The sequence below is a fragment of the Bernardetia sp. MNP-M8 genome (assembly GCF_037126285.1).
Taxonomy (GTDB): Bacteria; Bacteroidota; Bacteroidia; order Cytophagales; family Bernardetiaceae; genus Bernardetia.
In genome coordinates, this window is record NZ_CP147012.1 from 4,952,988 (window position 1) to 5,005,000 (window position 52,013).

At 31.5% G+C, this 52,013-nt stretch carries 43 protein-coding genes and 2 rRNA genes (2 of these 45 cut by a window edge); 22 read left to right on the top strand and 23 right to left on the bottom strand.

The genetic code is table 11. The features are described 5' to 3' along the window. Positions 1-720 carry the 5' portion of an arginine--tRNA ligase gene (argS, locus tag V9L04_RS20000; RefSeq protein WP_338791707.1) on the bottom strand. It extends 1,068 nt beyond the left edge of the window, so the window shows 720 of its 1,788 coding nt (coding positions 1-720); it begins with the start codon at positions 718-720; its stop codon lies off the left edge, out of view. A gap of 311 nt (positions 721-1,031) precedes the next feature. On the opposite strand from argS, the gene V9L04_RS20005 reads away from it, so the two are divergent. The 5 genes from V9L04_RS20005 to V9L04_RS20025 all read left to right on the top strand — a co-directional run bounded on the left by V9L04_RS20005 (position 1,032) and on the right by V9L04_RS20025 (position 8,363). Further along, the gene (locus V9L04_RS20005; protein WP_338791708.1) at positions 1,032-1,505 is read left to right on the top strand and encodes a hypothetical protein; all 474 of its coding nucleotides are present in this window, start codon (positions 1,032-1,034) and stop codon (positions 1,503-1,505) included. Between the two features lie 393 nt (positions 1,506-1,898). Beyond that, on the top strand, positions 1,899-2,099 hold the full coding sequence (locus tag V9L04_RS20010; protein ID WP_338791709.1) for a hypothetical protein: 201 nt from the start codon (positions 1,899-1,901) through the stop codon (positions 2,097-2,099). Between the two features lie 708 nt (positions 2,100-2,807). Next, positions 2,808-3,989 carry a 4-hydroxythreonine-4-phosphate dehydrogenase PdxA gene (pdxA, locus tag V9L04_RS20015; RefSeq protein WP_338791710.1) on the top strand — a complete coding sequence of 394 codons (1,182 nt, stop codon included), beginning with the start codon at positions 2,808-2,810 and terminating at the stop codon, positions 3,987-3,989. Between the two features lie 368 nt (positions 3,990-4,357). After that, the gene (locus tag V9L04_RS20020; RefSeq protein ID WP_338791711.1) at positions 4,358-6,391 is read left to right on the top strand and encodes a SpoIIE family protein phosphatase; all 2,034 of its coding nucleotides are present in this window, start codon (positions 4,358-4,360) and stop codon (positions 6,389-6,391) included. Positions 6,392-6,515: 124 nt separating this feature from the next. Then, positions 6,516-8,363 carry an ABC transporter ATP-binding protein gene (locus V9L04_RS20025; protein WP_338791712.1) on the top strand — a complete coding sequence of 616 codons (1,848 nt, stop codon included), beginning with the start codon at positions 6,516-6,518 and terminating at the stop codon, positions 8,361-8,363. A 12-nt stretch (positions 8,364-8,375) separates the two neighbouring features. Here the strand turns inward: V9L04_RS20025 and V9L04_RS20030 are convergent, their stop codons facing one another. Continuing rightward, positions 8,376-9,299 carry a hypothetical protein gene (locus tag V9L04_RS20030; RefSeq protein ID WP_338791713.1) on the bottom strand — a complete coding sequence of 308 codons (924 nt, stop codon included), beginning with the start codon at positions 9,297-9,299 and terminating at the stop codon, positions 8,376-8,378. 129 nt (positions 9,300-9,428) lie between these two features. Between V9L04_RS20030 and V9L04_RS20035 the strand changes: the two genes are divergently transcribed. Continuing rightward, positions 9,429-10,196: a TatD family hydrolase gene (locus V9L04_RS20035; RefSeq protein WP_338791714.1), complete on the top strand. Its 768-nt coding sequence runs from the start codon at positions 9,429-9,431 to the stop codon at positions 10,194-10,196. A gap of 120 nt (positions 10,197-10,316) precedes the next feature. Next, complete coding sequence (locus V9L04_RS20040) at positions 10,317-11,453, top strand: asparaginase (RefSeq protein ID WP_338791715.1); 1,137 nt, start codon at positions 10,317-10,319, stop codon at positions 11,451-11,453. A gap of 161 nt (positions 11,454-11,614) precedes the next feature. Here the strand turns inward: V9L04_RS20040 and nqrF are convergent, their stop codons facing one another. After that, entirely contained in the window at positions 11,615-12,892 is a 1,278-nt protein-coding gene (gene nqrF, locus V9L04_RS20045; RefSeq protein WP_338791716.1) for an NADH:ubiquinone reductase (Na(+)-transporting) subunit F, read from the bottom strand. A gap of 307 nt (positions 12,893-13,199) precedes the next feature. Here nqrF and V9L04_RS20050 point away from each other — a divergent pair, with 307 nt between their 5' ends. Beyond that, a complete protein-coding gene (locus V9L04_RS20050) occupies positions 13,200-13,835 on the top strand; it encodes a 2OG-Fe(II) oxygenase (RefSeq protein WP_338791717.1) in 636 nt (211 codons plus the stop codon). 168 nt (positions 13,836-14,003) lie between these two features. Here the strand turns inward: V9L04_RS20050 and V9L04_RS20055 are convergent, their stop codons facing one another. From V9L04_RS20055 to V9L04_RS20075, 5 genes are all read right to left on the bottom strand, one after another. Continuing rightward, positions 14,004-14,531 (bottom strand): NADH-quinone oxidoreductase subunit B family protein, encoded by a 528-nt coding sequence (locus V9L04_RS20055; protein ID WP_338791718.1) that lies wholly within the window; start codon positions 14,529-14,531, stop codon positions 14,004-14,006. Between the two features lie 68 nt (positions 14,532-14,599). After that, on the bottom strand, positions 14,600-15,961 hold the full coding sequence (locus tag V9L04_RS20060) for a DUF349 domain-containing protein (RefSeq protein WP_338791719.1): 1,362 nt from the start codon (positions 15,959-15,961) through the stop codon (positions 14,600-14,602). 478 nt (positions 15,962-16,439) lie between these two features. Further along, positions 16,440-17,375 (bottom strand): DMT family transporter, encoded by a 936-nt coding sequence (locus V9L04_RS20065; RefSeq protein ID WP_338791720.1) that lies wholly within the window; start codon positions 17,373-17,375, stop codon positions 16,440-16,442. A gap of 138 nt (positions 17,376-17,513) precedes the next feature. After that, positions 17,514-18,311, bottom strand: coding sequence for a GH25 family lysozyme (locus tag V9L04_RS20070; protein ID WP_338791721.1), 798 nt, complete (start codon positions 18,309-18,311; stop codon positions 17,514-17,516). A gap of 43 nt (positions 18,312-18,354) precedes the next feature. After that, on the bottom strand, positions 18,355-19,311 hold the full coding sequence (locus V9L04_RS20075; RefSeq protein ID WP_338791722.1) for a DUF4846 domain-containing protein: 957 nt from the start codon (positions 19,309-19,311) through the stop codon (positions 18,355-18,357). A gap of 26 nt (positions 19,312-19,337) precedes the next feature. On the opposite strand from V9L04_RS20075, the gene V9L04_RS20080 reads away from it, so the two are divergent. Together V9L04_RS20080 and V9L04_RS20085 are read left to right on the top strand one after the other, a co-directional pair. Further along, entirely contained in the window at positions 19,338-20,105 is a 768-nt protein-coding gene (locus V9L04_RS20080; protein ID WP_338791723.1) for a methyltransferase, read from the top strand. Positions 20,106-20,327: 222 nt separating this feature from the next. After that, on the top strand, positions 20,328-20,639 hold the full coding sequence (locus V9L04_RS20085; protein WP_338791724.1) for a transcriptional regulator: 312 nt from the start codon (positions 20,328-20,330) through the stop codon (positions 20,637-20,639). A 32-nt stretch (positions 20,640-20,671) separates the two neighbouring features. Here the strand turns inward: V9L04_RS20085 and V9L04_RS20090 are convergent, their stop codons facing one another. From V9L04_RS20090 to dinD, 3 genes are all read right to left on the bottom strand, one after another. After that, positions 20,672-21,571: a hypothetical protein gene (locus V9L04_RS20090; protein WP_338791725.1), complete on the bottom strand. Its 900-nt coding sequence runs from the start codon at positions 21,569-21,571 to the stop codon at positions 20,672-20,674. A gap of 77 nt (positions 21,572-21,648) precedes the next feature. Next, positions 21,649-25,863, bottom strand: a complete 4,215-nt coding sequence (locus tag V9L04_RS20095; RefSeq protein WP_338791726.1) for a two-component regulator propeller domain-containing protein — start codon at positions 25,861-25,863, stop codon at positions 21,649-21,651. 268 nt (positions 25,864-26,131) lie between these two features. After that, positions 26,132-26,989 (bottom strand): DNA damage-inducible protein D, encoded by an 858-nt coding sequence (dinD, locus tag V9L04_RS20100; protein WP_338791727.1) that lies wholly within the window; start codon positions 26,987-26,989, stop codon positions 26,132-26,134. A gap of 231 nt (positions 26,990-27,220) precedes the next feature. Between dinD and V9L04_RS20105 the strand changes: the two genes are divergently transcribed. The 3 genes from V9L04_RS20105 (at position 27,221) to V9L04_RS20115 (ending at position 28,941) form a co-directional block, all read left to right on the top strand. Beyond that, complete coding sequence (locus V9L04_RS20105) at positions 27,221-27,613, top strand: DUF423 domain-containing protein (protein WP_338791728.1); 393 nt, start codon at positions 27,221-27,223, stop codon at positions 27,611-27,613. A gap of 6 nt (positions 27,614-27,619) precedes the next feature. After that, the gene (locus V9L04_RS20110) at positions 27,620-28,063 is read left to right on the top strand and encodes a DUF6584 family protein (RefSeq protein ID WP_338791729.1); all 444 of its coding nucleotides are present in this window, start codon (positions 27,620-27,622) and stop codon (positions 28,061-28,063) included. Positions 28,064-28,155: 92 nt separating this feature from the next. Next, positions 28,156-28,941: a hypothetical protein gene (locus tag V9L04_RS20115; RefSeq protein WP_338791730.1), complete on the top strand. Its 786-nt coding sequence runs from the start codon at positions 28,156-28,158 to the stop codon at positions 28,939-28,941. 103 nt (positions 28,942-29,044) lie between these two features. Here V9L04_RS20115 and V9L04_RS20120 read toward each other — a convergent pair whose 3' ends face one another. After that, positions 29,045-29,761: a hypothetical protein gene (locus V9L04_RS20120; RefSeq protein ID WP_338791731.1), complete on the bottom strand. Its 717-nt coding sequence runs from the start codon at positions 29,759-29,761 to the stop codon at positions 29,045-29,047. 54 nt (positions 29,762-29,815) lie between these two features. Between V9L04_RS20120 and V9L04_RS20125 the strand changes: the two genes are divergently transcribed. Then, on the top strand, positions 29,816-31,180 hold the full coding sequence (locus tag V9L04_RS20125) for a Mur ligase family protein (RefSeq protein WP_338791732.1): 1,365 nt from the start codon (positions 29,816-29,818) through the stop codon (positions 31,178-31,180). A gap of 331 nt (positions 31,181-31,511) precedes the next feature. On the opposite strand, the gene V9L04_RS20130 is transcribed toward V9L04_RS20125, so the two are convergent. Further along, positions 31,512-32,405, bottom strand: coding sequence for an OmpA family protein (locus V9L04_RS20130; protein WP_338791733.1), 894 nt, complete (start codon positions 32,403-32,405; stop codon positions 31,512-31,514). 187 nt (positions 32,406-32,592) lie between these two features. Here V9L04_RS20130 and V9L04_RS20135 point away from each other — a divergent pair, with 187 nt between their 5' ends. Both V9L04_RS20135 and hisIE read left to right on the top strand, forming a co-directional pair. Further along, a complete protein-coding gene (locus tag V9L04_RS20135; RefSeq protein WP_338791734.1) occupies positions 32,593-33,207 on the top strand; it encodes a DUF2179 domain-containing protein in 615 nt (204 codons plus the stop codon). A gap of 138 nt (positions 33,208-33,345) precedes the next feature. Further along, entirely contained in the window at positions 33,346-33,975 is a 630-nt protein-coding gene (gene hisIE / locus V9L04_RS20140) for a bifunctional phosphoribosyl-AMP cyclohydrolase/phosphoribosyl-ATP diphosphatase HisIE (RefSeq protein WP_338791735.1), read from the top strand. Positions 33,976-34,204: 229 nt separating this feature from the next. On the opposite strand, the gene V9L04_RS20145 is transcribed toward hisIE, so the two are convergent. Beyond that, positions 34,205-34,651, bottom strand: coding sequence for a helix-turn-helix domain-containing protein (locus tag V9L04_RS20145; RefSeq protein ID WP_338791736.1), 447 nt, complete (start codon positions 34,649-34,651; stop codon positions 34,205-34,207). Between the two features lie 84 nt (positions 34,652-34,735). Here V9L04_RS20145 and V9L04_RS20150 point away from each other — a divergent pair, with 84 nt between their 5' ends. Together V9L04_RS20150 and ygiD are read left to right on the top strand one after the other, a co-directional pair. After that, entirely contained in the window at positions 34,736-35,623 is an 888-nt protein-coding gene (locus V9L04_RS20150) for an SDR family oxidoreductase (protein ID WP_338791737.1), read from the top strand. Between the two features lie 105 nt (positions 35,624-35,728). Beyond that, complete coding sequence (gene ygiD, locus V9L04_RS20155) at positions 35,729-36,616, top strand: 4,5-DOPA dioxygenase extradiol (protein WP_338791738.1); 888 nt, start codon at positions 35,729-35,731, stop codon at positions 36,614-36,616. A 300-nt stretch (positions 36,617-36,916) separates the two neighbouring features. Here ygiD and V9L04_RS20160 read toward each other — a convergent pair whose 3' ends face one another. Together V9L04_RS20160 and V9L04_RS20165 are read right to left on the bottom strand one after the other, a co-directional pair. Continuing rightward, positions 36,917-38,224, bottom strand: a complete 1,308-nt coding sequence (locus tag V9L04_RS20160) for a dicarboxylate/amino acid:cation symporter (protein ID WP_338791739.1) — start codon at positions 38,222-38,224, stop codon at positions 36,917-36,919. Positions 38,225-38,398: 174 nt separating this feature from the next. Beyond that, a complete protein-coding gene (locus V9L04_RS20165) occupies positions 38,399-39,580 on the bottom strand; it encodes a DnaJ domain-containing protein (protein WP_338791740.1) in 1,182 nt (393 codons plus the stop codon). A gap of 231 nt (positions 39,581-39,811) precedes the next feature. On the opposite strand from V9L04_RS20165, the gene V9L04_RS20170 reads away from it, so the two are divergent. After that, complete coding sequence (locus tag V9L04_RS20170) at positions 39,812-40,774, top strand: hypothetical protein (protein WP_338791741.1); 963 nt, start codon at positions 39,812-39,814, stop codon at positions 40,772-40,774. Between the two features lie 303 nt (positions 40,775-41,077). Next, on the top strand, positions 41,078-41,581 hold the full coding sequence (locus V9L04_RS20175) for a hypothetical protein (RefSeq protein ID WP_338791742.1): 504 nt from the start codon (positions 41,078-41,080) through the stop codon (positions 41,579-41,581). A gap of 2 nt (positions 41,582-41,583) precedes the next feature. Here the strand turns inward: V9L04_RS20175 and V9L04_RS20180 are convergent, their stop codons facing one another. The 4 genes from V9L04_RS20180 to V9L04_RS20195 all read right to left on the bottom strand — a co-directional run bounded on the left by V9L04_RS20180 (position 41,584) and on the right by V9L04_RS20195 (position 45,370). Then, complete coding sequence (locus V9L04_RS20180) at positions 41,584-42,396, bottom strand: hypothetical protein (RefSeq protein ID WP_338791743.1); 813 nt, start codon at positions 42,394-42,396, stop codon at positions 41,584-41,586. A gap of 141 nt (positions 42,397-42,537) precedes the next feature. Then, positions 42,538-42,792 carry a hypothetical protein gene (locus tag V9L04_RS20185; RefSeq protein ID WP_338791744.1) on the bottom strand — a complete coding sequence of 85 codons (255 nt, stop codon included), beginning with the start codon at positions 42,790-42,792 and terminating at the stop codon, positions 42,538-42,540. A 210-nt stretch (positions 42,793-43,002) separates the two neighbouring features. Next, complete coding sequence (locus V9L04_RS20190) at positions 43,003-43,455, bottom strand: hypothetical protein (RefSeq protein ID WP_338791745.1); 453 nt, start codon at positions 43,453-43,455, stop codon at positions 43,003-43,005. A 115-nt stretch (positions 43,456-43,570) separates the two neighbouring features. Continuing rightward, entirely contained in the window at positions 43,571-45,370 is a 1,800-nt protein-coding gene (locus tag V9L04_RS20195; protein WP_338791746.1) for a hypothetical protein, read from the bottom strand. A gap of 178 nt (positions 45,371-45,548) precedes the next feature. Here V9L04_RS20195 and V9L04_RS20200 point away from each other — a divergent pair, with 178 nt between their 5' ends. Both V9L04_RS20200 and V9L04_RS20205 read left to right on the top strand, forming a co-directional pair. Then, on the top strand, positions 45,549-46,745 hold the full coding sequence (locus V9L04_RS20200) for a hypothetical protein (RefSeq protein ID WP_338791747.1): 1,197 nt from the start codon (positions 45,549-45,551) through the stop codon (positions 46,743-46,745). Between the two features lie 87 nt (positions 46,746-46,832). Further along, positions 46,833-48,419, top strand: coding sequence for a DUF4132 domain-containing protein (locus tag V9L04_RS20205; RefSeq protein ID WP_338791748.1), 1,587 nt, complete (start codon positions 46,833-46,835; stop codon positions 48,417-48,419). Between the two features lie 10 nt (positions 48,420-48,429). Here V9L04_RS20205 and V9L04_RS20210 read toward each other — a convergent pair whose 3' ends face one another. The 3 genes from V9L04_RS20210 to V9L04_RS20220 form a co-directional block, all read right to left on the bottom strand. Next, entirely contained in the window at positions 48,430-49,131 is a 702-nt protein-coding gene (locus tag V9L04_RS20210) for a ComF family protein (RefSeq protein WP_338791749.1), read from the bottom strand. A gap of 236 nt (positions 49,132-49,367) precedes the next feature. After that, positions 49,368-49,478 (bottom strand): 5S ribosomal RNA (gene rrf, locus V9L04_RS20215). A gap of 146 nt (positions 49,479-49,624) precedes the next feature. Continuing rightward, a 23S ribosomal RNA gene (locus tag V9L04_RS20220) occupies positions 49,625-52,013 on the bottom strand; it runs 499 nt beyond the window's last position.

The window sequence follows — 52,013 nt, forward strand, 5'->3', positions numbered from 1 at the left end:
TTGTTCCCATTTCAAAAGCATTTGTTGTGCTTCTTTCAAGCTAGGAGCTTCTTTTTCGGCTTGTTCTTGTGTTCTTCCTGCTTCTACCAATTCTTTTACTTCGGCTTTAAATAAATCATTGAATTTCACATAATAGTCTCCAACCATTTTATCGCCTTTTATGCCCAAATCTTGTGGTGTTTTGCCTTCTCCATGTTTTTGGTAGGCAAGCATTGACTTACAGATATGAATTCCTCTGTCGTTTACCAAATTTACCTTCATTACTTCGCTACCATTAGCAGCCATAATTTCAGAAACCGAATAACCTAAAAAGTTATTTCTAAGGTGTCCTAAGTGCAAAGGTTTGTTTGTGTTTGGCGACGAATATTCTACCATTATTTTTTCGTCTTTCTTTTCTATGTTTTCCCAAACAGGTTTGTCATTGAGATTAACAAGCGTTTTGACCCAAACAGATTGTTCCAAAACAAGATTTAAAAATCCTTTCACGACATTAAAATCTTTTATAAAATCTACATTTTCTTTCAAAAATTCTCCTAAAAGAGTAGCTGTTTCGTCTGGTCGCTTCCCTGTAACCTTTCCATAAGGAAAAGTAACAAAAGTATAACTTCCCTCAAATTCTTTGCGAGTTTGTTGGAAATCAATTTTTTCTATTGGTAAAGTATGATTGAAAAGCGTTTGAAAAGCGTTTTGAATTTCTTTTTGGAGTTGTTGAAGTATCATAACTGTAAATAAAAGTTGTTTTTTTGTCTTTGCTTTTTTGTATTTATTCGGCTAGTTTTTAATTAATTTACAAAGTTGCACAATTTGCAGCAAAAAGCGAAGAGAAATCGTGTTTTATGTATTCCTTTTAAGACAAAATCTTGGGTGTTAAAGTTCACCAAAGCTAAACAAAATGCTCATTTATACAGATTATTATAGGATTATTCTAAACAATTCGGAATAAAATTTGTATTATAAGATACTTAATGTTAATTTAATGTTACATTGAATTGAATTAACTGTGAATGTATTTATTTTAAACCTTGAATTGTATGAAAACTAAATTATTAAACTATGCTATAATCAATAAATATCCTTTGTTTTGTTTTATTGCAGGTGTTATATCGGTTGGTGTGGGGATGCACCAAAATCTAATGAAAAAAGAAATATTATTGATGGCTGTTGTTTTCGGAGGATTAACAGCTATAACAATAGCAGGGATTTATTTTACTCGCTATATAGTAGTCAAAAACATATTAGAAAAATTAGCTGAAAAACAAATTCAAGCTCATGTAATTGATGCAAATCTTATTTCATTTTCTTATAAAGAGGATAATTACAAAATGAACCTGTATGCAAGCAGAGGGACAACATTTGTGTTTTTTTATAAAAATGAAAAATTAATTGCTAATAAAGCAATTAGCCACTCAGAAGAAAACTTATCAAGAATGATTGCTTTATTGGATTCAGATAAGCCACTATCAAGGAAGAAATATAAAGTTAAAATAAAAAGTAAGTGGCTTTAGATAGCACTTGAAAACTAGTTATAATTTATAAAACCTTATTTACTTAGTATAACTTAGAAGTTACGCACCTTAAACTTACGTAATTTTTTTTAACTTTAGGTTGTATTTTTTTAGTATGTTTTTTTATTACTTAAATTTTACTTTTGATGAGAGTGTTGGTACGAAAATCAACTGCATTGTGTAATTTATCTCTTTATAGTAATTATTTAGGTTCTCTGACAATTTTTGCACCTGCCAGTTTTTGTCTGCAAATTTTGAGGTTGATATTTTTATTTAATAACTCACTTCAAAACAATAAGTATTTGATTATCAAATAATTAACAAACATTCTGTATTTTCTTTTTAAATAATGAGTCTAATACTTTAAGCTGTATTTAGAACAAAGTGCAAAAATTGTCAGAGAACCATTATTTATTAGTAAATCCTAGAAATAAAGGATGTACTCAACTAGCTTTTGGAATGAAAAAAATGAGCCATGATAGTGTTCGCAATTTTTTAGTCCGTGAAGATTATACCCCACAGGATTTGTTTGAACGTGTTTGTTTACTGATTGTACTAGCAGGAGGCACTTTAAGTATTGATGCTAGTGTTTGAGATAAACCCTATAGTGATGCCAAATTAAATCCTTTTATAGCTCGTCAGTATTCAGGCAAACATCATGGTGTTGTAAAAGGTATCTGTTTAGTTACCTTATTTTATACTGATATAAATGGGGTTCGTCTTCCTGTTAATTATAGAGTATATGAGCCAACTTCAGGGTTACAAAAAATGAATTTTTTCTTGAAATGCTTAGAGAAGTATTGGATTGGGTAGAGTGCGTAACTTCTAAAATTTACACTTTGAAAAATTCAGGCATTAATAAACTACCTTTTGTGATTTTTTACAAATACATGTTTTCAAAAATAGGCTATGAATTATAAATTGCACAGGGTTTTAATCCTATTTTTATAGATAGCTAAAAATGCAAATTTATTTTTTTAGCCTTCTTAAGCAATTTGTAGTTTAATCCTCCAAAATATAGTAAATCAAGTTGCCTGCTCTAAGAAAGTATAACCATTCATTAATTCTACTTGTTTTGAATAAAAAAATAAATGGTCAAAATAAATCCTATCTAAAAAAGATTTAAAAACTGAAAATTTAAACTTTCAAAACTTCTTTGAGGTATCAGACAGATTTTGCTAACCTATAAATGATTTGCTTACTTATTTATTGATTAATACAGATTATCAAATAGTTTTGTAATTTTGTGGTTATTGAGTTTCTCAAAAAAAAGATTTTATTCATTTTAGTCAAAGCAGCACATTGGAAAACGAATATTCAAAACCTTATTATCCTTTCGAATCTGATTCAGAAAATACAGATAATTTAGCCTTTCAAAAAAAAGAACGCCCAAAACGTTTTCGTCCAAAGATAGGAATTTCTATGGGCGATTTTAATGGTATCGGTATAGAAGTAATTCTCAAAACGCTTACAGATAGCCGAGTTTTAGAACTTTGCATTCCTGTTATTTTTGGTGCTGCACGAGTTTTTTCTCATTATAAGCGATTATTAAATATAGAATTTACATTTCAACAGCATTTTATAGACGATGAAAATTTAGCTAATTCTATTCATAATCAAAAAGTAAATATTGTAAATTGTTCTTCTGCAAAAGTAGATGTTGAGGCTGGAAAAGTTACAGCAGAAGCTGGTGCATGTGCATTAGCAGCCTTGGAAGGAGCAACCAAAGCTATGAAAGAGGGTTGGATTGATGCCCTTGTTACTGCCCCAATCAATAAAGATAATATTCAGTCTGAAACTTTTAATTTCCCTGGACATACCGAATATCTGACTGAAAAATTTAGCGTTGATAAAGTAAAAGATAGCTTAATGTTTTTGGTTCATGAAAATTTACGTGTTGGTGTTGTTACAGGACATATTCCATTAAAAGACATTCCTACTGCCGTAACTGCTGAAAAAATTACGAACAAACTAAGCTTGATGTTACGTTCTTTGCGACAAGATTTTGGAATTGCAAAGCCAAAAGTTGCTCTCTTAGGACTTAATCCTCATGCAGGAGAAAATGGGCTTTTAGGAAATGAAGAAAAAGAGATTATTTTACCTGTAATAGAAAAATTTCGTCAAAAAGAGCATTTAGTTTACGGTGCTTTTCCTTCGGACGGTTTTTTTGGTGCAAAAGAATATGAAAAATTTGACGGCATTTTGGCAATGTATCACGATCAGGGACTTATTCCATTCAAAACACTTGCTTTTAATGAAGGCATAAACTTTACAGCAGGTTTACCTGTTGTACGAACATCACCAGACCACGGAACAGCTTACGGAATTGCAGGCAAAAATATAGCAGATGAAAGTTCCTTCCGAAACGCTTTATTTTTAGCTATTGATACTCTAAAAAGTCGAATTGATTTTGAAATAACAAATCAAGAAAAAAATCAACACAAACAAAGACGCAAAGAAGAACGTAAAAGGAATAGAGGTTAAAGTTTTGTACCTTTACTTTTTACTAAATTTTAGATAAAGCCTTTTTAAAGAAAAAACATAATTCTATTAAGTGCACTGTTTCAAAAGTTTCGTAATGTTTTTTGTGTGTTCAACTCCCCAGAGTTGAACAAAACGTTTCCTCAGAAGCATGATTTATTTGCTTGAATCACGCTTCTGAGGAAGCGAAACATTCAGTTCTGAGGAACTAAATGCACAACAAAATATAAAATAACTTATTAAACAGTGTATTAAGTTAGGAATAAAAATTAGTTTCATTTTTTATGATAAGAAAAAAAATATCACGTTTTAATTTTTCTATCTTCTCGTTTTTAATTTTATCCTTAGCTTTTAGTTGCTACTTTTTTCTTGTGCCTTGTAGTTATGCTCAATCAGAATTGGATAGTATTCATAAAGATACTTTGCAGAATATTGAAAATACAAATCAAGAACAACTAAAATACAATCAGACCAAGAAAAAAGAAGTAGATATATTGATAGCTAAACTAGAAAAAACAACACCAAAACTAAAGACAGAATTATTTCTACAAATTTCAGAGTTTTATAGAACAGAATTAAGAGATTCTGATAAAGCATTAGAATATGCAACTTTAGCCGTCAAGCAATCCAATGAATTACGAGATAAAAATCTAATTGCTCAATCTTCTATACAAGCAGGTGCGTTACACAGAAACAGGGGAGAATCAGATTTCGCCCTTACTTTGCTTCTCAGAGGATTAAGTGCAGCAGAAGAAATAGGAAATGACTCTCTGCAAACTGATGCTTTACACAAAATAGCTGTTACTTATCTTTTAATGAGAGATTTTGAACAGTCTTATGAATATGCTCTAAAAGAAGAAAAACTATGGCGAAAATTAGGCTCTGAATATGGATTGGCAAGTGCAGTAAACTTAAAAGGAATTAGTCTTATTTATCTCAAACGTTTAGATGAAGCCATTCAATCATTAGAACAAGGATTAGTAATTGCCAAAAAATTAGAAAATGATGATTTATTGTATAAATTATTTTCTAATCTAGCAGATGCACATCTCAAAAAAGAAGAATTGGGAAAAGCAGTTTCTTATATTACTAAAAGTAAAGAAATTACAGAAAGAATAAATGATAACTATGGGAATATTGCAAATATGTTAAAAATGGGTGAAATTTATTCTGCCAAAGGAGAGATATCAAAAGCAATTAATACAGCCGAAAAAGGTGTAGATTTAGCTCAAAATTTTCGTTATGCTGCTCTTGCAAGAAATGGATATGAAGCATTAAGAGAAATTTATTTTAGAGCAGGAAACTATAAAAAAGCATTTGAAAATCAATCTCTTGCAGTTGCCATGAATGATAGCCTTTCAAATATTAGTCGTAGGCATCAAGTTTCAAATATGCAAACTTACTACGAATCTGAAAGAAAAAATAGAGAAAATCAATTATTAAAAGAAGAGAGTAAAAATAAAAATCTAACTCTTTATCTTATTTCAGCAGTTGCATTAATAGCCTTTTTGTTAGTTGGTTTATTTATTTATAGAACACAAATAAAGAAAAAAACAATTACTAGACTACGCAAACAAAATGATGAAATTCGTTCTGTTTACGAACAAATGTCCAAACAAGCAACCATTATAAATGATACAAATACGACTCTTACAGAAAGTATTAATTATGCTCGTCGTATTCAAGATGCTATGCAGGTCAATACAACCACTATTTTTGAAGAATTAAATGATTATTTTATAATAGACCGTCCTAGAGATATTGTAAGTGGAGATTGCTATTGGTTTGAACAGAGACAAGGAGAATTTTATGTAGCTTTGGCAGACTGTACAGGACATGGAATACCAGGAGCTTTTATGACAATTCTGTGTAACTCTTTATTAAACGATATTTTTAACTCTCGTCAAGGTGTTCGTTCGCCTGCCGAAATGCTTATTGAATTACATCGTCGTTTGATTCATCATTTACATCAACACAAAAGTAATGTACAAGATGGAATGGACATTGCGCTTTGCCGTATCAATACAACTGAAAAAACGCTAACTTACTCAGGAGCAAAACAGCCTTTGTTGTATGTTGATAAAGATGGAGAATTCAATCGCTTTAAAGCAAGTTCGCTACCTATTGGTGGACACGAAGTAAAAATAAAACGCAAATTTGAAGATATTACTATTCATTATCAAATAGGAGATAGTCTATACATAACATCTGATGGTTTCCAAGACCAATTTGGAGGGAAAAACGATAAAAAATTTATGAGCAAACGTTTGTATGATATGCTTAGTCAAACTCATAAAATGCCTCTAGAAAAACAAAAAATTCATATAGAAAATCAGTTAGAAAAATGGCAAGCAAACAATGACCAAACTGATGATATAATGATGATAGGAATAAAATTATCTTAAAAAATAGCAAGAAAAAAGACTGGAGAATAAGGCTTTAAGTTTCTTAAACTCCCTAATTAATTTTTTATATAAATACACAAAGCTTACCTACTGCATTTAACTGGTAACTGATAACTGATAACTGATGAAAGTGATTTGGCGATTAATGGGCTTTATGCGACCTTTTCGGTCTTTTGTGCCTTTTTATATTTTGGTTTCTATATTAGCAATTATTTTTGGAGCAATTAATTTTACACTTCTAGCTCCTCTGTTAAAAATTCTTTTTTTAGATGAAACACCTACACAGATTGCTGTAGCAGCACCTACATTTTCTTGGTCATTGACTTATTTTGAAGATATTTTCAATTATTATTTTCACAAAATTATAATTGAAGAAGGAAAAATGGAAGCTCTTTACTTTGTTTGTAAAGTATTGGTTCTTACTGTTTTCTTATCTAATATATTTCGTTATTTGGCGTTATTTATTGTCAATACTGTTCGCTTGAAAGCAACTGTAAAACTTCAAAATCAACTTTTTAAAAATATACTTTCCTTAAATGTAGGTTATTTTTCACAGGAGCGAAAAGGAGATTTGATGTCTCGTTTTTCAAATGATGCTAGAGAAGTAGAAGTTTGGGTGTACAACGAATTTAAGGTTTTGATTCGTGCTCCCCTTACCTTTATAGTTTATTTTAGTTTGCTTGTTTATTGGTCTTGGGAACTCACTTTATTTGCATTTATATTTTTACCTATTTCTGGTGGAATCATTGCCCTTATTTCCCGTAAACTTCGCAAAAGTAGCGATATTTCACAGACTGTATTAGGTGATATGTTGTCTATGTTAGATGAACTTTTATCAGGAATAAAGATTGTAAATGCTTTTAATGCACAAAATTTTATTCTTTCAAGGTTTGAAAAATTAAATGAACTTTACCGTTCTTCTAGAACCTCTTATGATAATAAAAGAGACATATCTGCACCTATTTCTGAGTTTTTAGGAGTCGCTACCATTGCAGTTTTATTATTATATGGTGGAAATATGGTTTTGACAGAACAAATAACTGCTGGAACTTTTCTCGTTTATATTGCTGTCTTTTCTCAAATTATTCCTCCTATAAAAGATATGTCTACACTCATTACTAACCTACAAAGGGGAATCATTGCAGGAAAAAGAGTTTTTGAAGTGTTGGATATTCAAACTACAATAAATGACCTTCCAAATGCAAAAGAACTAAAACAGTTTTCTGATAAAATAGAAATCAAAGATCTTCATTTTTCTTATAAAATAAGTAAAGAAGAAGAAGGAATTATAGAAAAGCAGGTTTTAAATGGAATAAACCTAACCATAAACAAAGGTGAAATAGTTGCTTTAGTAGGAATGTCAGGAGGAGGGAAATCTACTCTTGCCGATTTGGTTGCTCGTTTTTATGACCCACAACAAGGAGATATTTTATTAGACAACCGTTCTTTGAGAGAATGGACACTTCACTCTTTGCATTCTCACATGGGAATTGTGACCCAAGAAGCTATTTTATTTAATGATACAATTTTCAATAATATTGCCTTTGGAATAGAAACAGCAACACAGGAAGATGTAGAGAAAGCTGCCAAAATTGCCAATGCACACGAATTTATCATCAAAACTGAAGACGGTTATCAAACAAATATCGGCGATAGAGGAAGCAAACTTTCAGGAGGACAACGCCAACGCATCAGTATTGCAAGAGCTGTTTTGAAAAACCCTGCTATTTTGATTTTAGATGAAGCTACTTCTGCCCTAGATTCTGAATCCGAACAACTTGTACAAGAAGCTCTTTATAAATTGATGGAAGGACGAACTACACTTGTAATTGCACACCGTTTGAGTACCATTCAACATGCTGATAAAATTGTAGTGATTAATGATGGAAAGGTAATTGAAACAGGAACACATCAAAATCTAATAGAAAAACAAGGGGCATATTCTAAATTGGTAGAAATGCAGATGATGTAGTATTTGTATTTTCTATCTTAAAGAATAAACAAAAAGTGTATCGTTTTCAATTTTAAAAATAGTCTGACAAAACGAAATACTATTTTGATTTTTGGGTAGAATTGTACACGCATCATAAGGCATTCCAAACATCATTGGTTCAAGGCTAGTTTCAAGTGTATCTATACTTTTATCTTGATGCACTTGAATAGTAAAATATTCTGTTCTAGAAGGTGCTGGCATTAAATTGTATTCTCTTCTATATTCATTCAATTTTTTATCTTCTTTGGGTGCTGTCAAAAATAAAATCATTGAATTTTTGTAAGGAATAAAACCAAGTAAATGATGACTTAGATTATCATAAAAAAATACTTCTTCAGCTTTTTCATAGATTTTCATCATTTCTTCGTGTGAATTTCTGTACGCTTGACTAACCAAAGAATCAAAATTATCATTTGAAGTAAGCATTTTAGGGTTTTCAATTCTCATAATAGAAGAATAACAACCCATGTGACAATCCATTCCAATTATCCAGTATGAATCCTCCAAATAATAAATAGCTTGAGGATTATCCATAATTGTATAATAAAAAATGCCTGTTTTCTTGTCTTCGAAAATGACTAAAGAAGTACCATAGTCATAAGGAATTACTCTTATTTTATAATTTTCATCTTCTCCTTTTAATGGTTTATCATTTGAATTAAATGTAAAATAAGTCTGAAAATAATTTTCAGTTTTGGCAGTATCTACCAATTTATTATCCTTGATTTGAGCAAAATAGATTCTATCTCTTGTTACTAATTCAAAACAAAATTCTTTCTCATCATAACCCTTAAAATTTTCTATTTTTCGATGCTGAATAGTTATTTTTGGCTTTTTGAGTTTATTTTCTGTATTCTGACACGAAATCAAACCAAGAAATAAAATACTCAAATAGACACAAAAAAGTAATTTCATAGGTTTTGAAAGAATTAAATTATCAAAATTAAAAAATGAGTTCAAAGTATTATTTTATCTTTGTAAAAAACTAAAAATCAAAGGTAATTAACTGATTACTGGTAACTGATAAAACTGATAACTGAAAATATGAATTTTATAGACACGCACGCCCATTTGTACGACAAAAAATTTAAACCTGACTGGAATGAGTTAGTAGATAGACTCAATGATACAGGAATAGAACGAGTTTACTTACCAAATATTGACCACGCTTCCATCGAACCCATGTTTGAAATTGAAGCAAAAGACAAAGAGCGTTTTATTCCTATGATGGGTTTGCACCCTTGTTCGGTCAAGAAAGATTTTGAAAAGGAATTATATATTGTGGAAGAATGGCTAAACAAGCGCAAATTTTCAGCTGTTGGAGAAATTGGACTAGATTTATATTGGGATAAATCCTTTTTCGAACAGCAAAAAGAAGCCTTTGAAATTCAGATAAATTGGGCTAAAAAATTCAATATTCCGATTGCCATTCATACACGAGAATCAACTGACGAAGCATTAGATATTTTAGAAAATCTCAAAGATGATAACTTAAAAGGTGTCTTTCATTGTTTTGGTGGAACTTTAGAACAGGCTGAAAGAATACAAAAACTGGATTTTTTGATGGGAATTGGTGGAGTAGTTACTTACAAAAATGGAGGTTTAGATAAAGTTTTGCCAAGCGTAGATTTGAAATATTTGATTTTGGAAACTGATGCGCCTTATCTTTCACCTGTTCCACACAGAGGAAAACGAAATGAAAGCAGTTACATTCCAATTATTGCTAAGCAAATTGCTGAAATAAAAGGACTTACAATAAAAGAAGTAGCTGAAAAAACTACTCAAAATGCTAAGAAATTATTTGGGAATTAGGAAATGAAAAGGCTAGGAATTGGGACATGAAAAATTGGAATTAGAAAATAAAAATTAAATTTACAACGTACTAGTAATTGAAATTAACTGATTACTAGTAACTAATTACTGGTAACTGAAATGCTTTTAGACCAATACAACATCATAAAATTACGTACAGCTGCCGATGAGGATTGCAAAACGTCAATTTTGGTAATTTATACAGGAGGAACAATCGGAATGGATTACGATGAAAATGGTAGTCTTGTCCCTTTTGATTTTGAAATTTTATTGGAAAAAGTTCCTGAACTGACTCGTTTTAAGTTTTGGCTGACGATGCTTGTTCCTTTCGAACCTATGGACTCGTCAAATATGGGAACAGAACATTGGCTCAGTATGAGTTGGTTAATTGAAGAATTATATGATGAGTTTGACGGCTTTGTGATTTTGCATGGAACAGATACGATGTCTTATTCAGCTTCTGCAATGAGCTTTTTACTTCAAAATTTAGCTAAACCTGTAATTCTGACTGGCGCACAAATTCCGATAAGCGCACACCGAACTGATGCAAGAGAAAATTTAATTGGAGCTTTAGAAATTGCTTCTATGCAAGAAAATAAAAAACAGATTACCATTACAGAAGATGGAAGTGAAATAATTAAGGAACAAAATGTAGCTCTAGTTCCAGAAGTATGTGTCTATTTTGATAATCTGCTCTTGAGAGGAAATCGTTCTAAAAAAGTTCAGAGTCTAAACTTCACAGCCTTCGAATCTCAAAATTATCCTCATCTTGCTGAAGCAGGAATTTTTATTAATTATTCTAAAAGCTATATTCTTCCTGTTCCGACAAGAAAGTTAGATTTTAAAAGTGCAATGGATAATAATGTGGTACTTTGGAAAATCCATCCTAGTATGAATCCGAAATATTATCTTCCAATGCTAGAAAATGAAAATCTAAAAGGCTTAGTTTTGGAGTCATTTGGTTCTGGAAACATTCCAACTGAAAAATGGATTATCGATATTTTAGAAAAAATTATTAATCGTGGAGTAGTCGTTGTAAATGTTTCTCAATGTGCTGGTGGTTATGTTTTGCAAGGACATTATGAAACAAGTCACGCCCTTACACAAATAGGCGTAATTAGTGGAAATGACTTGACTTCAGAAGCTGCACTTACAAAACTTATGTATCTCTTTGGAAATTATGACCACCAAAAAGAGAAGGAAAGAATAATTGAATTGCTACAAACTCCTCTTTGTGGAGAAATGACTTTGTTTTGATAAAAAATAATACTTTTTCACTCTAAAGAGTGAGCTACATAAATGACATAAAAAAAATGCTTGAAATTTCTAATTAGAAATTTCAAGCATTTTTTATTTATCTATAAGTAATGAAGCTAATGGTTTTACCTTCATAATTCACCATTCATAATTTCACTTTCTTATCCACCAAAGTCATCAAACATGATGTGTTCTTGTGGAACGCCATAATCATCTAACATTTTCAAAACGGCTGCATTCATCATTGGAGGTCCACAGAAATAAAATTCAATTTCTTCTGGATCTTCATGTTTAGAAAGATAATTATCTATCAAAGATTGATGAACAAAACCTACTTTACCATCCCAATTATCTTCTGGTAATGGTTCTGAAAGTACAATATTAAATGTAAAATTCGGAAATTCTTTTTCGATAGCTCTAAATTCATCTACATAGAAAAGCTCTCTTTTCGAACGTCCACCATACCAAAACGAAACCTTACGGTCAGATTTAAGAGTATGGAATAAGTGGAAAATATGAGAACGCAATGGAGCCATACCAGCACCACCACCGATATAAATCATTTCTTTGTTTGTATCCTTAATAAAGAATTCACCATAAGGTCCTGAGATATTTACTTTATCTCCTTCTTTACAATTAAATACATACGAAGAACATTTACCTGGATTTACATCCATCCATTTGTTATTTGCTCTATCCCAAGGTGGAGTAGCAATACGAATGTTAAGCATGACAATATTTCCCTCTGCTGGGTGATTTGCCATAGAATAAGCTCTAAATTCTAGCTCATCATTAACCATTTTCAAATCCCAAAGACCAAATTTGTTCCATTCGTCTCTAAATTTATCTTTTCCACCTGGATCATTTGGAAGTGGACTAATATCTATGTTTTTGAAATCTACTGTAATTGGAGGAACATCAATCTGAATATATCCACCTGACTCAAAGTGTAAACTCTCCCCTGGAGGTAACTCTACTACAAATTCTTTGATAAAAGAAGCTACATTGTAGTTAGATTTGACAGTACATTCCCATTTTTTGATTCCAAAAATCTCTTCTGGAATACGGATTTGCATGTCTTTCTTTACCTTCACTTGACAAGCCAAACGAACATTTTCTTTTTGTTCAGAGCGACTCAAATGTCCGACTTCGGTAGGCAAAACATCGCCACCACCGTCATCTACGATACATTTACACATGGCACACGTACCACCACCACCACAGGCAGAAGGTAAAAATATTTTGTTATCGCCAAGTGTAGAAAGGAGTGTTGAGCCAGCAGCAACAACAATCGGATCGCCATCATTACCATTCACAGTAATTTTTACATCTCCACTTTGTACTAATTGTGCCTTTGCAACAAGAAGCAATCCTACAAGAAGAAGTGTAACAACTCCGAAAACGGCAAGTCCTGCAAGAATTACAGTTAAATTAATCATGTATTCTGTTTTTTTAGGTCTATTTTTGCGTTTGAATAAATTACTTAATAAGGATTCGTTTATTGAATAATATAGCTACAAATATACGTTCAAAAATTATCAAATACCAATAGCAATTCATCAAAAAACACGTTTTATTTTAAAATTTTGCTATTTTTCTTAAAATATAAATTAAAACAAGATGTAAAAAGAAGTTTGAAACAAGAAATTTTTGTTGGTCTTTTATCTGTAACTTTGTGATTCAGAATAAGAAAGACATGTAGTAGAAAATTGTTTAAAAAAATTATAACTCATTCAAAAAAAAATTATGAATTCAATACCTTTAATAGAATCAGATAAAATAAATCTTCTTATTGACGGTTTAGCAGATAAAGGATGGGCAACTGTTGATGATTTTTTGCCTTTAGAAATTGCAAATTCTCTTCGAAAAGAATTAAATGATGAATATGAAAAAGGCGAATTTGACCCAGCAGGAATAGGTAGACGAGGTGTAGATTGGCAATTACGCCCAGAAATACGAAGTGATTATGTAAAATGGCTTCAACCCAATGACTTGACAGAATTTCAACAACTTTACTGGACTCAAATAGATAATTTCAAACAGACTCTCAATCAAGAGCTATATTTATCTTTAAATAACTTTGAGGGACATTTTGCTATCTATCCTCCAAAAAGTTTTTATAAAAAGCACTTAGACAACCATCAAACAGCTCAAAGACGTTTTATTTCTTGCATTCTTTATTTTAATCAAGACTGGAAAGAAGAAGATGGAGGAAAACTTAGAATCTATGATAAAGATGCTAAAAACAAAGTTGAAACTGATATTTTACCTATCTTTAATCGTTTTGTCTGTATGCGAAGTGAAATGATTTGGCATGAAGTTCTGCCAAGTGAAAAACGAAACAGGATGAGCATAACAGGCTGGCTCAGAAGAGAAATATAAAATTAGCTCAATATTAAACATTATCACGGTTATTTACAGGTCTAATAATTAGCAAGTTATAGACAAGCAAAACAGTCTTATTTTTCCGTAGCGACAGGTTTGCAAACCTGTCGCTACGGAAAAATGAACATTACTAAATTAACCGTGATAACCTTTATTAAGCTAATTTTATTTTTTGAGATTCAAAATACCTGTTGGTGTAGGAGCTTGGGAACGAATTTTTTCTTGTAACTTCAAAATTCCTCCAATAAGAGCTTCTGGGCGTGGAGGACAGCCAGCTACATACACATCAACAGGAATTATTCTGTCTACTCCTTTTACCACATGATAGCCATGTTCCCAATAAGGTCCTCCACAATTGGCACAACTTCCCATCGAAATTACATAACGAGGTTCTGCCATTTGTTCATAAAGGCGTTTTATTCTATCAGCCATTTTGAAAGTTACTGTTCCTGCCACAATCATAACATCAGACTGACGAGGAGAGGCACGAGGAAAAACACCAAAACGATCTAAATCGTAGTGAGGAGCATAAGTTCCCATCATTTCGATAGCACAACATGCCAAACCAAAAGTCATAGGCCAAAGAGATGATAACCTAGCCCACTGTATAAGATTTTCTAAAGAAGTAACCACCAAACCTCCTTGTCCTGTTTTTTCGGATTGTGTGAGTTTGGTGGTAGTTGGAATATTCATTTTTTATATAAATACGTTTTGTAAACTAAATTACACAGTAGTTTTTTTGCAGCTTGAACGCTATTTTACTAAAAATTATAGCTACTGTTGAGTTGATTTTGAAACTTTTTAGATAACCTTTTCTTTGTTCGGATTACATTCAAAAGATTCATATATTCGGAACGAACAGGTGCATGAGAAGGCTCATTTCTATCAAACATAGGTCTGCCATAACTATCTTGAGGAATGTTCTTAGCAATTTGTTGAAGTTTTGGTTCTTCTTCTCTAATGCTATCTTTGATAAGTTTGATTTTGAGTTTTAATTGTTCGAAACCAGTTTTTTCTTCGTAGCCTTCAAAGTTTTGTTTTGCATCATTTTCTAAAAATACATGCGTAAATATTTCACTACAAGCAGCATGAAAACGATTGTTTAATAAACGGTCTTCATCATTGTTTTTAATGATACCCATTTTTTTCCATTGCACTTGTTTTGTCTTGACATTATTCAAATGTACATTTTCAAACTTATTTGCAATTTCTTCTACTTCTTCAGTCATTTTGCGTTTGGCTTCCAAGATTCCCTCTGGAGTAGTTGGAATGGGTGGTTCTTGACGATACGACCCATAACTATCATTGCTCTGCTCAGGATTACCAAAGAAAATATCAACTTCTCGTTTATAGTTTCTATATAATTTTAGGTATTTCCATTTCGGAATTACGCCTACATCTTTCCATGCTTTTTGCAAGTCTATTACTTCTTGACGCATTTCAGGCGTTTTTTCTTTTTGATAATTGAGCTTTCTAACTTTATTACTAATACGTTTGTATTTCAGAATTCGCTCATCATTGACAATTCTTTCATTATCAAAAAATGCTTTTCGTCGTTCAAAAAAAACATCTAAGCATCTATCAAATTCTTCTGACATTTCTTCGTCTTCTTCACCCACACTGCCTGTTCGTATCCAGCGCATTTTGAGGTCTTTAAGATATTCAGAAACTTCTTCCCAGTCGTCGCTATCTTTAAGCTCTTGTGCTTCGGCTAATAAAGCCGTTTTTATTTCTGTGTTTTTTACTCTATTTTCAGAAATATAGTCTTCAATTCCTTGTTCTAATTCTAAAATACGTTTTTCTACGGCTGTATAGTCACCTATAGAGTTGTAAGTTTCTAAAGATTCTCTAATATGAACCAGTTTCATAAGATAAGAACCTTTATTTTGAGATTCTTCGATAGCTTGTGCTACTTCTTCTACTTTCTCTAATAATTTTTGATAACGGTCTTCAAAATAAGCAATACTTGCTTCTGCACTTTCTTTGACTACTCCGATTTGTCTGTCTGATTTGTCATTGTATGCTTTTAAGTAAACATTATTGTCTTTAATATAACCGAAAGAATTTGATACTGAATTTGAGTCGTGATTGGTAGTTGAGTTGGCTGAATTTGTGGTGGACATTGTTTGTAGTGATTTTTTTGAGTGATTAAAATAAACCTAATTTAAAGTAAATTTAGGCTTAAAAGGCAATGGTTTTGAGAAAATTAAAATTTGCACAATTTGTATAAAATAAAGCAATAAAAAAGCCTAATTTTATTCTAGCTACATTGTATGAATCTGTTTAAAAATTATTTTCTGTACAGAATTCCGAAACAGAATGTCGTATTAACTAAAGAATAGTTTATTTTGTTAAAAAAGAACTAAATTTATTTTTGAGATAAATAATTTAACTGTTCCAAAACTAAGATACAATTTTTTTGGAAAAATAGAATAAAGAATAGTATAAAATTACAAGTATTTTATTAAAAAAATTCTTGATTCTTATATGCACTTATATACAGAATCTTCTTATAAAAACTATTGGGACTCAGTAAGGCACTGACCAACAGCAAGATTTGAAAAAAAGCATGAAACTATTTTTTTAATGAAAAATACTAATCTACTTCCATCTATTTGCCACAAAAACACCAAATATAATCAGAGCCATTCCAATAAAATGCCCAGACTGTAAAGGTTCATCATCAATTACTCCCCAAAAAATGGCTACAATGGGAATAAAATAAGTTACTGTACTTGCAAAAACAGCATCATTGAGTTGAATCACTTTATTAAAAATAATAAGAGCGATTGCTGTTCCGACAACTCCTAAAATAACAATATAAAAAAAGGATTTCCAAACTAAAGCGATAGGAGGAATAAGGGTTGTCTGTGTAGTAATTTCTTGCGTTTCTTGAAAGTGAGACAAAAAAGGTGTTCCAAAAAACAAAAATAAAATAGAAGGAATACCCACAGTAAGAAAAGCACAAGAAGCAATTGGAAAAGAAGCCACTTCTGAAAGATTACTTTTGATTACATTTAGACTAATTCCATAAAAAAAGGCAGCCAAAATAACGAAGACCACATAAATATTTATATCTCCAAAACCTCCTCCTTTTTTGGCAATACTCAAAAGTCCTGCACCTATAAAAGCAATGCCTAAACCTACTAATTGTTTGTATTTTAGTTTCTGACTAAAAAAAAGCGCACCAACTAAAACAGTAAAAAGAGGTGTAAGTCCATTCAAAACGCCTGTAACCGAACTCAGAAGCCGAGTTTGGGCAAGTGGAAAAAGTACAGCAGGAATAGCATTTCCCAAAAGCCCTGAAATAAGCAAATATTTCCATTTTGATTTAGGAATTTTACGTGCATGAAACACAGCAAAAGGCAGTAGAGCTACAAAAGCAGCCGAAATACGCAGCGCACCAATTTCTAAAGGAGAAAAAACAAGTAAACCACGCTTCATCAAAATAAATGAGCTTCCCCAAATAAGAGCAAGTAAAATAAGTAGAAACCAAGATACAACAAGAGGATTTTGAGCAGATGTAGAACTTTTCATAAGAAGAATAAAATTACTTTTTTGCAGAAAAATAGTTGTTTCAATAATTGAAATTGAATGCAAAGGTAGTTTTTATTGAAAGGACATGTTCTTATAAAACGTTATTTTTTAATCGCCTTTAATCAAATTATGATATAGCTAAGAAGCCCAGTTTTTGATTAATTCTTCTTCGTTTCCATTATAGATATTATAATCTATTCCACATTCTAAGTCATCAACTTTATAAAAACAAGGTTTTTCTTCATTTACATTATCTGAACAACAATTCATTTCACAACCAAATTGCCAAAGTGAATAAGTAGTCCAAATTTTCTTATTTTTTCTATGATTTGTATAGTCTTTTTCAAATACTTCTGTAATATCTCCATTTTCAGTAAGTGCAATAATCCAGAGTTTACATTTTTTGAATATTTGACCATAAAGAGAATCTTCTAATTTTTTGAGATTAGAAACAGAAGAATAAATATGAGGATAACGTCCTGTTTTTTCATAAATACGTGTTACAAAAAGATACGCATTATAAGGCGAAATGAATTCCTTTGTCGTTTTGTGCATTTCAAAATCTAAAGCCAAAAATTCTTTTTTTATATACTCTTCTCCTATCATTTTTAAATATTCATCAGCCTGTTTTTTTCCATCTGTATTATGTTTGGGTAGCCAATACGAACCAAAAAGCAAATCGTTTTTGTAGGCTTCTTTTCTTCTTTTATAAAAAATACTACTGTCTTCTGCTGACAGTTTGTGAATAATTCCTTTTATTCTTTTTTCTTTCGTGATTTGATTTATGGTATAATCATTTTTAGAATAAACATCAATAATAATCGGTTTTTCTGTGTCATTCCACGGCTTGATGAAAGAAGCAGATGCTTTCTTAGTTTGTGCATTGGAGATAGAAAAAATTAACACGAAGAAGACTAAACTAAAAATTATTTTCATTTTGTATTTTTTTTTAAATTTTAAAAGTAAATATGGGGGTAAGTTATTTTTCATCAAAACTCATCAAATCATTTTGTTCAAAAGTCCATTGAGGAGTAAAGATTTTATCAGATTTATTTGTCGGAATTTCATACCAAGGACTTATCTTATCATCATTAAAGTTTTTCAAAATATGAATATCTTGTGCAGGCATATAGCTTTGAGCTACTAAAAATATCTTTTTATTTGTTTCTGAATGAATCGCCACATCAACTACCAAAACAGCATGCCCAGGAAAGCCACCTTGTATAAAAACATCTCCTATTTCAATGTCTTCAATATTTTTTGGCTTTAATTCTTTGCTAAGTGAAGCCGAACCTGCATACATAAAAACATTATCCATATACTTTAAAAAATTAGTGTAACTTGTATCTACTTTGGCTTTCAAATTCCAATTTACTTTATTTCCTTTAATAGAAGGACGATAACCTGCTGCCCACTTTTCATAAATAGCTGCATCTCCACTTGTATAATTGAATGAAATTTTATCTTTTTGATTAGTTTTGAATAAATATTCAGCACGAAGGCGCATCACAGCATCAGCACATTGTTGCAAATCTCGCTTTCCGACTGAAATATCAAGTATTCTATAATGAACTTGTTGATAATTTTTGAGTTCTCCGTTGTATAATTTTACAGGTGCATTAGGCTCTTTTAATGAAATATGACGAAGGTAATAAGCAAATGAAGTTGAAGAAACTTCTTTTCTAGTATAATCTTGAGGTAATGGAATTTGATAAATTTCTTCTCTGTTTTTTACTGTTGTTTGAGTAGAAGCAATTGAAAGTATTTTTTCAGTTGAATTCTCTTGAACAGAAATAGAATTATCAGTTTTTTTTGAATCTTCAATAATTTCATTGGAATAGCCTTTTTTGACTTTGGTAGAATCAAAACTACAAGAAGTAGTTCCAAAAATAATTAATAAAATAAAGAGAAGTAAAGAAGTGTTTTTAGTTTTCATAAGTTTGGTTTGTAATTTTATAAAAAATGTTTCAATTTAAAAAGTTTAGTATTAATCAAGATAGTTGTGCCATGAAAATCTGTACAGATGCTTGTATTTTTGGTGGTTATATTGATGCTTCTGAAAGTAAACGCATTTTAGACATTGGCACAGGAACAGGTCTTTTATCCTTAATGCTTGCTCAAAGAACAGATAATGCATCAAGTAATTTTGATAAAAAACCAATAATAACAGCTATAGAGATAGAAAAAGAGGCATTTTTGGCAGCTAAAGATAATTTTGAAAAAAGTATCTACAACGAAAGACTAGAGATATATCATAATTCAGCACAAAAATTTTCAAAAAACTACTCTTCTACTTTCGACCACATTATTAGTAATCCTCCTTTTTTTCTTCATCAATCTAAAACAAAAAATACTCCTAAAAACTTAGCTTTGCATAGTGAAGCTCTTTCTTTTAATGAGTTAATAGAGATAATTGACAAATTACTTTCTAAAGATGGAAAATGTGATATTTTACTTCCAGCCTATGAAATGGATGTTTTTATCAAAAAAGCAAAGCATCATAATTTATCGGTTCAAAAAAAAATGAATATCTATACAAGAAAAGAACAAGGTATATTTAGGGTAATAACGAGATTTGTGCGAGATAAATTTGAAGAAAATAGAGAAAAGGAGATTCTGATAACTGATTTTGTTATCTATAAATCAAAGAATGAAAAAGATATTAATTTAAATAGAGGGTATACAGATGAATTTGTGGCACTTTTGAGAGAGTTTTATATTATTTTCTAAACTAACATAAAGGTAGTGTCACTTTAAAATAATTCTTTTTGCACTTATTGGTGTCTCAATGAAGATAAATAATAAAAAAACTGTAATTTATTTTAGTTTTTTGCTCAAAATAGTTGCAAATTAAACTTCAAACCTTTTACTTTGTTTATCAAACAATATTCAATTCAAATAGACTTTATAAAATTAATTATTTTATCAAAAAAAATTTAACTTTTTAATTATATGGCAGATTTACGCAGTATCATTACCGATATGGACAAAGAATTCAATAATCGTATTCGCTTAGGACTTATGGCAGCGATGATGATAGAAGATTGGATAGAATTCAAGACAATGAAACATCTTTTAGACCTCACTGATGGAAATTTAGCAAGTCATGTAGCTGCACTAGAAAACTGTGGTTATATGGAAGTTCGTAAAAAGTTTATTGGCAAACGCCCAAATACTTCGTATAAAATTACTCCAACAGGAAGACGTGCTTTCGAACATCATTTACAACAGATGGAAGAGCTTATCAAAAAAGCTAGAGCATAAAAAAAATAACACACAAAGCGAAGAAATTACTCTCAAATTTCAGTAATTTCTTCACTTTCCATTTTTGAGTTTTTAGGAGAGTTTGGTTTTGCAATCGGACGAATCAAATCAGCTATTTTTTGGGCTACTCTTTTTGACGTTTCATCAGTATGATGTGTAAAATAAACTTTCTTTGTTTTGAATTTTTTGGCAGAATTTTCTTTGTTTGTCTTGACTAGAAAGAAAATTCCTTTTTTGTGAAGTGTTTTTTTATCTTGATAAATTATTCTCTTTATATCCTTCCAATTTCCTTCTTCGCCTACAAAGCCTAAAAGCCCATAGTTTTTTATTGAAAAAGTATGTTTTTCTTTATCAAAACAAGCTACTTGATAACGCCCACTCACACTTAAAAACAAAAGTCCTAAAAAAGAAATTCCTGCTGCAATGCCCCAGTAACCCATATACCAATCCCAAGTATTGAGAGAAGGACGTTTATTGAGAATAAAATCATTAAAATTTTTACTAAGTAATTCGGGTGTAAAAGCCACATCAGAAATCCTACGCAATGGATAACGCTCTTGTTGTGAAGTAACAAAAGTAGGATTGTAATGAACAGCTACATCAGATTCACTTTCTAATGATGAAAAATATCCTTTATCCATTCTAATAATTTCAGAAAGAAGAATTGAATCTGTTTTAACACCATTTTTAAAATCAAAATGAGTAATATAACAACGAGTTTCGGCAGTTAATTTTTTTCGTTTCTTATTTTTTTTATTCTTTTGAGTAGTAGTTACTTCCAAAAGTGGTCGCTCACATTTAATAGAAATATATTCAAAGCTCATATAAAAACTCAAGACTAAAATAGTAAGAAATAATCCTGTCCATACAAACCCCATTGCTGTTTTACTACGTACTTCTAATGTTTTTTCAGTTTCTTTTATTTTATACATGAATATTACAACTATTTTTAAAAAAATATTAACTAAATTTTGATTGCATTTTATGTGCCATATCAATTGTACAAAGGTCAAGAAATTTTTGCCATCAAAAAAGTAATATCATCTCTTTGATTCTGATTTCCTTGATAGGTATCTAAAAACTGTTCTAGTTTTTGTTTTTGAGTAGCTAAATTTTGTTCTTTTACAGAATCAATAAAACTAAATAGATTTTGACTACCAATTCGCTCTAATTTTATGTTATGTTGGTCGGCTATTCCATCTGTAAAAAGGTAGATAACTTCATCTTTTTGTATTTCAAAAATTTCTTGCTCAAAAACTCTTTCTTCTTCTTTTTGTCTTCCTCCTATGGATTTTCGTGTGCCTTTGACTAGATTTAATTCTCCATTTTTGGTATAATACATTGGTCTTTTTGCACCTGCATACACTATTTTAAATGTATTGGTTTCATTATTTTGTTCTTCATTCTTGACAATTAAACAAATCGAAATATCCATTCCGTCTTGATTTACTTGTTCTAATTTTTCAAGTTTTTCTTTTTTATTTTGGCGCAAAAGCTGACGAATCCCTTCATGTAATTCTTTCAAAATCAATTTTGGCTCTATTATTCCTCTTTGTAATACAATCTCATTTAAAAGCCCGTTTCCAATCAAAGACATAAATGCCCCTGGAACTCCATGTCCTGTACAATCTGCTACAGCCAAAACTCTAGCTGATACTTTCCCATTCAAATCTATGCCTAAAAAAGGATTTTTTTCTTTTTGTTTCTCTTTGAGTAAAATTTTAGAAAACCAATAAAAATCTCCAGAAACACCACTAGAAGGACGATATAAAATTTCGCATTCTGAAAAACTTCGATACATTTTGTTATGAACTGATAAGATAGATTCTTGTATCGTTTGAGCATAACGGATACTATCAGTAAGTTTTTGATTTACTTGATGTGTTTTTTCATGTGCCAAATCTAGTTCGGTATATGTTTCAGCATTTTTAAGAGCAATAGAAATGTAAGTTGCTAATGATTCTAAAATACTAATATGTCTTTCTGTATAGGCATTTTTTTGAAAACTCTGTACAGTCAGAACACCAATTCGTACAGTTTGGTCGTGATTTAAAATAGATAAAGGCACATACACAATAGATTGAGGCTCTTCTCCTTCAATGAGTTCTCCTAAATCTGAAATATAATTTTTATATTCTTTCTCTAAATCATTAATAAAAACGGCTTTTTGGTTATTAAATGACCAATTTCCTATACTTTCTTTATTTACATTTTCACTATGGTCTGGCAACACCACATTTTTTTCGATATAACCTGTATAAAAGAGTTCGTTTTCTTCTTCTCTAAAAAGACCAATTCCAAATCCTTCGACTGACATAATCGTTTGAATACGCTCATACACCTGTTTTATCACCTCTCTAAGTTCTAAGTTAGATGTAATTTCTTGTCCTATGGTGGTAAGCGTATTTAGATTTTGATAGGATTGTTCTAAATTTTCATTTAGATTTTTTAATGAACTATTTTGCCCTTCAATGGCATCACGCTGTGCCAAAATTTCCTCTCTTTGTTGCTCTAATTCTTCATTTTGAACCAAAACTTCTTGGTTTTTTTCGTTCAAATCTTCATTAGTAGACTTTAACTCCTCATTTTTTACGTTTATTTCGGCTGTTCGCTCTCTGACGGTTTGCTCTAATTTTTGATTTTGTTTTTCTATTTGTGCTACTCTATTTTTGTAAAACAAATATCCTAAACCAAGTATAAATAAAGGTGCAAAAGTCATAAACCACCAAGTTTGGTAAAAAGGAGGAGTTACTTTTATCAATATACTTTTTTCTTCACTCCAAATTCCATCTGCATTAGCTGCCTTTATCTTAAATGTATACTTTCCTGCTGGAAGGCTTGTATAGGTTGCAAACTTTCGGTTTGCATCTGTATAACTCCACTCTTTATCAAAGCCTTCCATTTTATAGGCAAAACGACTTTTTTGAGGTAAGTAATAACTCAAAGCTGTAAAGTCAAACTCAATTACTCTATCTTGATGTGATAAAATAATTTGATCTACTTGATTAATAGGTTTTTCTAGAGGAGAGTTTTTATTGATAGAATCTCTAATAAAGACCTCCTTACCAAAAAGTTTAAAGCCTGTAAAGGCCATTTTTGGAGCAAAATTATTTTTTCTTAAATAATCTGGGTGAAAAGCATTAAACCCTTCTTTTCCTCCCATAAAAATAATCCCATTTGGAAGGCGAATCAATGCACCACGTTTAAAATCATTAGCTTGAAGTCCATCTAATTTGTCATAATTAATGAATTGAGATTCATCTTTATTATTTTTCTGTGATTTGTTATAAAAAGACAATCCTTTGTTTGTAGTCAGCCAAAAGTTATTATTTGTATCTTCTATAATGGCTTGGATAACATTAGAAGGAAGTCCATTTTTTACAGTAAAGTTTTCAAAGGTAAAATCTGATTGATTATTTTCTATAAGTTTATTCAAACCTCCATTTGTTCCTATCCAAACCGTTCCTTTTTCATCTTCAAAAATAAAATTGATTTGATTATGAGTAATTGATTTCGGATTTTTCACGTCATTCAAAACTCTCTGAAACGCATTTATTTCAGCATCATAGAGGTGCAATCCATTTCTTGTTCCTATCCAAAGTCGATTTTTTTGGTCTTGCAAAACTGCTGTAATATATCCTTCATTCAAAGAAGTAGAATCAGAAGGTTTTGGAAAAAAATGTTCAAATTTTTTAGTTTGAATATCATATTTTGCCAGTCCATAAAGCATTCCGACCCAAATATTTCCATCATTATCCTCTCCTAGAGCTGTTATTTTATCTCCTTTTAGTGCATCAGGATTATTTCTATCAACTTCAAAAACGGTTAGTTTTGCTTTTTGAGTTTGATTATTTGTTTCTAGTTTTGCCAAGCCTTGCCAAGTTCCGACCCAAAGTGAAGATTTATTTTTTGTTTTTAAGAGTGTCGTTATAAGCCCATCCAAAACTGGAGGAGTTTTGTCTGTTTCTAAATAATCTAGCGAAGTTAGTTTTTGATATTCATTTTCAAATTTTAATTTTTCTAGTCCTTTTTCTGTTGCCAGCCAAATTGTTGTTGAATCTTCATATTCAAAATCCCACGTATTTATACTCTGTAATCCTTTTATTTCTCCTGTCCAAAGTCTAAACTGTTGATTTTGAGGAGAAAAATATTCAATTCCTTCTGCATATAATCCTAACCAAATCCCTCCCATATTATCTGCATAAATATCCCAAGCTAAAGCTTCCTTCAATCCAAATTCATAATTCTCTATCCCATATCTCGCTTTAAAATTTCCATTCTCATCATATTGAAAAACTCCTGCCCCAAAAGTAGAAAACCACATATTACCCTGCATGTCTTGTGCTGCTGCTGTAACAGGAGGAGTAGGAATTTTTTTAATAAATTCTTCTTTTTCTGTATCAAAAATATAAACCCCTTCATCCCAAGTAAGTATCCAAAGTCTGTTTTGATTATCTAAAAAAAGCTTCGAAATACTTGCCGTACCATCCGAATTTGGAAGATAAAAATTTTTAAATGTTCCGTCTTGATAGAGTTGTAAAATGGTAGTCGTAATCCAAACCTTATTTTGTTTGTCAATCTGAATAGCTGTTACGTTATTATCTTTTAATGAAGTTGAATCTTTTTCATCATTTAAGAAAGTAGTGAAGTGTGTTTTTTCTACATCAAGAATTTGCAATCCTCCACGTTTTGTACCTATCCATACGAGTTCTTTTTCATTGTTTTGTTGTACTGCCAAACTTTGAATGGTAACATCTGAAATTGTGTTCTCTTTTCGTTCTGTTTGTTTTAAAATAGAAACAGGATAATGAAAAAAGCCCTTACTTTGATAATCAAAATAGTTTAAACCTCCATTATTTGTACCTATCCAAATTTTTTCTGTTTCTTGATTTTCATTTATACTTTGAGCAAGAGAGAGAATATATGTATCTGATAACCCTTCTGAAAATCCAGCTTTCAAAGTTGGCGCACTTCTATAATTTTGAAAAGAGTAGGCATCAAAACGACTCAATCCATCTCTAGTTCCGAACCACATAAAACCTTTTTTGTCCTGCAAAATACATTTTACACTATTATTAGCAAGTCCATTATCAGTAGAGTATTGAGTAAAAAGCACAGAAGGAGCAACAGGCGAAACGGAGTTTTGCTGTGCTAAAATAGTTGTTGCATCTATAAAAAAAATTATTATTAGCAGAGGGAATGCTAACAAAAGGGGAAAACGCATATATTTTTGAATAAAAAAATAATTAATTATTAGAAGCAGAAATAAGATAAAACTAAAACAAATTGCTTGATAAAATAAAAGACACACAAAGTTAATTAAATTAACTATAATAAATTATGCTTTACACTAAATTTTTATCTTCTTCCTAAATATACAATTATTCCAACAAAAAAACTATTCTTATTTCGTTATGATTAGACGAAAGCAAGAATAGTTTAGATAAGAACGAGACTATTAGTAAAGTGATTATACAAATAATTGACTTATCTTATTTTTTCTTTTTACCAAGAGTGATTTTGAAGCCAAAAAGTGTTGTTTCTTCATTTTTGAGCTTATCTCTTACTTTTTTGAGGTCTTCTTCCATCGGTAAATCTTCAGGTTTTATTCCTGTTTCTTTTTCAAAGGCTTCTCTAATTGTTTGATTTGAATTTGTATGAGTGTCCTTTATAGATTCCTCTCCTCTAATTTTTGGGTCTGTACTAACTTTGAATTTTGTAAAAAGAGTAGCCAAATTTTTCGAACCAATAGTTACAGCAGGCATAAAATCGGACACATTTCTTTCTTCTGGAATTTCATTTTGCTCTTTAAGTTCTTTAGGAGAAGTTCCACCAAAAAGTGTTTTGTCACCTTCATTTCTAATGCGTTGAAAACCTGCTTTACTTACGCCTCTTTCATCTGCAATCTGAAAAAGTTCGAACTCATTTTTTGCCAAAATTCTGCGCTGACGCAAACGTTCTCTACTCTGAATTTCTTCTTCTAATAATTCTGCTTTTCGTGTTTGAAGTGCAAAATAAGTTTGAGCAAAAGCGACTTCTTGTTTGCGAGAATCTCCATTTTGGGCAATCAAATAACAAGCATAACGAGAAAGTAAGTAATCCATTTTCATACGAGAACTCACTCCCGTTTTTACTTTTCTATCTTTTCTCAAAAAATGAAAATCTACGTCTTGCTCACTATTTATGCAAGCTGTTTGTGCTTTTGCGATAGTTCGTTCAAAATTTTCCCACTTTGAGTATTTCAATAAAGTTTGTAGTGTTCTAGCAGACCAAACTTCGTTGCCATTGCCATCTTTGAGAGCAGCATTTTCAAAAGCTGATTTGAGTACAGTTATGTTTTGGTTATCCATAATTGAAAATAAGGGTAAAGAAAAATCTATGTTTTAGTGACTTTATTTATCTAGTTGCTAATTAGACTATCTAATATACAAAAATTTTAGCTAAAATCATAACATTTTTTTTAATAAAAAGTGAGATTTTCGTTATTTATTTTGTCGATATTTGTGACATAAAAAACTTGTTTTTAAATCTGTCTAGTGTCTTTCAAATGTGGTGACAGTTACAAACTTAATTTTAAAACGATGAAAAACAACTTTATATTTTTCGGTGCAATCTTGGGAGGCTTAGCTGTTGGAATTGGAGCTTTTGGAGCGCATGCTTTAAAAGATTGGCTTATTTCTATTGGTCAAGCCGAAACATTTCAAACAGCTTCCAAATATCATTTTTATCATTCCCTTTCTCTTATTTTAATAGGTATTTTATCAAAAATGAAATTAACAACTTCAGAAAAATCATCTAAATTATTGACTTGGGCAGGAAATTTACACCTTTTAGGAATACTTATTTTCTCAGGTACACTTTATTTACTTTGCCTTACAAATATAAAATGGTTGGGTGCAATTACTCCAATTGGAGGTGTTTTATTGATTGTTGGTTGGGTATTTTTAGCTCTTTCTTTTTGGAATAAAAAATAGGCTTTCATGAAAAGGTATAGCACAAAAGAACGATTATTTTGGAAAGTTAATCAAGATTTAGAAAATAATGACTTGAATAAAGCAATTTCAAGATTGGAAAGTTCCTTACAGTTTAATATTCTTGATGCGACTTATAGAAAAAAGCTAGGAAATTTATACCTTCAAAAAAATGATCTTATTAGAGCAGGAAAATATTTCTACTTATTAGAAAATAAATCAGAAATAGAAGTAAAAGCTATTGAAGCCTTTGAGAAACATTTTGGAAATGATCCTATTTTAATCTGTAAAAATATCGTTACCAAAAGTCATTTTGCATTTTCAATATTGAGTAATTTTGAAAAAGATGTTTTTAGAAATTTACTCCTTGATATTCATTTGAAATTTGGTGTTACACCTAATTTTTTGAAGGGCTTAGAAAGGCATTTGAAAAAACAGTATCCCAAAAAATAAGATAAGACTTTGTTTAAGTGAAAACTACTTTTATGATTTTTACGTAATTGTAAGAAATGTTAATTAAAAAACACTCCTTACAAAACTACCTTATGAATTGCCCCAGTTGCGAAATAAAAATACCTAGAGATGCCATAAATATTCAAAAAGACATTGCTCAATGCCAAAACTGTGGAAATGTCTTTAGTATTTCAGCTCATGTAAGTACTAAAAAAGATGACTTTTCATCATCAAAATCTAGCTCAAGAAGCTACACTGACGATTATGATTTGGCTCGCCAGTCGATGTACAAAGAAGCAGACTTTCATAATCAATCTGTCCAAAAAAATTTTGATACAAAAAACACCCGTAATTTTGATATAAATAATCCTCCCAAAGGAGCTTATATCAATCATCTAGATGATGGTGTTCAGATTGGAGCTTCTACTCGCTCGTGGTCTGCTCTTTTTATTATTCCTTTTGCCCTTGTTTGGTCTGGTGGATCGATAGGTGGAATTTATGGTACTCAAATTTTTACAGGAGAATTTGATATTGTTACTTCTCTTTTTGGAATTCCTTTTTTGTTGGGTTCTTTATTTATATGGAGTATGGCTTTGATGACAATTGCAGGCAAAGTAGAAGTTACTCTTGATAGTAAAGGGGGACATATCTTTACAGGAGTAGGTAAAATAGGAAAACATAAACGTTTTTTATGGTCTGAAATAAATAGTATTCGTGAAGATGTAAGTATTTCTCGCTCTAGCAAAGGAGGCAGCTCTACAAATCACTATATATCGTTAGAAGGACAAAGACAAGTTCGTTTTGGTAGTGAGTTGTCTACTGAAAACAGATATTATATACTTAAAACTTTAGAAGAACTTATTCAGAATAGAAAGTAATTATTTTTGGTTCTTGGTTTCATTATGTCGTTGGTGGCACACCAACAACGGCAGGTGAGACCAAAACGACAAAAAAAGAATGACAAATTTGAAAGAACCAAAACTATTCTTTTATCTGCACTTTTACAGAATCTAAAATTTCAACTACTTCTCCATTTAGAAAACGAACAGTTCTTTTATATTTTCCATCTTCATTTGGATATCCGTAACCTTTCCAAATTCCATTTACATCTTCTGATTTGTAATCTTGTTCTATACTAATCAAAGGAAAATAATCATGACAATAAACTCGTTTTAGTTTCCAGTCTCCACCACTCATAGGAAAATGACGATAATATCTGTAAATTATTTTATCATAACTATTTGCTACATTGTCATAAAACACATATTGACTGTGAGGATAAATTAATAAAGCTAGAAATAAAGCTCTAAGATTAAATAAAGCAATAAATACAAAAATAATTACTCCCAAAAATCGTATTCCTTTTCTAAATTTTAATTTAGAATGCAGTTTTTTATTCCAAAAACGAATAATTAGGATAAACGAAAAAATACTTAGTAAAGAAGCCTTCAAGAAACGACTGATAAATTCTGCTGAAGCTCCCAAACAAACATCATAAGGAAGAATAATTAATACCAAACTACTCAAAAATATTCCAATAAGAATTTTGTCAAGTCTTTTAAACTCTAATGGTTTTATCTTTTTATCTACATTTTTCATAATCAAATTATAATTCTGTTCTAAACATTTTACGAAATAACGTATATTTGCCAATATCAAAACTACTCGGCAGAAAGAATTAAATTCTTTTATGCTCATTTTGAATTTTTTATCTTAAAATCAGAATAAGAAAATTAACATAGAATTAGAGATATGAATATACATTTTATCGGAATCGGAGGAAGCGTTATGCACAATATCGCTATTAGAGAAAAAATAAATGGAAATAAAGTTACAGGTTCGGATGATGCGTGGTATGACCCATCTGAAAATCGTTTGAGAGAACATGGCTTACTTCCCCAAAAGGCAGGTTGGTTTCCAGAAAATATTACTCCTGATTTGGATAAAATAGTGTTAGGAATGCACGCAAAAGCAGATAATCCAGAACTTTTGAAGGCACAAGAACTAGGTTTAAAAATTTATTCATACCCAGAATATATTTATTCCCTTTCTGAAAACAAAGAACGTGTAGTAATTGCAGGAAGTCATGGCAAAACCACTATTACAGCTATGATTATGCACACATTAAGACTTCAAAGTTATGATTTTGATTATTTAATTGGTGCGTATGTAGAAGGCTTTGATTCAACAGTGCGTTTATCTGATGCCCCTATTATTATCATTGAAGGCGACGAATATCAAACTTCTCCTTTAGACAAAACACCTAAATTTTTACATTACAATCATCATATTGGCGTTATTAGTGGAATTGCTTGGGATCACGCTAATGTGTATCCTGATTTTGAAGGCTATAAAAATCAGTTTCGTTTGTTTGCTGAAAACTCAGTAAAAGCAGGCGCACTTATTTATAATGAAGAAGACAAATTGGTAAAAGAAATAGTAGAAGATAATGAAAATATTCATTTTGATACCATTCAGTTGCCTTATAGAACACATCCATCAAGCGTACAGGAAGGAAAAACATTTTTGAAAACAGAACTGGGACAAATGGAAGTTTCTGTTTTTGGAGAGCATAATATGTCAAATCTGAATGCTGCAAAAGTTGTTTGTAGAAGGCTAGGAATAAGAGAAAGTCAGTTTTATGATGCCATGATGTCTTTTAGAGGAGCTTCCAAACGTCTTGAACTCGTAGGAGAAAATGATCAAATGCACGTTTTTAAAGACTTTGCTCACTCACCTTCTAAAGTAGAAGCAACTATAAAAGCAGTAAAAAAACAATATCCAAAACAGCGTTTGACAGCTTGTATGGAACTTCACACATTCAGTAGTTTGAATCAAGATTTTATACAAGAATATGCAAATACTGCAAATAACGCTGATACAGCAGCAGTTTATTATAACCCTGAATATGTGGCAGCAAAAGGATTACCTGCCATTTCTAAACAAGATTTGAAAGATGCTTTCAAAAGACAAGATTTAGAAGTATTTACTACAATTGATGAATTAGAATCTTTTTTAGTAGCTCAAAATTGGAAACAAAACAATCTTTTGATTATGTCCTCTGGAAAAATGGGAGGAATGAACATTGAAAGTTTGGCTAATCAACTTTTAGGATAACTTTTTAAAACCTTGTTCTGCACTGATTAGAACAAGGTTTTTCTATTAATTTTGTTGCTCTTCAGAATTTAAAAATACTTCACACTTCATTAATACACTGTTTCAAAAGTTTTATTGCATTTTGTTGTGCATTCAGTTCCTCAGAACTGAATGTTTCGCTTCCTCAGAAGCGTGATTTATTTGCTTGAATCACGCTTCTGAGGAAGCATTTCGTTCAACTCCCCAGAGTTGAACACACAAAAAGCATTGTAAACAGTGTATTAATAAATTATGAACTTTATGATTTTAGTTGCAAAAGATGGTTGCAACTAAATTCATAAAGAACCAATTATTATTTCTCCAAAAGTTCAAAAATTTCATCTAGTTTGGGCAGAACTACAATTTCTATTCTTCTATTTTCACTTTTCCCTTCTGCTGTCTTATTACTTGCAATAGGTAAATGTTCGCCATGTCCTGCTGCTACAATACTTTGAGGAGCAATGCCATTTTCTACCAACAATTGTACTACCACAGAAGCACGCAAAGCACTAAGTTGCCAATTATCTTTAAAAGGAAGCTCTGCGCCCGTTACAGGCATATTATCTGTGTGTCCTTCTACCCAAATATCTAAACCAGAAGCATTATTTTTTAATAGAGAAGCTAGTTTTTGAAGTGCCTTTCTTCCTTCTGAATTAATATCAATACTTGCTGTTTCGAAAAGTAGTTTGTTAGAAAGTGAAATATACAAACGTCCCGATTTTTCTTTTACTGAAAAAGATTCTTTATTGAGCGAACTAAAAGCCATTTTGATAGATTTTTGTAATTCATTAGATTGTCTTTGGCGTTGGTATTGTTTATTTTTTAAAGTAGAAATATTTTTTTCTTTACCTAAAATCTCATTTTCTTTTTTTGTTAGTTCTACTTCTTTTTCCTGTAATTCTTTATTTAATAAATTATTTTTTTCAACTGTTTTTTTGGCAATTTTTTGAAGACTATCCAATTGATAATCTTTTGTTTGCAATGAAACAATAATTTCTTTTAAAGAATCCGAACTTTGAAGTAATAGTTTTTGAGCTTCATAAAATTGTCTTTTTATGCGTTCGTTTTCTTGTTCTTTACGCTCTACTTCTGCTAATTTTGCCTTATATTTTTTCGGACTTACACACGAGAAAATAATCAAAATCAAAAGAGAGAGTAAGAAAGTGGGCAGAATTATTTTTTTTATAAAATGTAGTTTTTGATTCACTTTTTTTTAGGTTTTGTAACTTTGTAGCTCTTTTTAGTAAAATTTAAAAAGAATTAATAGAATAATAAAATTCAATATGCAATTCTTCTTTGTCGCTAGTTTAAATCTTACGACTTTTGCACCAAATTAATTTTTTATTCAGAAATAGAGTTTAATTTAACTCTAAATTTCGTCAAATTGTAGTTCTATGCAAGATTTTTTTTATCAGTATCTCAATGAAGATACAATTTGGGTGTATGCCTACGTTATTCTTCCTATTCTTATTTTCTTGGCTCGTCTGACCGATGTTAGTCTTTCAACGCTTCGAATCGTACTTGTAACAATGGGAAAACGCAATATTGCGCCACTTATTGGTTTTGTTGAAGCTTTTGTATGGCTACTTGCTATTGGTCAGATTATGCAAAACCTTACTAATATAATGTCTTATTTGGCATATGCAGGAGGTTTTGCAATGGGAACTTATTTGGGAATGTGGTTAGAACAACGAATTGCTTTAGGAATGGTAATGGTCAGAATTATTACAGGAAAAACAGCTGAACATCTTATCTCCAAACTAAAAGACACCAATTATAGATTTACACATTTGCAAGCAGAAGGAAAATATGGTGATGTAGGTGTAGTTTTTTCGATTGTGAAAAGAAAAGAATTACCTAAATTTTTACACTTAATAAATACGCACAATCCCAATGCTTTTTATACTATAGAAAATATCAGACACGTGCAAAATACAGATGATATTCCTACTTCTGACTCGGGTACATTTTCTCGTGTGGTCAGAAAAATAAAAACAATTAGAAAGTAATTGAGGATTTAGAATAAAACGAATTAGTAATCTTTTTTGAAAAATGTAGCTTTATAGTTTACTTTTGTAATCCATTAAAAATAAAATTATTTGTAGAGAAAAGGTTTGTCTTTTCCTAGCTAGTAGCCTAAAAATAAAATGAATATAAACGAAGAAATACAAAGTCAGCAAATAGATTTTGAAAAACAAAACGGACTTGTTCCTGTCATTATTCAAGATTCTAAAACAATGCGTGTTTTGATGCTTGGTTTTATGAATCACGAAGCCTTCGAAAAAACGCAGAAAGAAAACAAAGTGACTTTTTTTAGCCGAACAAAAAACCGTCTTTGGACAAAAGGAGAAACCTCTGGAAACTTTTTACATGTACAAAAAATGCACTTAGATTGTGATAATGATACACTTCTAATTTTTGTAAAACCTCAAGGCGAAGTTTGTCATACAGGAACAGATACATGTTTTGGCGAAGAAAAAAATACAGCTAATATTCATTTTTTGCAGCATTTGGAAAATACGATTGAAAAAAGAAGCCAAGACACAGAAGAAAATGCAAGTTCTTATACAAATAAACTTCTCAAAAGTGGTGTTCATAAAGTAGCGCAAAAAGTTGGCGAAGAAGCTGTCGAAGTAGTTATTGATGCAATGAGAGGAAACAAAGAACGATTCAAAGAAGAATGTGGCGATTTATTGTATCACTTGCTTGTCTTGATGCGCTCTCAAGATGTCAAAATTGATGAAGTGATGGAAGTTTTGGAAAAAAGACACCAGTAAACAGTTATCTGTAAATAATTATTAGTAACCAGTTAATAAACATTATCACGGTTATTTACAGGTTTGATAATCAACTTAATTATAAAAACTATACCTTTGCTTATTTTTCCTTAGTGGTAGGTTTGCAAACCTACCACTAAGGAAAAATGAACTTTACAAAATTAACCGTGATAACGTTTAATACAGAATACATTTTTTTGATAAATTGTATTCTGTATTTTTTTTAGCCTTATTTTGATTTTGAATATTTTTCTCTTGATTTTTTTATGTTGTCTATATTTATTTTTGCCCAATTTACAAGCGTTTCTATGTGAGGAACAAGACTTTCTCCCATATCAGTAAGTTCATATTCTACACGAGGAGGAACTTGAGGATAAATAGTTCGTTTGACTAATCCATCTGACTCTAAGCCTTTTAGAGTTACAGAAAGCATTTTTTGTGATATACTCTCAATGTATTTATTTATTTCATTAAAACGCAGGATTTTTTCTTCGTGCAAAATCAATAAAATAAGTATTGACCACTTATCGCCTACTTTATCAAGGACATTTCTGACAGGACAATTATCTACGTCCGAATATTTTTCTAAAGTTTCTCTTTTCATAACTAACTGATTATCAGCAATAATAACTTCAAGGTAAGTGAGTGATTTTGTTGTAAGCTCTTGTAATAACAAAAGTAACCTTTTATCTTTGACTAACCAAAAGTTAGTTACTTTATTTTAGTTTGTAAAATTAAATCATAGAAAAATAAGAAAATCATGAGCAAAATATTAATTACAGGTGCGACAGGTGGATTAGGAAGCAATGTTGCAGAATTTTTAAAAGAAAAAATTGAAGCTACAAATATTGCCGTTTTGGTAAGAGACAAAAGTGCTGAAAAAGCAAAACACTATCTAGAACAAGGCTTTGATGTTCGTGTTGCTGATTATGACAATTCAGATGCTTTAAAAGTTGCCTTTGCAACTATTGATGTGCTTTATTTTGTATCTGGAAGTGATATTAATAATCGCTTATCACAGCATGAAAATGTAGTCAATGCTGCTAAAGAAGCTGGAATAAAGCATATTCTTTATACAAGTACAGTAAGAAATGATGAAACAGAAAAATCGCCACTTCATCTTGTTGTTGATGCACACATTAAAACAGAGGAATGGATTAAAGAATCAGGAATTACGTATACAATTCTTAGACATAATCTATATGCAGAAGTTGTTCCTATGTTCATCGGTTCGAAAGAGCAATTACAGCAGACCAAAACAGTCTATTTGCCTACTGGCGATGGAAAAACAGCATTTGCTCTAAGAAAAGATTTTGCTGAAGCAGAAGCAATCATTTTGAGTGAACCTGAAAAACATGCCAACAAAATTTATGAGTTTAATGGAAGCAAGCTGATAACATTTAATGATATTGCTACTTATTTATCTGAAGCAATAGGTGAAACTATTAATTATGTTTCTCCAACAGTTCCAGAATTTGAAGCGACATTAAAATCTGTAGGTTTGCCAGCCGAAATTATTGGCATGACAACAGGTTTTAGTTTGGGAATAGCAAGTGGCGAGTTTGAGAAAACAAAAAATGATTTGGAAACTATTTTAGGTAGAAAAACTCAAACTCTTTCATCATTTATTAAAGAAGTGTATAAATAATGAGTTATATATTGAATTATCAAAATCCTAAGTTTTAAAATGACTTAGGATTTTAACTACTTTATTTGTGTATTTTTCATAAAATTGCTAATTATTGGATTTACAATGACTAGAAAAGACTTTTTAAAATCACTATTACTTTTACCATTATTAAGCACTTCCATGAAATTGAAAGAGTTAGATAAAATGACTTCATCGCTGAGTAAGACAAGTAAAATGCCTGTATTATTTTTAGGTCATGGAAGTCCAATGAATGCTATTGAAGAAAACGAATTTGTTGCATCATTCAGACAATTAGGAAAAGATATGGTGCGTCCTACTGCCATACTTTGTATATCTGCTCACTGGGAAACAAAGGGAACTTTTGTTACAGCTATGCAAAATCCACGTACTATTCATGATTTTGGAGGATTTCCAAGAGAGTTATTTGAGGTGCAATATCCAGCTAAAGGAAGTCCTGAGTTAGCGCAGGAAACTAAAAAGATAATTACCAAAACAGAAGTAAAGCTAGATGAAAAATGGGGACTTGACCATGGCGCATGGAGTGTAATCAAACATCTCTATCCAAATGCTGATATTCCTGTTATCCAAATGAGTATTGATTATTCAAAACCTGCTCAATATCATTATGAGTTAGCCAAACAAATAGCTAGTTTGCGTGAAAAAGGAGTTTTAATTGTGGGCAGTGGAAATATAATACATAATTTAAGATTAGTAGCTTGGGATAAATTGAATCAACCTTATGCTTTTGATTGGGCAACCGAAGCAAATGAAAATATCAAAAAATATATCTTAAATGATGACCATCAAAAATTAATCAATTTCAAATCACAAGGAAAAGTGTTTGAATTAGCCATTCCAACTCCAGAACATTACTTGCCTCTCATTTATACGTTAGCATTAAAAGAGGAAAATGACAAAATAGATATTTTTAATGATAAACCTATTGGTGGCTCGCTTACAATGACTTCAATAAAAATAGAAGCAAGTTAGAATGACTTTTTATAAAAAAATACAGAATACAGTTTTTGAGAAATTATATTCTGTATTTCTATTTCTTAGAAGTATAAAATGAATAAATTTACACTTTGAAAAATTCACGCATTAATCAACAGGGTTAAAAACTGTTCAATTTATAATTCATAACCTATTTTTGAAAACATATCTTTGTGAAAAATCATAAAAGGTAGTTTTTGAATTGGACAGGGTTTTAACCCTGTTTTTATAAATAGCTAAAAATGTAAATTTATTTTTTTAGTCTTCCTTACTTTATAATCTCCATTTTTCTAATTTCTATTCCCCGTCTAATCGTTCATTTTCAGATTTTGCCACTAAAAGAGAAACTGTTGCATCTCCTGTAACATTGACAACTGTTCGGCACATATCCAAAAGTCTATCTACTCCCAAAATAAGGTTAATTCCATCAGAAGGAATTTTTGCTTGTTCCAAAACAATAACAAGCATCAAAATACCAGCCCCTGGAACAGCAGCAGCACCCACAGAAGCCAAAGTAGCCGTCAAGACAATTCCAAGTTGTTGTACAATAGTCAAATCCATTCCGTAAGCCTGAGCGATAAAAAGAGCTGCAACGCCTTGATACAAACTTGTTCCGTCCATATTTACAGTTGCGCCCACAGGCAAAACAAAACTTACAATTTCTTTGGGAACACCCAAAAATTTGTTTACTCTTTCCATCGTAACAGGCAAAGTAGCTGCACTAGAACTGGTAGAAAATGCCAAAAGCTGTGCAGGAGCAATGCCTTGAAAAAACTGCAATGGATTATAACGAGCAAAAATCATTAGCACAAGCACATAAAAAACAACCATCAAAAATAGTCCTAAAATTACAGTTAAGCAGTACAAACCAACTACTTTAAACAGTTCAACTACTTTATTCAAATCTCCTTCTGCAAAATCTACAATCAGAAAAGCAAGAAGTGCAAAAACCCCATAAGGCGCAAAGAGCATTAGTATTTCTACTATTTTTATGACCAAATCATTGAGAGCATCAAATCCTTTTTTGATAATTTCTCCTTTCTGAAAATCAATCATTACTAAAGCTACACCAAACAAAACAGCAAAAAATATCACTTGAAGCATATTTTGATTATTGGTAGCTGCTGCCACAACATTATCAGGAACAATATCGATGATAGGTTGTAATGGATTTGATTCTTTTACAGCTAATGCTTTTTCTTTGCTAGATTTTGTTTTGGCTTCATATTTTTGAGCAAATTCGGCTCTTTTTTCTTCCGAAAATGCTTTACCAGGTTGAATTACATTTGCCAAGACAAGTCCAATAGTAATGGCTACTACTGTTGTAATAAGATAAATAGCTATTGTACGAGTTCCTAAACGAGAGAGTTTTGAAATATCACTCATACTTGCAATTCCTTGTATCAAAGAAATAAATACAAGAGGCATTGCAATCATTTTTAATGAGTTTACAAAAATCTTTCCCCATGGTTGAATCCAATCAGCAACAAAACCACTCCAGCCCATCAGAACGGCACTTATTCCGAATACGACACCGAGTATCATGCCAATAATAATTTGCCAATGTAGAGCGAGCTTAAAAGACTTATTAGGGGATTTTTTCATGAGATATGTTTGTAGTGTTTTAGGTAATTAGTTCATCTAGAATTAAAATATAATTCAAATATAGTTGTGTTTCTCTTAAACAACAAATGAAGTTTGTTTTGGCTCAAAAAATAGTGTGAGAATAAACTCCCCTGACACTTGACTACCAAATTTGTTTTTTACTTTTATTACTTTCTATTTACAATATTCACTCAAAGGCTTTGCAGCTTCTTGACTTCCATAACTGACAGCAATTTTCCAACTCTCACAAGCATTTTGTTTATCTTTTACCTTCGCATCTCCGTTATTCTCTATTTCACTTTCTATACCTGAAACTGGCTTTTCCCAAAAATAAAACCCTTTATAATACCATAAGTACGAATTCTTTGGATTAATTTCTATTGCTTTATCTAAAAGTTCTCCCATTGCTTGATAGTCTTTTGTATTATGTTTGGCAACAGCTTTTCCAATATATGGCTCTACCAATTTTGGTTCTTTTTCAATAATTTTATCAAAATACAAACTTGCTTTATCATAATCTCTCAATTTCTCAAGATACAAATCAGCAATATTCATGAGTACTCTTTGATTGTAGCCTCCTAAAGAACCAACTATTTTATACTCTTCAATAGCTAAATAATATTCATTCATCAAGAAATAAGTATCTGCTATTTCATTATGGTATTTTGCTCTAATCTCTTTTTCACCTTTATCAGTATAAGAAAGTGCATTTCTGAAATAGCTAATAGCATCAGCATAATTCTTTCTATTCAACTGAATTTTTCCTAACAAATAATTTACTTCAGCATCTTCTTCTTTTTGTGTTTGTGCTTCTTCTAGTGCTTTATGGGCAGTTACAAAATCATTTGATTCTATGGCTGCTTTTGCTTCCTCTATATAGGTATTATATGAGTAATTTGTCATGACATTCATCAGTAAATAAGCAAAAACAAACATTACAGCAAAGCCTAAAACGATATATAACTCTGTTTTTCCAAATTCGAAAGTTGGTTGTTTTTTTTGAGTAGTTTGTCTTCTTTGGTAAGTATAGCCTGTATCTCTTTGTGTATTCTGATGTGTATTCTGATTAGAAGAGTCAGAATAGTTCCCACTTGATGTATATTGTTTATAATATTGTTGTCTTCTTGCACTTTCAAACTCTAATTCATTATCATACCTTGACTTTTTAATAGGGTCAGAAAGAACTTGATAGGCTTCATTTATTAATTTGAATCGCTCTTCTGCTAGTTGTGCTTCTTGAGGAGTTGCTGCATTTCTATCTGGATGAAACTTTAAAGCCTGTTTTTTGTAGGCAGATTTTATTTCTTGTAAAGTGGCTGTTTTTGTGATGCCTAATAAATCGTAGTAATTACTCATGTTTTATTAATATATTTTCGCTTTAATTCTGTTTTGTACTATTTATTACTCAAATCTACAAACACTTTTTCCTCTTTTGTAGTTTTAAAAAGAACGGTTGTAAGAGAAATAAATTTTTGAGATAATAAAATTCAATTTATTATGCCTTAAATTTTATCTCAAAACTAATTTATTCCTATCTTTATTTCTTATCAAGAATAAAGAAATTTTTTCATCTTAAACTCACTTTTTATGTCCTATTTCAAAATGATTTTAGCAAAAATAATAAACTTCAATTTATTTACAGTTAATCACTTCTACAAAAGAAGAGTTTTACTTTTATTATTAGGCTTTTTTATTACTTCAAACTTTGCTTTTGCACAGAAGAAGGCTGTTGTTCTCTCAGAAACTACTCAAACTAACAAAATGGCTTATTTTGCAGGTTCATTTGACCAGTTGCAAGAGGAAGGAAAAAAGAAAGACAAACCTTATTTTGTTTTTGTTCATGCCAAAAACAACAAATTTGATTCAGTTACTTTTGCTAACCAATATGTTCAGACCTACGTGAAAAAACGTTATATAGCTCAAAAACTACAAGCTCCTTCATTATATGCAGATTATGTAGTTAAAAAATATGAAGTGAAGAGCTTTCCTCAAATTTTGGTTTTTACACCTCAAGGAAAATTAGTTGATAGAATTACATCCTATCTAAGTCCGAAACAAATGATTGCTCGTTTGAAGCTCCATGAAGACAAAAAAGGTTCTTCAGATGACCGTATTTCTGCTTTTGCAAAAGCTGCCGACCCAGAACTTTCATTGAAATTACAAACAGAAGGTGAAATTCAGGAAGTATATCATTTTAGTATTCGTCCGTATGGTGTAGAAGAAAAAACTATTGGTATTCAATTGGGTGTTTTTGAAAATTATCAAAATTTGGTAAATAATGTTGCTGAATTAGAAGTACACTGGCACGATAACATTTTGGTAACTTTTGTAGAAGTAGATGGAAAAATGTTGTACAGATTACTTCTAGGACCTTTTTATAGTTACGAACATGCCGAAGTTTATAACAGAAATTTAAAAGAAAAAATGGGATTGCGTGGTATTTTGGTGAGTTTAGAAGATTTTGATCCAATTACAGAGGATAACAAATCTAAATATCTATTAAAAAATATAGAAACGCCTGTGGAAAGCGAAAACCCTAACAAAAGATAATTTTTTTTTTATAGAAAATAAAAAAATAAAGTTTGAACTTATTTAAAATCCTATTGAGTGATTTATCGAATTATCGAAGATTACTCAGTAGGATTTTGCAATTCTAGCTATTCTTAAATAATTTATAAACAATTAAAAAACAGCAATTTGTCTTTGAAACATCTAAAACGAACAGATTTATTTTTAGAAAAAAACATTAAAAACCACACAACAAAACGATTTTTATCTTAATTTTACATTATTCTCTTACTCAGAAGAGTATTTTTCAAGAGAAACCTAAAATACAGATATTAAAGCTAGAATATGAAAGAATTTGGACAAAAGTCTGATAAAGAATCAATTACTGATTTTTCATTATTATATAAAAATAAAGAACAAGCTATTCAAAAACGAATAGAGTTGTTGTATAAAAGTATGTCTTTTTCGGAAGGCATAGAACCAAACTGGTCAAACTTTCATGACTGTTTTACAAGTAGCGCACAATTTATCAATGCAAACCTTGATGCACCTATGTTTTTAGATGTTCGTACATTTGCACAAGTATTACAGAGTCAGATAGAACAAAATGACATTCCTCAACTTTTTACACAAGAGATTTCACATCGTACACAGATTTTTGGAAAAATTGCACAACGTTTCAGTATTTTTACCAACAAAATTGAATTAGACGGAGAACCAACCACAAAAGGAATAAATAGTATTCAACTTATTTGTGCAAAAGGAAATTGGCTTATTCAGTCTATTTCTTGGTATAACGAACGTAGTGATGACAAAATCCCCAATCATTTATTAGAGATATTGAAATAATTTTATAATTGCACATGCACATGGTCATCATGTCTAGCAGCTTTACAGCCGTGAAAACGCCATTTGGGAGATGTAATATTGAAACGATTTTTAAGATGTGGTTCTAAAAAAAATTTCTTTAAAGATTTTTCTTTTATGATTAGCTTCATCAAATAATTTGTTCGTTCTGCATCAAAAGAATAGTCTTCTTTATGGCTATAAATTTTGGCATATTTTCCTATATCATAATACCAACTTTGTTTTAAACATATTGCTGGCTGATTTATTTCCCCTTTTTGTGGCTCTTCATAAATACCATAACCCGAAAAAGAAGGCTTTTCATGTGTCGGTTTGCCTGTTTCCTTATCCAAATAAAAAAAACTCAAATCTATTTTTTTTCCGTCGTTATGGCTAATATGTGGTAGAAGAGGAAAACCTGTATAAAAAGGAAAATTAGCATCTAAATACCTTACTTTTGAATTTGGATATTTTTTATCAAAATCTTTTCCTATTCTAAATAAGGCTTCTTTAAGCTGTGGTTTTACATAATGCCTATTCAAAATACATGTCCAAATGGTGGTAGGTTGAAGATTACTTTCTTCAAAAATGGGAAGTGCTACTCGGTTACTATATTTTTCAGAAGCTAGAGGAATAATTGCAAAAGTAGCAAATAGATAAAATGCAAGAAAGTAAAGCAACTTTATTTTGAAATAATTGAAATAATTGAAATAATGCTTTTTCTTTTTTTTGTAACCAAAAATAGTTAGTTGTAACCAACAGATAATCCAAATAATACCTCCAATTTGAGTAAGAACTGTCAAAAAAATGACTAACAAAATTTGTAAACTAAAAGAAATTATTTTTTTAAACATAAGATTTTAACAATAGTCTGTTTAGGGTTTAAAACACTAAAGCTTCATATTTGGGATTATTTATGTGGTGTTTGGGATTTATACTGAACAATTAAAAAATCATATTTAGTAGTAATTAATTTTGGTATAACCTTGTAAAACTTTACAACTATGAGCTAATTTAAAGTAGTTCAAATCTGTATTTTTAATATCAACTTTGCCATCAGGTTGTTTTGGCTCTCTTCTAAATAAATATCTTAGATAAGCATCATCTCTAAGTCTTGAAACAAGGCAAATGTTTGTTTTTACTGAGACATTTTCTATAAAGTGATATTTAGAAAAACACGCATCTACACATCCATAAACACTAAGTTTTGGCATTCATTACTATTGCTTTAATTACAAACTGATATTACGCAGTTTAGTGTTCTGTGTGCCACAGAACACGGATTTAGTTTTTTTCAACCCTGCTCTGTGGCACACAGAGCAGCCTTTTGCGTAACATCAGTTACAAACGAAAAAATCACTTCTTTAGCTTAAAAAAGTGATTTTGATTTTTACAGAAATTGAATGTATTTGATAATTTCTATTTTAGTTATTCACTATTTCAATGGAAATAATTTTGATTGGCTCACTTGGTCCAGGGTATGCAAGACAAATAACTATATCATCATAACGATTATCTTTTTTAGCATACTGATAATGAATTTTCAAACTCATTTTGTCTTTTATTTCCATATTTTCAATATCGGCTTTTGCATACTCATCTAAAGAATAGGGTTGTAAATAAGTATTTGAGCCATCATTAAACCAAAGATTATCCCATACACCTACTCCACAAACTACTTGTTCGACCACTACATCAGCTGTCATAACAATTTCGCATTCATCAATAGGAGGGTCACAGCCTTGGTCATCACACTGGAAAGCAGAAAAAGCAAGTAAAACTCCTAGTGCAAAAACATAAAAAGGAAAATTGATAGAAAAAGCATTCTTAGCAGAATTAGCAATTTCTTGTCTAGAATTGAAATTTAATTTTAACATAAGTTGTAAGAATTAATAGTAATAGAATTTTTGAGTGAAATTATTTTTCTTGTTGGAGTTGTTATTTTCTATACGTAATTCTTTTTCAATATGTCGCAATAATTTTTGATGTTTTTTACTCCCAAAAAATACCATCTACTAGCCATTTATTTCCTATATAAAGCTGCCTACATAAAAAATAAGTATAGTTTACTCGTTTAGGAATTCGTTTTTCTGCTGCAAAATTTTGATGAATAAATTGTTTTTGATAATCTGAGAGTGTGATTTTTGGACTAATTCGAAGAACTTTCAACACATCTTGAATTTTAAACTTTGCAATGAGTTTATTAATCTCAATTCCCGATTTTTCAGCAGGAACATATAACGAAATGTAAGCCGATTGATAATAATAACGATCATTTTCTATATCATAAATAACTTCATTCTCAATTTCTAAAAGCGAAATATCCGACATATAAAAAAATTTACTAGAAGGGTCAGTATACAGTTCGTTTACTTCCAAAAGCTCTTTAGCTTGCTCATTTCTATATTTTTCTAACTCTGCAACTTGTTCTAAAGAAATTCCTATTTTAACTTGTTCTTCACTAATATTAAGTATTTCAGACGCTGATTTTTCAGTTTTTATTTTCAATAAATTTGCTTTAATTTCTGCAAAATCAATCTCTTTCTCATAGAAATTTCCTTTTTCTGCATTGTAATTTGCTTCATACGCCTGTAGTTTACCTTTTTCAGCAGCTTCTAAAAGAAGTTTAGAAATTTCATTATCATCTTGAAACAATGATTTATTTACATTTTCTTTCAAATGAATTTCTGTTCTGACATAATAAGCTAATTGATTTAAAACTTGATTTTTTAAATTAGAATTGTATTTATAAAAAGGTTCATCTTTCAAATCTTCATTTTCCCAAACTATATTTTCGCTTTCAAAATACTGATTTTGCAAAGCATTTGTGTACGTAGTTATTTTTTGAGAGGTAGAAGTAGACCTTTTACTTTCAAAAAAAGGCTTCATTTCTTCCACTAAAAAAGAAGCTACTGGTTTCAAATAATCACTTTTTGTATTCCAAACTGTAATCCATTTTGAAGTAAAAAAATCATGTGAGTCTTTCGTAGGAATTCTATCATCAATATTCTGAATTCTGACTTCTCCAATAGGAGCATCTGTAAGAGAATTCCAACGATTTAAAAACTGTTCAGCACTCATTTTTTCAGGTTCTTTGAGTTGCTTCTTCTTTCCTTTTTCTTTCTTTTTATATTCAAATTCTTCTAAATCGTAAGGAGTAATATTACCACTTTTCACAAGCTGTGCTAATTTTTGGCTAATTTTGGCTTGCTGACTTTCGTCTGCTAAAAACAGATTTTCAAAAAAATTATCATTTTGTACCTCTTCGTTTTCATCACCTTGAGTAGGCATCCAAACACTTCTGTGGTCATTGTCTAGAAAACGTTTGGCATCTTCATAGCGAAATGAAACAACAGGTTGAGGCTTCGAATCTGAAAAGTATTTTCCTGCTACAAACAAATGTAGATATTGAATATGAATCGTTTGATTAGAATTAGTTACACTTTCAACATAATCTATTCCCAAAATACTAAGCTGGTCAGTAGTAAGCGTTTGGAATTTATCCATGTGTTCTGTTTCCAAGCGTTCTACCTCTACTTTTTTTGCATCATTATCTTGATATTCTACCTTATAAATTGGCAATTCACCTCTTTTAGCACCTTCAAAAAGAAGTTTTGTAATCTGCTTATCCGTTTGAAAAAAGCCTTTATTAGCTTTGTTTTTCAAATTTATCAATTTAAAAAATCGCTTATTTTGCTCAGTGGTGTTTTGAGCAGTTACTTTTATTTCAAAAAAAAATAAAAGAGCAAATAATAAAAAGCAGGAAAATATAGAATAAAATGATGACTTCATAGGAGGAGTTTTATAGTAGAGAAAAGGCGTGCTTTTTCTTTTTTTAATAAAAATTGTAAACAATGACGAAGATAAGAATTAAATTACACCATTTTTATAAAAAATAAAAATTGTAAATTTGTTCTTTTAGATTTGATAATACAATAATAATTAGTCAGAATTTACCATTACTCATAAAATGAATTTCATAGAAGTAGAAACAAAAGAACATAAAAAAGAATTTAATGATTTTGCAGCTCGTCTTTACAAACATAATCCCTATTGGATTCGTCCATTAAATAAAGATATAGAAATTGTATTTGATGAAACTCAAAATCCACTTTTTAAGCAAACTGGAGGAGAAAAAGGGGAAATAAAAGCACAAGCAATTCGCTGGCTTTTACAAAACAATACTGGAAAAACAATAGGAAGAATTGCAGCTTTCATAAATCCTAAAACTGTTTTGCAAGATAATGAACAACCTACAGGAGGAGCAGGTTTTTTTGAATGTATTAATGATGAGAAAGTAGCTTTTGCATTATTTGATAAAGCTAAAAAATGGCTTTCAGAGCGTGGAATGGAAGCGATGGATGCACCAATAAATTTTGGAGAACGTAATCAATGGTGGGGAGTTTTGATTGATGGATTTGATAAGCCTCCTAATTATCAGATGGGTTATCATTTTGAATATTACAAAGATTTTTTTGAAAAATGGGGTTTTCAAGAGTATTTTCAGCAGTTTACCTATGGACGTGAAATGTATGATGTTTCGGAAAGATTAGAAAAAATTGCTAACCGAGTGATGACAAAGGAAGGCTACTCTTTTTCTCATATCAACAAAGCAACTATTGACAAACATGCAGAAGACTTTAGAGAAGTATATAATGCTAGTTGGGGAAATCATGCAGGTGTAGCAAAACTTACAGTAGAAGATTCAAAAGCTCTTTTAAAGCAAATGAAACCTATTTTAGAAGAAGATTTGGTATGGTTTGCTTATTTTGAAGGAAAAGCTATTGGTTTTTATGTGATGTTACCTGAACTCAATCAGCTTTTCAAACACCTAAACGGAAAATTTGGCATTTTGCAAAAACTACAATTTCTGTGGCATAAAATGCAGAAGAAAAATAAAAAAGTATTTGGAGTAATATTTGGAGTTGCACCAGAATTTCAACGAAAAGGAGTAGAATTAGGGATGGTTATGGCATATCAAAAAGAGCGCAGAAGTAAACCTAACTATCAATATGACTACATAGAATTTAATTGGATTGGAGATTTTAATACTAATATGGTTAAACTTTGTGAGAGTTTGGAAGCTGAAAAAGTAAAAAGACATGCGACGTATCGCTATCTTTTTGATAGAACAAAACCATTTGAGAGAATGAAAGAAATCAAATAGTACAACAGACTTCCTAATCTGTTTCAAAGTAATAGTTGATAATCTACTAATTCAACAGACTGAAAAGTCTGTTATACAAATAAGAAAATGCTAAATAAAGAAGATAGTTGGGGAAATAGTGTAACTGAATTTTTCGATTACGCAGAAGAAAAAGAACAGTTGCTTTGGTCGTATTTATTCGAAAAAATAATTGACGTTACACCACGAAGTTATAAAAAACAGATTTTGCCTATTATAAAAAAAATAGGTGAAAAATCTTTTCGTACAATAGTGCATAGTTGGCTAGAACTTGTAATTCTTCAAAAACCCAAAACAGCTTTTTATGAAGATGAATCTGGATTAGAATACGAGCGAAATTATTTACTAGAATATCCAAATGAAACGATTTTTTCTCGTCTTATTCGTGCTTTACCTTTTGTAGCAGACCAAAATTCTATTGATTTGCTTTCCGAACTTGCTATTGAAGCAGGCAAAAATAGACCTTTTAAAAGCAATGATAAAACAGATAAAATCACAGGAATTGCTTCTTACAAACTTTCTGAACAAGCAATTTATGCCATTGCAGACATTGAGAATGTTACTCCTATTCAAGCACTGCTTTCTATACAAATTCAATTACAATCTCTTTCTTTAAAAAAATTAGTAGAAACTAAACTTACTCAAATTGCAAAAAAACAAAAAGTGGAGGTAATAGAGCTTTTAGAAAATCATTTGCCAGATTATGGACTAGAAAATGGATTTTTGGAAGGAGAAATTCATTCAAAACTAAATCCTGAAAAAATTTATGCCTATCAAATGCAGGTTATAGAAAATAAAGTAAAACTTACTTGGTTTGATACTCAAGGAAAAGAATTAAAAAGTGTTCCTGCTGCTCTCAAACGAGAATTTCCTAATAAAATAGAGAAACTAAAAAACACAGCCAATGAAGCACAAAAAACACTTACTCTACAAAGGCAACGTTTAGAAAAAACCTATTTAACTCAAAAAACTTTTACCTATTCACATTGGCAAACTGCTTACGCCAATCACGGACTTTTGGGAACTGTTGTAGAAAATTTGGTGTGGCAAGTAGAAATTAATACAACAAATTCTGATACAGAAAAAGAATGGAAAACAGTATGGTCTTCTTTTGGTCGCTTTGTCGACACTGATAAAAATCCTGTTAAAGTAAAAGAAAATACAAATATTCGTCTTTTACATCCTGCTTTCTTACAGAAACAAGAATTAGAAGATTGGCAAGAACTTATAAAACAGAAAGATTTAAAACAGCCTTTTCAGCAAGTTTTTAGAGGTGTTTTTGAAAGAAAAATAGATGAAAATGAAGAAAGCAATCGTTTTGAAGCAATAATTCTGAATCAGAAAAAGCTTCGAATGTTTGCCAAAGTACAAGGATGGAACTATAAATGGCTTACCTATCCGAAAATGAATCGTAGTTTTCTTACTTTTCAATTTGACTATAAACTTTACAATACAGAAAAAGCTACTAAATTAGAAGTAGAGTTTTGGGTAGAAGCATTACCAAGTCAGCCACAAAATGTAAAAACAAATGTTATTCGTCTTCATCAGAAAGCACAGTCACTTTCTTTTGAAGTTTTAGATAAAGTCACTTTTTCAGAAATTTTTAGAGTTATTAAACAGATTATTCATGTCTCTTCTGTAGATACTTCTATATAATTTCCTTGTATTAAATTTGTGTAATTGCAATGGCAGCAATACTTACTGTTTTTGCTCCCTTCTCTAAAAGCAGATTAATACAGGCTTCCAAAGTAGCTCCTGTAGTAACTACATCATCTACAATCAAAATATTTTTGTCTTTTATTTCTTCTGGGTTCGGCACTAAAAATCCTGCTTTCATATTCTCATATCGTTCTTGTCTTGATTTTTTCGTTTGAGAACTAGTATTTGTTACTTTCTCTAATCCGTGTTCTAAATGTGGAATTTTCCAAACTTCTGCTAAACCTTCTCCAAAACAAGCACTCTGATTATACCCTCTTTTTCTAAGTTTTTTTGGGTGTAGAGGGACAGGAATAATAACATCAAAATTTTTATGAAAATCATTTTCTAAAAGCTCTTGTCCATACCAATTTCCTATAAGTATTCCCACTTCTGGCGAATCCTTGTATTTGAGATAATGCAACATACTTTGTACATCTGCTGCTTTTTTAAAAAATAAATACGCAATAGCATGTTCTACCTTTGTTCTTCCCCAAAATTTTTGTGCTAAAGCATTCTCGTTATCCAAATGAAAATTTGTTCTAGGAAAACTAAATTTACATATCGAACAAATCGTTTTTTCTCCTTGCTCTATTACTCCTCCACAAGCCAAACAAACATCTGGAAAAAAGATATACACAAGAGCTGATAGATATTCTTTGAAAGTTGTCATAAGAAAATACAGATAGGAAAGATCAATTTTCAGAAATATACAAAATAAATTCAGCTTTGCCTCAATAAATTACTATTATTACTTGATTTACTCTAATAAATTTTTCGCCATCAGTTTTTTCACTAGGATGATATAAAAACTGTTTTCCACAAAAAAAGCCTTTCTAATCAATTATGATTAAAAAGGCTTAATTCTTTGTCCGTTCACAAATACATTCCTGCATTTGTCCTTATAAAGACGGGCGATGACCTACTCTCCCACGAATAGCGCAGTACCATCGGCGCAATAGGGCTTAACGGCTCTGTTCGGAATGGAAAGACGTGTACCCCTATGCTATGATCACCCTTTTTCTTTAGGTAAATTGTCTGGCTAGTACCAATGCAACTTACACAAGTTCTTAAAAAGTTCTTTAACAAGTGTTACTTTAACAAAGTAAGGTGTATAGTATATTTAAAAATTATGACTCTCCGTTTGCATATCGGAAAACCTACACTAACAAAAGACTACTGAGAAATTAGTACAGCTCAGCTCCATTTATTTCTAAACTTCCACCTGCTGCCTATCTACGTCATCATCTCTAACGTCTCTTAAGGGAAATCTCATCTTGAAGTCAGTTTCGCACTTAGATGCTTTCAGTGCTTATCTGTTCCAAACGTGGCTACTCAGCAATGCAGTTAGCACCACAACTGATACACCAGAGGTTTGTCCAACTCGGTCCTCTCGTACTAAAGTCAGATCTTCGCAAATTTCCTACGCCCACAACAGATAGAGACCGAACTGTCTCACGACGTTCTGAACCCAGCTCGCGTGCCACTTTAATGGGCGAACAGCCCAACCCTTGGGACCTTCTCCAGCCCCAGGATGTGACGAGCCGACATCGAGGTGCCAAACCTCCCCGTCGATATGAGCTCTTGGGGGAGATCAGCCTGTTATCCCCGGAGTACCTTTTATCCTTTGAGCGACGGCCTTTCCACACAGAACCGCCGGATCACTATGCCCTACTTTCGTACCTGCTCGACCTGTTTGTCTTGCAGTCAAGCTTCCTTATGCCATTACACGCTACATACGATTACCAACCGTATTGAGGAAACCTTGGGAAGCCTCCGTTACACTTTCGGAGGCGACCACCCCAGTCAAACTACCCACCACGCACCGTCCCTCTCACGAGGTTAGATGACAAATACAGAAAGGGTGGTATTTCAACAATGACTCCACAACGCCTAGCGACGCTGCTTCAAAGTCTCCCACCTATCCTACACATTCTGTATTCAACAACTATGCGAAGCTATAGTAAAGGTTCACGGGGTCTTTTCGTCCCGTTGCGGGTAATCGGCATCTTCACCGATACTTCAATTTCACCGGAATCATGGTTGAGACAGTGTCCAAGTCGTTACACCATTCGTGCAGGTCGGAACTTACCCGACAAGGAATTTCGCTACCTTAGGACCGTTATAGTTACGGCCGCCGTTTACTTGGGCTTCGATTCAAACCTTCGGATTACTCCTAAGCTCCCCTCTTAACCTTCAAGCACCGGGCAGGTGTCAGGCATTATACTTCATCTTACGATTTCGCAATGCCCTGTGTTTTTGTTAAACAGTCGCTTGGACCTTTTTATTGCAGCCGCTTATATCGCTATAAGACGGCACCCCTTCTCCCGAAGTTACAGGGTAAATTTGCCTAGTTCCTTAACCATGAATCTTCCGAGCGCCTCAGGATTCTCTCCTTGACTACCTGTGTCGGTTTGCGGTACGGGCTATTTAAATTAACGTTAACGAGGATTTTCTTGGAAGCTATTATGTAGATTATCAACGCCCCCGAAGGTTTGTCGTACTATTGCCTAATCCAATCTCTAGCGGATTTACCTACTAAAAACCTTTGCGTTTCGGCTTTAACGTCCATTTCTGTCAGAACGCACTACACTATTTACTCCGTCTCCCCTAACAATTTAAACGAGGTACAGAAATATTAATCTGTTTCCCATCGGAATCGCTCTTCAGCTTATCCTTAGGTCCCGACTAAACCTGAAACGATTAGCGTTGTTCAGGAAACCTTAGTCTATCGGCGAGGGGGTTTCTCACCCCCTTTATCGTTACTCATTCCTACATTTGCTTTTCTAAACGCTCCACTTTCATTCACAATCCAGCTTCTACGCATTTAGAATGCTCTTCTACCACTATGACTTCAAAAAATCATAGTCCATAGCTTCGGTAATAGATTTATGCCCGTGTATTATCGACGCCCAATCACTCGACCAGTGAGCTGTTACGCACTCTTTAAATGAATGGCTGCTTCCAAGCCAACATCCTGGCTGTCTCCGTAATCGGACCACCTTAGGTCAACTTAATCTATATTTGGGGACCTTAGCTGATGGTCTGGGTTCTTTCCCTCTCGGACTGCGACCTTAGCACCACAGCCCTCACTCCTGAGAAACATTTGTATGCATTCGGAGTTCGTCAAGATTTGGTAGGATGTGACTCCCCCTAGTCTTATCGGTAGCTCTACCTCACACAAACTATACTCAAGGCTGTTCCTAAAAACATTTCGAAGAGTACGAGCTATTTCCTAGTTTGATTAGCCTTTCACCCCTACCCACAGTTCATCCCAAGACTTTTCAACGTCAACGGGTTCGGTCCTTCACTTTGTGTTACCAAAGCTTCAACCTGACCATGGGTAGATCACTAGGTTTCGCGTCTACCCCAACTAACTACACGCATTATTCATACTCGCTTTCGCTTCGGCTGCAGCACTGAATGCCTTAACCTTGCTAGTTAGGTGTAACTCGTAGGATCATTATGCAAAAGGCACGATGTCAGGACATTAACGTCCCTCCAACCGCTTGTAAGCGCACGGTTTCAGGTCTTTTCACCCTCCTATTCGGAGTA

Coding starts and splice junctions, on each gene's coding strand:
- V9L04_RS20085 (WP_338791724.1), top strand. CDS start 20,328: ATGGCAGATTTACGCAGTATCATTACCGATATGGACAAAGAATTCAAT.
- V9L04_RS20205 (WP_338791748.1), top strand. CDS start 46,833: ATGCTAAATAAAGAAGATAGTTGGGGAAATAGTGTAACTGAATTTTTC.
- V9L04_RS20135 (WP_338791734.1), top strand. CDS start 32,593: ATGCAAGATTTTTTTTATCAGTATCTCAATGAAGATACAATTTGGGTG.
- V9L04_RS20040 (WP_338791715.1), top strand. CDS start 10,317: ATGCTTTTAGACCAATACAACATCATAAAATTACGTACAGCTGCCGAT.
- V9L04_RS20075 (WP_338791722.1), bottom strand. CDS start 19,311: ATGAAAACTAAAAACACTTCTTTACTTCTCTTTATTTTATTAATTATT.
- V9L04_RS20005 (WP_338791708.1), top strand. CDS start 1,032: ATGAAAACTAAATTATTAAACTATGCTATAATCAATAAATATCCTTTG.
- V9L04_RS20025 (WP_338791712.1), top strand. CDS start 6,516: ATGAAAGTGATTTGGCGATTAATGGGCTTTATGCGACCTTTTCGGTCT.
- V9L04_RS20095 (WP_338791726.1), bottom strand. CDS start 25,863: ATGCGTTTTCCCCTTTTGTTAGCATTCCCTCTGCTAATAATAATTTTT.
- V9L04_RS20165 (WP_338791740.1), bottom strand. CDS start 39,580: ATGAGTAATTACTACGATTTATTAGGCATCACAAAAACAGCCACTTTA.
- V9L04_RS20090 (WP_338791725.1), bottom strand. CDS start 21,571: ATGTATAAAATAAAAGAAACTGAAAAAACATTAGAAGTACGTAGTAAA.
- V9L04_RS20105 (WP_338791728.1), top strand. CDS start 27,221: ATGAAAAACAACTTTATATTTTTCGGTGCAATCTTGGGAGGCTTAGCT.
- V9L04_RS20210 (WP_338791749.1), bottom strand. CDS start 49,131: ATGACAACTTTCAAAGAATATCTATCAGCTCTTGTGTATATCTTTTTT.
- V9L04_RS20060 (WP_338791719.1), bottom strand. CDS start 15,961: ATGTCCACCACAAATTCAGCCAACTCAACTACCAATCACGACTCAAAT.
- V9L04_RS20030 (WP_338791713.1), bottom strand. CDS start 9,299: ATGAAATTACTTTTTTGTGTCTATTTGAGTATTTTATTTCTTGGTTTG.
- V9L04_RS20125 (WP_338791732.1), top strand. CDS start 29,816: ATGAATATACATTTTATCGGAATCGGAGGAAGCGTTATGCACAATATC.
- V9L04_RS20160 (WP_338791739.1), bottom strand. CDS start 38,224: ATGAAAAAATCCCCTAATAAGTCTTTTAAGCTCGCTCTACATTGGCAA.
- V9L04_RS20170 (WP_338791741.1), top strand. CDS start 39,812: ATGTCCTATTTCAAAATGATTTTAGCAAAAATAATAAACTTCAATTTA.
- V9L04_RS20080 (WP_338791723.1), top strand. CDS start 19,338: ATGTTTCAATTTAAAAAGTTTAGTATTAATCAAGATAGTTGTGCCATG.
- V9L04_RS20110 (WP_338791729.1), top strand. CDS start 27,620: ATGAAAAGGTATAGCACAAAAGAACGATTATTTTGGAAAGTTAATCAA.
- V9L04_RS20055 (WP_338791718.1), bottom strand. CDS start 14,531: ATGAATATTCCAACTACCACCAAACTCACACAATCCGAAAAAACAGGA.
- V9L04_RS20195 (WP_338791746.1), bottom strand. CDS start 45,370: ATGAAGTCATCATTTTATTCTATATTTTCCTGCTTTTTATTATTTGCT.
- V9L04_RS20050 (WP_338791717.1), top strand. CDS start 13,200: ATGAATTCAATACCTTTAATAGAATCAGATAAAATAAATCTTCTTATT.
- V9L04_RS20035 (WP_338791714.1), top strand. CDS start 9,429: ATGAATTTTATAGACACGCACGCCCATTTGTACGACAAAAAATTTAAA.
- dinD (WP_338791727.1), bottom strand. CDS start 26,989: ATGGATAACCAAAACATAACTGTACTCAAATCAGCTTTTGAAAATGCT.
- V9L04_RS20185 (WP_338791744.1), bottom strand. CDS start 42,792: ATGCCAAAACTTAGTGTTTATGGATGTGTAGATGCGTGTTTTTCTAAA.
- V9L04_RS20070 (WP_338791721.1), bottom strand. CDS start 18,311: ATGAAAATAATTTTTAGTTTAGTCTTCTTCGTGTTAATTTTTTCTATC.
- V9L04_RS20115 (WP_338791730.1), top strand. CDS start 28,156: ATGAATTGCCCCAGTTGCGAAATAAAAATACCTAGAGATGCCATAAAT.
- V9L04_RS20175 (WP_338791742.1), top strand. CDS start 41,078: ATGAAAGAATTTGGACAAAAGTCTGATAAAGAATCAATTACTGATTTT.
- ygiD (WP_338791738.1), top strand. CDS start 35,729: ATGACTAGAAAAGACTTTTTAAAATCACTATTACTTTTACCATTATTA.
- V9L04_RS20200 (WP_338791747.1), top strand. CDS start 45,549: ATGAATTTCATAGAAGTAGAAACAAAAGAACATAAAAAAGAATTTAAT.
- V9L04_RS20190 (WP_338791745.1), bottom strand. CDS start 43,455: ATGTTAAAATTAAATTTCAATTCTAGACAAGAAATTGCTAATTCTGCT.
- V9L04_RS20120 (WP_338791731.1), bottom strand. CDS start 29,761: ATGAGCATAAAAGAATTTAATTCTTTCTGCCGAGTAGTTTTGATATTG.
- nqrF (WP_338791716.1), bottom strand. CDS start 12,892: ATGATTAATTTAACTGTAATTCTTGCAGGACTTGCCGTTTTCGGAGTT.
- V9L04_RS20065 (WP_338791720.1), bottom strand. CDS start 17,375: ATGAAAAGTTCTACATCTGCTCAAAATCCTCTTGTTGTATCTTGGTTT.
- hisIE (WP_338791735.1), top strand. CDS start 33,346: ATGAATATAAACGAAGAAATACAAAGTCAGCAAATAGATTTTGAAAAA.
- V9L04_RS20150 (WP_338791737.1), top strand. CDS start 34,736: ATGAGCAAAATATTAATTACAGGTGCGACAGGTGGATTAGGAAGCAAT.